The organism is Chitinimonas sp., assembly GCF_036568685.1.
In the GTDB taxonomy this organism is placed as follows: Bacteria; Pseudomonadota; Gammaproteobacteria; order Burkholderiales; family Chitinimonadaceae; genus Chitinimonas.
Map to the genome: position 1 here is coordinate 1 of NZ_DATCSC010000154.1, position 55945 is coordinate 55945.

At 64.3% G+C, this 55945-nt stretch carries 55 protein-coding genes, 5 tRNA genes and 1 riboswitch (1 of these 61 cut by a window edge); of the genes, 37 read left to right on the top strand and 23 right to left on the bottom strand.

The features are described 5' to 3' along the window. The 4 genes from VIM95_RS22520 to VIM95_RS22535 all read left to right on the top strand — a co-directional run. A partial coding sequence (locus tag VIM95_RS22520; RefSeq protein ID WP_331990249.1) for a dienelactone hydrolase family protein occupies nt 1-483 on the top strand: 483 nt, incomplete at its 5' end. 69 nt (nt 484-552) lie between these two features. Continuing rightward, entirely contained in the window at nt 553-1836 is a 1284-nt protein-coding gene (locus VIM95_RS22525) for a DUF1615 domain-containing protein (protein ID WP_331990251.1), read from the top strand. A gap of 193 nt (nt 1837-2029) precedes the next feature. Further along, nucleotides 2030-2584 (top strand): glycine zipper 2TM domain-containing protein, encoded by a 555-nt coding sequence (locus tag VIM95_RS22530; RefSeq protein WP_331990253.1) that lies wholly within the window; start codon nt 2030-2032, stop codon nt 2582-2584. 284 nt (nt 2585-2868) lie between these two features. Continuing rightward, complete coding sequence (locus VIM95_RS22535; RefSeq protein WP_331990255.1) at nt 2869-3453, top strand: hypothetical protein; 585 nt, start codon at nt 2869-2871, stop codon at nt 3451-3453. A gap of 6 nt (nt 3454-3459) precedes the next feature. Here the strand turns inward: VIM95_RS22535 and VIM95_RS22540 are convergent, their stop codons facing one another. The 4 genes from VIM95_RS22540 to VIM95_RS22555 are packed head-to-tail and all read right to left on the bottom strand — an operon-like array spanning nt 3460 to nt 7199. Then, the gene (locus VIM95_RS22540) at nt 3460-4404 is read right to left on the bottom strand and encodes a glyoxylate/hydroxypyruvate reductase A (protein ID WP_331990257.1); all 945 of its coding nucleotides are present in this window, start codon (nt 4402-4404) and stop codon (nt 3460-3462) included. A gap of 43 nt (nt 4405-4447) precedes the next feature. Further along, complete coding sequence (locus VIM95_RS22545; protein WP_331990259.1) at nt 4448-5590, bottom strand: PrpF domain-containing protein; 1143 nt, start codon at nt 5588-5590, stop codon at nt 4448-4450. A gap of 1 nt (nt 5591) precedes the next feature. Next, a complete protein-coding gene (locus tag VIM95_RS22550) occupies nt 5592-5939 on the bottom strand; it encodes a phage holin family protein (RefSeq protein ID WP_331990261.1) in 348 nt (115 codons plus the stop codon). Nucleotides 5940-5966: 27 nt separating this feature from the next. Then, on the bottom strand, nt 5967-7199 hold the full coding sequence (locus tag VIM95_RS22555; protein ID WP_331990263.1) for a multifunctional CCA addition/repair protein: 1233 nt from the start codon (nt 7197-7199) through the stop codon (nt 5967-5969). A 113-nt stretch (nt 7200-7312) separates the two neighbouring features. Here VIM95_RS22555 and cysK point away from each other — a divergent pair, with 113 nt between their 5' ends. Beyond that, nucleotides 7313-8242 carry a cysteine synthase A gene (cysK, locus tag VIM95_RS22560; protein ID WP_331990265.1) on the top strand — a complete coding sequence of 310 codons (930 nt, stop codon included), beginning with the start codon at nt 7313-7315 and terminating at the stop codon, nt 8240-8242. Here the strand turns inward: cysK and VIM95_RS22565 are convergent. Together VIM95_RS22565 and VIM95_RS22570 are read right to left on the bottom strand one after the other, a co-directional pair. Continuing rightward, on the bottom strand, nt 8239-9636 hold the full coding sequence (locus VIM95_RS22565) for an MATE family efflux transporter (RefSeq protein WP_331990267.1): 1398 nt from the start codon (nt 9634-9636) through the stop codon (nt 8239-8241). The genes cysK and VIM95_RS22565 overlap by 4 nt on opposite strands. Before the next feature lie 98 nt (nt 9637-9734). Next, nucleotides 9735-10073, bottom strand: coding sequence for a hypothetical protein (locus VIM95_RS22570; protein ID WP_331990269.1), 339 nt, complete (start codon nt 10071-10073; stop codon nt 9735-9737). A 193-nt stretch (nt 10074-10266) separates the two neighbouring features. Continuing rightward, nucleotides 10267-10345, bottom strand: a riboswitch (SAM riboswitch). Between the two features lie 326 nt (nt 10346-10671). Between VIM95_RS22570 and VIM95_RS22575 the strand changes: the two genes are divergently transcribed. The 4 genes from VIM95_RS22575 (at nt 10672) to VIM95_RS22590 (ending at nt 14153) form a co-directional block, all read left to right on the top strand. Then, nucleotides 10672-11208: an iron transporter gene (locus tag VIM95_RS22575; RefSeq protein WP_331990271.1), complete on the top strand. Its 537-nt coding sequence runs from the start codon at nt 10672-10674 to the stop codon at nt 11206-11208. A gap of 294 nt (nt 11209-11502) precedes the next feature. Beyond that, complete coding sequence (locus VIM95_RS22580) at nt 11503-11829, top strand: cupredoxin domain-containing protein (protein WP_331990273.1); 327 nt, start codon at nt 11503-11505, stop codon at nt 11827-11829. 24 nt (nt 11830-11853) lie between these two features. Further along, nucleotides 11854-12693: an FTR1 family iron permease gene (locus VIM95_RS22585; RefSeq protein ID WP_331990275.1), complete on the top strand. Its 840-nt coding sequence runs from the start codon at nt 11854-11856 to the stop codon at nt 12691-12693. Nucleotides 12694-12752: 59 nt separating this feature from the next. Continuing rightward, a complete protein-coding gene (locus VIM95_RS22590; RefSeq protein ID WP_331990277.1) occupies nt 12753-14153 on the top strand; it encodes a 4Fe-4S binding protein in 1401 nt (466 codons plus the stop codon). A 6-nt stretch (nt 14154-14159) separates the two neighbouring features. Here the strand turns inward: VIM95_RS22590 and VIM95_RS22595 are convergent, their stop codons facing one another. Next, nucleotides 14160-14912, bottom strand: coding sequence for an AraC family transcriptional regulator (locus VIM95_RS22595; RefSeq protein ID WP_331990279.1), 753 nt, complete (start codon nt 14910-14912; stop codon nt 14160-14162). 138 nt (nt 14913-15050) lie between these two features. Between VIM95_RS22595 and VIM95_RS22600 the strand changes: the two genes are divergently transcribed. The 7 genes from VIM95_RS22600 (at nt 15051) to VIM95_RS22630 (ending at nt 22344) form a co-directional block, all read left to right on the top strand. Continuing rightward, entirely contained in the window at nt 15051-15995 is a 945-nt protein-coding gene (locus VIM95_RS22600) for a 4-hydroxyproline epimerase (RefSeq protein WP_331990281.1), read from the top strand. Nucleotides 15996-16000: 5 nt separating this feature from the next. After that, nucleotides 16001-17149, top strand: a complete 1149-nt coding sequence (locus tag VIM95_RS22605) for an FAD-dependent oxidoreductase (protein WP_331990283.1) — start codon at nt 16001-16003, stop codon at nt 17147-17149. After that, nucleotides 17146-17379: a (2Fe-2S)-binding protein gene (locus VIM95_RS22610; RefSeq protein ID WP_331990285.1), complete on the top strand. Its 234-nt coding sequence runs from the start codon at nt 17146-17148 to the stop codon at nt 17377-17379. Before VIM95_RS22605 ends, VIM95_RS22610 begins: the two co-directional genes overlap by 4 nt. After that, on the top strand, nt 17369-18655 hold the full coding sequence (locus VIM95_RS22615) for an FAD/NAD(P)-binding oxidoreductase (RefSeq protein WP_331990287.1): 1287 nt from the start codon (nt 17369-17371) through the stop codon (nt 18653-18655). Before VIM95_RS22610 ends, VIM95_RS22615 begins: the two co-directional genes overlap by 11 nt. Further along, nucleotides 18652-19545, top strand: coding sequence for a dihydrodipicolinate synthase family protein (locus VIM95_RS22620; RefSeq protein WP_331990289.1), 894 nt, complete (start codon nt 18652-18654; stop codon nt 19543-19545). Before VIM95_RS22615 ends, VIM95_RS22620 begins: the two co-directional genes overlap by 4 nt. Continuing rightward, nucleotides 19542-21125, top strand: a complete 1584-nt coding sequence (locus VIM95_RS22625) for an aldehyde dehydrogenase (NADP(+)) (RefSeq protein WP_331990291.1) — start codon at nt 19542-19544, stop codon at nt 21123-21125. Before VIM95_RS22620 ends, VIM95_RS22625 begins: the two co-directional genes overlap by 4 nt. A gap of 76 nt (nt 21126-21201) precedes the next feature. Then, nucleotides 21202-22344 (top strand): branched-chain amino acid ABC transporter substrate-binding protein, encoded by a 1143-nt coding sequence (locus tag VIM95_RS22630; protein ID WP_331990293.1) that lies wholly within the window; start codon nt 21202-21204, stop codon nt 22342-22344. Nucleotides 22345-22368: 24 nt separating this feature from the next. Here the strand turns inward: VIM95_RS22630 and dtd are convergent, their stop codons facing one another. From dtd to VIM95_RS22645, 3 genes are all read right to left on the bottom strand, one after another. Continuing rightward, nucleotides 22369-22821 carry a D-aminoacyl-tRNA deacylase gene (gene dtd / locus VIM95_RS22635; RefSeq protein ID WP_331990295.1) on the bottom strand — a complete coding sequence of 151 codons (453 nt, stop codon included), beginning with the start codon at nt 22819-22821 and terminating at the stop codon, nt 22369-22371. A gap of 220 nt (nt 22822-23041) precedes the next feature. Next, the gene (locus VIM95_RS22640; RefSeq protein WP_331990297.1) at nt 23042-23401 is read right to left on the bottom strand and encodes a hypothetical protein; all 360 of its coding nucleotides are present in this window, start codon (nt 23399-23401) and stop codon (nt 23042-23044) included. Nucleotides 23402-23569: 168 nt separating this feature from the next. Beyond that, nucleotides 23570-24970, bottom strand: a complete 1401-nt coding sequence (locus VIM95_RS22645; protein ID WP_331990299.1) for an L-serine ammonia-lyase — start codon at nt 24968-24970, stop codon at nt 23570-23572. A gap of 189 nt (nt 24971-25159) precedes the next feature. Here VIM95_RS22645 and VIM95_RS22650 point away from each other — a divergent pair, with 189 nt between their 5' ends. Next, nucleotides 25160-26173 carry a VirK/YbjX family protein gene (locus VIM95_RS22650; protein WP_331990301.1) on the top strand — a complete coding sequence of 338 codons (1014 nt, stop codon included), beginning with the start codon at nt 25160-25162 and terminating at the stop codon, nt 26171-26173. Here the strand turns inward: VIM95_RS22650 and VIM95_RS22655 are convergent. Then, complete coding sequence (locus tag VIM95_RS22655; RefSeq protein ID WP_331990303.1) at nt 26104-26874, bottom strand: class I SAM-dependent methyltransferase; 771 nt, start codon at nt 26872-26874, stop codon at nt 26104-26106. The genes VIM95_RS22650 and VIM95_RS22655 overlap by 70 nt on opposite strands. A gap of 100 nt (nt 26875-26974) precedes the next feature. Between VIM95_RS22655 and VIM95_RS22660 the strand changes: the two genes are divergently transcribed. Next, nucleotides 26975-29335, top strand: coding sequence for a DNA internalization-related competence protein ComEC/Rec2 (locus VIM95_RS22660; protein WP_331990305.1), 2361 nt, complete (start codon nt 26975-26977; stop codon nt 29333-29335). 9 nt (nt 29336-29344) lie between these two features. Here VIM95_RS22660 and VIM95_RS22665 read toward each other — a convergent pair whose 3' ends face one another. The 3 genes from VIM95_RS22665 to VIM95_RS22675 all read right to left on the bottom strand — a co-directional run bounded on the left by VIM95_RS22665 (nt 29345) and on the right by VIM95_RS22675 (nt 33054). Further along, nucleotides 29345-30112 (bottom strand): AraC family transcriptional regulator, encoded by a 768-nt coding sequence (locus VIM95_RS22665; protein WP_331990307.1) that lies wholly within the window; start codon nt 30110-30112, stop codon nt 29345-29347. Between the two features lie 186 nt (nt 30113-30298). Then, nucleotides 30299-32530 carry a M9 family metallopeptidase gene (locus VIM95_RS22670; RefSeq protein ID WP_331990309.1) on the bottom strand — a complete coding sequence of 744 codons (2232 nt, stop codon included), beginning with the start codon at nt 32528-32530 and terminating at the stop codon, nt 30299-30301. Between the two features lie 236 nt (nt 32531-32766). Beyond that, nucleotides 32767-33054 carry a helix-turn-helix transcriptional regulator gene (locus VIM95_RS22675; protein ID WP_331990311.1) on the bottom strand — a complete coding sequence of 96 codons (288 nt, stop codon included), beginning with the start codon at nt 33052-33054 and terminating at the stop codon, nt 32767-32769. A gap of 195 nt (nt 33055-33249) precedes the next feature. Between VIM95_RS22675 and VIM95_RS22680 the strand changes: the two genes are divergently transcribed. From VIM95_RS22680 to VIM95_RS22720, 9 genes are all read left to right on the top strand, one after another. Beyond that, on the top strand, nt 33250-33522 hold the full coding sequence (locus VIM95_RS22680; RefSeq protein WP_331990313.1) for a hypothetical protein: 273 nt from the start codon (nt 33250-33252) through the stop codon (nt 33520-33522). A 231-nt stretch (nt 33523-33753) separates the two neighbouring features. Beyond that, nucleotides 33754-33818: transfer RNA gene (locus VIM95_RS22685), tRNA-OTHER, on the top strand. A 186-nt stretch (nt 33819-34004) separates the two neighbouring features. Beyond that, nucleotides 34005-34080 (top strand) — tRNA-Phe (locus VIM95_RS22690). A 63-nt stretch (nt 34081-34143) separates the two neighbouring features. Further along, nucleotides 34144-34215: transfer RNA gene (locus VIM95_RS22695), tRNA-His, on the top strand. Between the two features lie 44 nt (nt 34216-34259). Next, entirely contained in the window at nt 34260-34460 is a 201-nt protein-coding gene (locus tag VIM95_RS22700; protein ID WP_331990315.1) for a hypothetical protein, read from the top strand. Between the two features lie 55 nt (nt 34461-34515). After that, nucleotides 34516-34592, top strand: a tRNA-Gln gene (locus tag VIM95_RS22705). 424 nt (nt 34593-35016) lie between these two features. Then, nucleotides 35017-35091, top strand: a tRNA-Cys gene (locus VIM95_RS22710). 104 nt (nt 35092-35195) lie between these two features. Next, a complete protein-coding gene (locus VIM95_RS22715) occupies nt 35196-35771 on the top strand; it encodes an HNH endonuclease (RefSeq protein WP_331990317.1) in 576 nt (191 codons plus the stop codon). 90 nt (nt 35772-35861) lie between these two features. Further along, nucleotides 35862-36029, top strand: coding sequence for a hypothetical protein (locus VIM95_RS22720; RefSeq protein ID WP_331990319.1), 168 nt, complete (start codon nt 35862-35864; stop codon nt 36027-36029). Here VIM95_RS22720 and VIM95_RS22725 read toward each other — a convergent pair. The 4 genes from VIM95_RS22725 to VIM95_RS22740 form a co-directional block, all read right to left on the bottom strand. Continuing rightward, nucleotides 36026-36967: a response regulator gene (locus VIM95_RS22725; protein ID WP_331990321.1), complete on the bottom strand. Its 942-nt coding sequence runs from the start codon at nt 36965-36967 to the stop codon at nt 36026-36028. The two genes, VIM95_RS22720 and VIM95_RS22725, sit on opposite strands and share 4 nt — an antisense overlap. Before the next feature lie 288 nt (nt 36968-37255). Continuing rightward, a complete protein-coding gene (locus VIM95_RS22730; protein WP_331990323.1) occupies nt 37256-40501 on the bottom strand; it encodes a PAS domain S-box protein in 3246 nt (1081 codons plus the stop codon). Nucleotides 40502-40522: 21 nt separating this feature from the next. Further along, the gene (locus VIM95_RS22735) at nt 40523-41293 is read right to left on the bottom strand and encodes a ParA family protein (RefSeq protein ID WP_331990325.1); all 771 of its coding nucleotides are present in this window, start codon (nt 41291-41293) and stop codon (nt 40523-40525) included. A gap of 130 nt (nt 41294-41423) precedes the next feature. Next, nucleotides 41424-42977, bottom strand: a complete 1554-nt coding sequence (locus tag VIM95_RS22740; RefSeq protein ID WP_331990327.1) for a hypothetical protein — start codon at nt 42975-42977, stop codon at nt 41424-41426. Nucleotides 42978-43177: 200 nt separating this feature from the next. Here VIM95_RS22740 and htpG point away from each other — a divergent pair, with 200 nt between their 5' ends. Together htpG and VIM95_RS22750 are read left to right on the top strand one after the other, a co-directional pair. Then, nucleotides 43178-45067: a molecular chaperone HtpG gene (gene htpG, locus VIM95_RS22745; RefSeq protein ID WP_331990329.1), complete on the top strand. Its 1890-nt coding sequence runs from the start codon at nt 43178-43180 to the stop codon at nt 45065-45067. Between the two features lie 202 nt (nt 45068-45269). Beyond that, nucleotides 45270-45950, top strand: coding sequence for a hypothetical protein (locus VIM95_RS22750; protein ID WP_331990331.1), 681 nt, complete (start codon nt 45270-45272; stop codon nt 45948-45950). A gap of 80 nt (nt 45951-46030) precedes the next feature. On the opposite strand, the gene VIM95_RS22755 is transcribed toward VIM95_RS22750, so the two are convergent. Next, a complete protein-coding gene (locus VIM95_RS22755; RefSeq protein ID WP_331990333.1) occupies nt 46031-47044 on the bottom strand; it encodes an NAD(P)-dependent alcohol dehydrogenase in 1014 nt (337 codons plus the stop codon). Nucleotides 47045-47141: 97 nt separating this feature from the next. On the opposite strand from VIM95_RS22755, the gene VIM95_RS22760 reads away from it, so the two are divergent. The 6 genes from VIM95_RS22760 (at nt 47142) to VIM95_RS22785 (ending at nt 52129) form a co-directional block, all read left to right on the top strand. After that, nucleotides 47142-48062, top strand: a complete 921-nt coding sequence (locus VIM95_RS22760) for a LysR family transcriptional regulator (protein WP_331990335.1) — start codon at nt 47142-47144, stop codon at nt 48060-48062. Between the two features lie 54 nt (nt 48063-48116). Then, entirely contained in the window at nt 48117-48878 is a 762-nt protein-coding gene (locus tag VIM95_RS22765) for a hypothetical protein (RefSeq protein ID WP_331990337.1), read from the top strand. A 92-nt stretch (nt 48879-48970) separates the two neighbouring features. Further along, the gene (locus VIM95_RS22770; protein WP_331990339.1) at nt 48971-49777 is read left to right on the top strand and encodes a UDP-2,3-diacylglucosamine diphosphatase; all 807 of its coding nucleotides are present in this window, start codon (nt 48971-48973) and stop codon (nt 49775-49777) included. 416 nt (nt 49778-50193) lie between these two features. Then, nucleotides 50194-50445 (top strand): hypothetical protein, encoded by a 252-nt coding sequence (locus tag VIM95_RS22775; RefSeq protein ID WP_331990341.1) that lies wholly within the window; start codon nt 50194-50196, stop codon nt 50443-50445. A 26-nt stretch (nt 50446-50471) separates the two neighbouring features. Beyond that, nucleotides 50472-51359 carry a DUF692 domain-containing protein gene (locus VIM95_RS22780; protein WP_331990343.1) on the top strand — a complete coding sequence of 296 codons (888 nt, stop codon included), beginning with the start codon at nt 50472-50474 and terminating at the stop codon, nt 51357-51359. Then, on the top strand, nt 51356-52129 hold the full coding sequence (locus tag VIM95_RS22785) for a DNA-binding domain-containing protein (protein WP_331990345.1): 774 nt from the start codon (nt 51356-51358) through the stop codon (nt 52127-52129). Before VIM95_RS22780 ends, VIM95_RS22785 begins: the two co-directional genes overlap by 4 nt. 378 nt (nt 52130-52507) lie before the next feature. Here VIM95_RS22785 and VIM95_RS22790 read toward each other — a convergent pair whose 3' ends face one another. Further along, nucleotides 52508-52942, bottom strand: a complete 435-nt coding sequence (locus tag VIM95_RS22790; protein ID WP_331990347.1) for a DUF3617 domain-containing protein — start codon at nt 52940-52942, stop codon at nt 52508-52510. A gap of 112 nt (nt 52943-53054) precedes the next feature. Between VIM95_RS22790 and VIM95_RS22795 the strand changes: the two genes are divergently transcribed. Then, a complete protein-coding gene (locus VIM95_RS22795) occupies nt 53055-53834 on the top strand; it encodes a M90 family metallopeptidase (RefSeq protein ID WP_331990349.1) in 780 nt (259 codons plus the stop codon). Between the two features lie 178 nt (nt 53835-54012). Here VIM95_RS22795 and VIM95_RS22800 read toward each other — a convergent pair whose 3' ends face one another. Genes VIM95_RS22800 through VIM95_RS22810 form a run of 3 tightly spaced genes read right to left on the bottom strand, consistent with a single transcriptional unit; the run spans nt 54013 to nt 55517 of the window. Further along, the gene (locus tag VIM95_RS22800) at nt 54013-54501 is read right to left on the bottom strand and encodes an acyl-CoA thioesterase (protein ID WP_331990351.1); all 489 of its coding nucleotides are present in this window, start codon (nt 54499-54501) and stop codon (nt 54013-54015) included. 24 nt (nt 54502-54525) lie between these two features. Further along, nucleotides 54526-55155 carry a hypothetical protein gene (locus VIM95_RS22805; RefSeq protein ID WP_331990353.1) on the bottom strand — a complete coding sequence of 210 codons (630 nt, stop codon included), beginning with the start codon at nt 55153-55155 and terminating at the stop codon, nt 54526-54528. Continuing rightward, nucleotides 55152-55517, bottom strand: coding sequence for a response regulator (locus VIM95_RS22810; protein WP_331990355.1), 366 nt, complete (start codon nt 55515-55517; stop codon nt 55152-55154). Before VIM95_RS22810 ends, VIM95_RS22805 begins: the two co-directional genes overlap by 4 nt. Before the next feature lie 156 nt (nt 55518-55673). On the opposite strand from VIM95_RS22810, the gene VIM95_RS22815 reads away from it, so the two are divergent. Continuing rightward, nucleotides 55674-55945 carry the 5' portion of a transporter substrate-binding domain-containing protein gene (locus VIM95_RS22815; RefSeq protein WP_331990357.1) on the top strand. The gene runs 520 nt beyond the window's last position, so only the first 272 of its 792 coding nucleotides appear in the window; it begins with the start codon at nt 55674-55676; its stop codon lies off the right edge, out of view.

A 55945-nucleotide genomic window follows, 5' to 3' on the forward strand; every position in this document is an offset into this window, starting at 1 on the left:
GCCCGCCGCTGGCTCGATCAGCAAGCCGACGCGCAGCCCGGCCAGGTCGCCCTGCTGGGATGGTCCAACGGTGGTTCGACAGTGTTGCGCACCATGGCCAAAAGTGCCGCCAGCGGACGCTTTCGCGCCGCCGTCGCTTTCTACCCCGGTTGCGAGTCCTCGCTCGGCAGAGTCAAGCAACTGGCCGGCCCGACCCTGATACTCACCGGCGAGGCCGACGACTGGACCGCCATCGCCCCCTGCCGCCAGCTGACGGCCGAGCTCGGACCAGAATACCTGCAGCTGCAAGCCTACCCGGACACCTATCACGACTTCGACAATCCGGCCCTGCTGCATGCCCGGCATCGTGCCGACGTACCCAACGGCATCCACCCCGGCGCGGGCGTCACCATCGCGCCCAACCCGGCCGCTGCCGCCGACGCCTGGCAACGGGCGGCTGACTGGCTCAAGACCGGCTTCGCCCGGCCGGCTGAGGCGCGCTGATCAATCGCGGCTCGGCAGCAAACGGTGGGCAGGCTACTATCCGCCACCTGACCTATCTGCCCAGCCACCGTGTCCGTACGCCTGCTCCCCGCCCTGCTCAGTTTCAGCCTGCTTGCCGCCTGCACCAGCCCGGCCGAACCCCTGCCCGTGCCACAAGAAGAGCCGGTCCCGCCTCCCGCGCAAACGGTACCCCCGCCGGGCATCGAACCCGTGATCTTGCCGCCGGACCTTACCCCCAGCGATATGGGCAAGCCGGTCCCGCCTATCTTGCCGCCGGTCACAGAGCCCCCCAGGCCGGCTCAGCCCGTCCAGCCGGCCTGGAGCGACCCGGTGCAGGGCAAGGCCCTGCTGGGGCGGCTGCTACCCAGCAAGATCCCTGACCGCACCGGCTGGCAGGAGGACATATTCAATGCCTTCCGTGCACTCAAGATTCCCTACAACGCTGAGTACTTCTGCGCCGCCAATGCAGTGATCGAGCAGGAATCGACCTGGCAGGCCGACCCGGTGGTGCCGGGTCTGGGCAAGATGGTCTGGGGCCAGGTGGAACAGAAGGCGCACGCCAAGGGTGTGCCGCTGGCCCTGGTGCGTGCGGCACTGCAGGTGCACTCGCGCGACGGCCGCAGCTATGCAGCCCGGATTGACGCCTTGCGCACCGAGACCGAGATGAACGCGCTGTTCGAGGAGCTGCTGGCCGAGGCCGGCAGGCTGGGCCTGCCGGTCAAGATGCAGAACCCCATCCGCACTGGCGGCCCCATGCAGGTCAGCGTCGAGTTCGCGGACGCCCACGTCAAATCCTGGCCCTATCCCTACCCGGTCAAGGACAGCATCCGCCACGAGGTCTTCAGCCGTAAGGGCGGTGTCTACTTCGGCATCGCCATCTTGCTGCACTACCGGGCCCCCTACAGCGACATGCTGTACCGCTTTGCCGACTACAACGCCGGCCGCTATGCCAGCCGCAATGCCGCCTTTCAGGCCGCCCTGGTACGGCTGGACAAGCAGAAGATGGCGCTTGATGGCGACCTGCTGCGCTACGACAACGGCCGTCCTGCGGCCAGCGCCAGCAGCACCCAGGCGGCGCTCTACCGGCAAGCCGGCAAGCTCAAGCTCAGCCAGGCCGAGATCAACCGCGACCTGGCGCTGGAAAAGCTCGGTGGTTTCGACCAGACCCCGCTTTACCAGCGCCTGTTCCAACTGGCCGACACAAACGCCGGCAAGCCCCTGCCACGGGCAGTGCTGCCGCAGATCCGCCTCAGCAGCCCCAAGATCACCCGCAAGCTGACCACCGAGTGGTTTGCCCGCCGGGTGGATGGCCGCTACCAGACCTGTTTGGCCCGTGCCGGCGAAGCGAAATAAGCAGTGAACAAGCACAAATTCAGACTGGCGGTCTATGAGTAAGTTTTACAAGTATTTGTTTTTATTTGATTTTATTGAAAATCAAATAATCCATATGTCATAATCGATTCAGCTTCCATTCAGTCGTTCGCTCCCATCATGGCGCCATTGATGCAACGAAGCGGCCCCAGCCGCTCAGGTAAAGGAGTCTGCGATGAACAAGTCCATGCTGATTGGTATCGCCATCGGTGGCGCCAGCGCCCTGTCGCTGGGCGCGGTGGCCAGCTACCAGGCCTTCAAGGGGCCGGAATACGCCGAGGTGCTGCACGTGGCCGCGGTACACGAAAAGGTCAAGACGCCGGAAGAGGTCTGCAAGCAGGTGCAGGTCAGCCACAAGGCCCCGGTCAAGGATGAAAACCGCATTGCCGGCACCGTGATCGGTGGCGTGCTGGGCGGCGTGCTCGGCCATCAGGTTGGCGGCGGCACCGGTAAAAAGGTCGCCACCGTGGCCGGCGCAGCCGGCGGCGCCTACGCAGGCAACCAGATCCAGAAGGGCATGCAGGACCGGGATACGACCACCACGTCTGAGGAGCGCTGCAAGACCGTGACCAAGGTGCACGATGAAGTAGTGGGCTACGACGTGCGTTACCGCCTGGACGGCAAGGAAGACACCGTACGCATGGCCCAACCGCCTGCAGACAACCGCATCCCGGTGGAGCACGGCAAGCTGGTGCTGAACGACAGCCCCGCTCCTGCCAAGCAACCCTAAATACTCCCTGCAACTCCCTTGGGCGCCTGACAAGGCGCCCTTTTTTATTCATCTCGCGCCTGACAAGGCGTTTTTTTATTTATCTGGCGCCCGACAAGCCGCGATTTTTATTTGATCCGGCGCCTGATTGGGCGCCTTTTTCCATGCAGGCGACGCCTGACTGGATGCCCTTCCAGGCACATCACGCTGCCTGCCACGCCGCGCCGCGCTTTGAGCTGGCGCGGCTTTGCGCTAAAACAGGGGCTATACCCATCAAGCACAGAAAGCGCACGCCCATGCCACGCATGAATAAACGTCAGTTTCTTGCCAGCGCCGGCCTTGGCCTGGCCAGCCTGCCCTCCCTCGCCACCCCCGCCGCGGGCAGCGACAAAGCCGGCCCGGCGCTACTGACGCTGACCGGTGCCATCGGCAAGCACAACCGCGGGGCCTTCGACCCGGACTTCGACCAGATGCTGGGCAAGCACAAGGCCAGCTTCGACAAGGCCTATACCTTTGACTTTGCCGCCCTCACCAGGCTGCCGGCCGTCACCATCAAGCCCACGCTGGAATACGACGGCAAGGTCCACACTCTGCGCGGCCCGCTGCTGCAGGACGTGCTGGCCGCTGCCGGCGTAAGCGGTGACAACTACCGGCTCCTGATCCAAGCCATCGATGGCTACGCGGTGATGGTGCCGATCAGCGACATCCGCAAATACCGCTTTATCATTGCCACCCACCGCGACGGTCAGGCACTGCCGGTAGGCGGGCTGGGACCGCTCTGGGCGGTCTACGATGCCGACCGCTACCCGGACATCGCCAGCAAGCCGATCAAGGACCGCTTCGCCTTGTGCCCATGGGGCGTCTATCACGTGGCCGTGCAGCCTACCTAAGCCGGCTCAATACGCCCGTTCACGCCGCACCAGGCCCGCCACCGCCTCTCCTTTGCGCAGCGCCCGCAACTTGTCGGCGATCTGGGCGACCGAGGGTTCCGGCAGGGTCTTGGCAGCGACGTGGGGCGTAAGCAAGATCTTGGGGTGGCGCCAGAAGGGGTGCTCGGGGCTGGGTGGCTCCTCGGCCAGCACATCGAGCTGCGCGCCACGCAAGTGGCCGCTATCGAGCAGGGCCAGCAAGGCGGCCTCGTCCAGCTGCTCGCCACGACCGGCGTTGATCACGGCGGCACCCGATGGCAAGCAGCCCAGCCGCTCGGCATTCAGCAAACCGTGCGTCTCAGGCGTATTGGGCAGCAGATTCACCAGTATGTCCGTCTCGGCCAGCAGGCCATCCAGCGCCGCCCAGCCATGCACGCAGCGCACGCCGGCCCGCTCGCGCGCTTGCCGGCTCCACCCGCTGACAGGGTAGCCCAGCCCGGCCAGCGCTCCGGCTACGGCGCCACCCATCTCGCCCATGCCCAACACACTTACCCTAAGCTCCCCTGCGAGCCGGCCAGGCAACGGCTGCCAATGGCCGGCGGCCTGGTGCGCGGCATAGTGGTCGAGGTCGCGCTGGTAACGCAGCACCCCGGCCAGCACATATTCCATCATCTGCTGCGCCATGCCGGCGTCGGTCAACCGCACCAGCGCCACCTCGGGCGCCAGGTCCGTCCGGTGCAGAAAACGGTCCACCCCGGCCCCCAATGCAAATACCGCTTCCAGCGCCGTAAAGCGGGCAAACAGCCCGGTCGGCGGGTGCCAAGCCGCCAAATAGCGCACCTCGGCAGCCTCGGCATCACTCAATTCGGTACAGATACGGTATTCCGGCAGCGCAGCCTCGAACAGCGACAGCCACAGCTCGGCGTTACGGGGGGTGGAAAGGAAGAAAACAGGGCGGGTATCGATAGACATGACAACAGCTTTAGAAAACAGGAGGTGGGCGTGACAGTACGACTTAGTCGGCCAAGGGTACCCAGACTTCACCGCGCATCAGTACCCGGGCACTGCGCGTCAGGCGTGAGGCTACCACCCGGCCGTTCTCCAGCACGGTCTCGATCTCGTTGATGCCGCTAGGGTGGCCAAAGCACAGCGGACGCGCCGCCAAGGGACCACCCAGCAAATCTGCCACCAGGGTGCCAGGCAAGGCCGCGGCGGCGGCCAGCGCGATGGTGCCGGTACCGGTAAAGCCATGGTGCAGCTTGCCCATGGAGACGATGCGCGCCAGCAGATCCATACGCTCTGCCGGCACTGAGCTGCCATCAGCCGCCACATAGTCCATCGGCGGGGCGATCCAGCATAGCTTGGGGTTGCTAGGGCGCTCACGGGTCGCTTGTTGCGCGCTGGTCGCCAGGCCCATGCGTACCGCTGCCTGGGCACGTACCGCTTCGATGCGCGCCAGCACGGCCGCCTCGCCGTTGAAGTCCAAGGGCATCTCGCAGCCATCAAGGCCCAGCGCCGTCGCCGGTAAAATCACCAAGGGGTTGCCGGCATCGATCAAGGTCACCGGCAGCTCGCCCACACCGGGCACCGCCAGTATTTCCTGCGGCAGGCTGGTCGGGAACAAGGCCCCGGAGGCACCACCGGCCGGGTCGAGAAAATCGAGCGCGACAGCCGCACCGGCAAAAGCCACACCATCCATGCGGAACGCCCCCTCCTGGTCCGGTAGGCCGTCACGCATGGGCACCCGTGCCACGATCAGCTTGCCGGTATTGGCCTGCCAGATGCGTACTGTCGCCACACCATCGCGCGGCGCCGGACACAGTCCCTCCAGCAGGGCAAAGGGGCCGACCGCGGCCGAGAGATTGCCGCAATTGCCCGACCAATCTATGCGGCCATCGGCGATGCCCACATGGCCGAAAAGATAGTCCACATCACAACCCGGCCGGCTGGAGGACGATACCAGCACCACCTTGCTGGTTGAGGAAATACCAGTACCCAGACCATCGATCTGCCGCTCGTAGGGGTCGGGGCTACCTATCAGCCGGCTCAGCAGCCGGTCGCGCAGGGCGGGGTCGGCCGGCAGAACATCGGCGCGGATGAACACCCCCTTGGAAGTACCGCCACGCAACAGCGTGGCGGGGAGCCGGTAGAGGCCCATCTCAATCCTCGCCGCCAAGCAAGATGCTGGTGGCGAGCCAGGAGATCACGCTATAGATCAGCGCTGCCAGAATGGCGGTACCGATGCCCGGCACGCTGAAGCCCTTGACCACTTCGGCCACCAGCCAGAAGCAGATGCCGTTGATGACAAAGGTGAAGAGACCCAGGGTCAGGATATTGACCGGCAGGGTCAGGAGCAGCAGCACCGGTCGCAACAGCACGTTCACCAGGCCCAATACCAGCGCGATCACCAGGGCGTTGGTAAAGCTGGCAACATGGACCGAGGGCATCAGATGGGTCAGCAGCAGCAGGCTGACGGCGTTGATCAACCAGACGGCTAAGAGGCGCATGACGTTCCTTGTAGGGTTAGGCGGGTTTCAAGCAGATTGCGGAAAATAGCGTGACTTGTCGACGGCAGCGATCGCCTCGACGCGCGCCTGCAGCACCACCTCGGCGATACGGCTCTTGTCCTCCAGCCGGGCGGCAATCGCACCGGCGTCCACCGCCCGGGCCGCATCGCGGCAGGCCAGCAGATAGTCGATCGAAGGGTAGGCCTTGCCCTCAAAGCCCAGCCTGCCACGCGCGTCGGCCAGGCAGGCGTTCAGCAGCAAGGCAAAGCGGTCCGGCTTGCGCAGCGCGTCGCAGCGGCCCAAGAGTTCCATCACGGTACCCGGCCGCAATTCGCTCGCACGGTGTACCAACAAATGTTCCCGGCAGGCCAGCACAGCCAGCTCGCGGCAGTCGTTCGGCGCCTTGACCCGTTCGGCCAGCGCCGTCACCAGCGGCACACCGCCCTGCTCATGGCCGATATGGCGCGGCCAGTCCGCTTCAGGCGTCAGGCCCTTGCCCAGGTCGTGGCAGAGCGCGGCAAAGCGCACCTCCAGTGGCCAACCCTGGGACGCGGCGTAGTCCAGCACCCGCATCACGTGGTCGCCGGTATCGATCTCCGGGTGGTGCTGAGCCGGTTGCGGCACGCCCCATAGCGCATCCAGCTCCGGCATCAGCCGGGCCAGCGCGCCGCACTCCCGCAGCACCAGAAACATGCGCGAAGGCTGCGCCTCCATCAGCCCCTTGGCCAGCTCCGCCCACACCCGCTCGGCCACCAAGTGGTCCACCTCACCGAGCGTCACCATTTCGCGGCACAGCGCCATGGTCTCGGTGGCGACCGCAAAGCCAAAACGGGCGGCAAAACGCGCCAACCTGAGGATGCGCACCGGGTCCTCGACAAAGGCCGGCCCCACATGGCGCAGCAGCCGGCGTGCCAGATCGCCCTGGCCGTCGTAGGGGTCGATCAGCTCGCCCTCTTCATCTTCCGCAATGGCGTTGATAGTCAGATCACGGCGCGCCAGATCGTCCTCCAGCGTCACATCCGGTGCCGCGTAGACGGTAAAGCCCTTGTAGCCACGGCCAGACTTGCGCTCAGTACGTGCCAGTGCGTATTCCTCCTGCGTCTCGGGGTGCAGAAAGACCGGAAAATCCTTGCCCACCGGCCGGTAGCCCTGCTCCAGCATCTTCTCCGGGGTTGCCCCCACCACCACGTGGTCGCGGTCCTTGACCGGCAGGCCCAGCAACTGGTCGCGCACCGCGCCGCCTACGATATAGCTCTTCATTCCTGATTCCATGCGCTTGTTAGCTGTCTTGCGCCACATTGTAGCGCCGCTGCCGGCGCAGCCCGCGCCGCGAACGCCTAGAATGGCGGACTGATAACGAACGGAGGCCCGCGATGCGTATCGCCCACGACATCACCGAACTGATAGGCAACACCCCCTTGGTGCAGCTCAACCGCGTTACCGAGGGCCTCTCCGCCCGCGTGGTAGCCAAGCTGGAGTTCTTCAACCCCTCGCATAGCGTCAAGGACCGTATCGCAGTCAGCATGATCAACACAGCCGAGGCCGAGGGCAAGCTGCGGCCGGGCAGCACCGTGGTCGAGCCCACCAGTGGCAACACGGGTATCGGTCTGGCCATGGTGTGCGCCGCGCGCGGTTACCGCTGCGTGCTGACCATGCCCGAGACCATGTCCAAGGAGCGCCGTGCGCTCCTGCGTGGCTATGGTGCCGAGCTGGTACTCACCCCCGGCCCGGACGGCATGGGTGGCGCGATTGCCAAAGCGCGCGAGCTGGCAGAGCGCGAGGGCTGGTTCATGCCGCAGCAGTTCGAGAATCCGGCCAACCCCAAGATCCACCGCGAGACCACCGCGCTGGAGATCTGGAACGATACCGACGGCGAAGTGGATATGCTGATCGCCGGCGTGGGTACCGGCGGCACCATCACCGGCGTCAGCGAGGTGATCAAGGCCCGCAAGCCCGGCTTCAAGTCCATCGCGGTCGAGCCGGATGCCAGCCCGGTGCTCAGCGGTGGCGCCAAAGGCCCCCACCCCATCCAGGGCATCGGTGCAGGCTTTGTGCCCGAGGTGCTCAACACCAGCCTGTACGACGAGGTGGTAAGGGTCCGCAGTGAAGACGCCTTCGCCACCGCCCGCCGCATGGCCACCGAAGAGGGCCTGCTGGTCGGCATCAGCTCCGGCGCCGCCGTCTGGGCCGCGCTGGAGGTCGCCAAGCGGCCGGAGAACGCCGGCAAGCTGATCGTGGTGATCATCCCTTCGTTTGGCGAGCGCTACCTGTCGACCGCTCTATTCCAGGGTCTGGTGGATTAAGCCGGCACTGCGGCGGCCAGGCGCCGCCGCGACAGGTGATCGAGGTACCAGGTCAGGCCGGCGGCGGCGATGGTGAGCCCCACCACCAGCGCCAGCCAGAAGCCGGCCGCCGCCATGGGCTCGGCGGGTCGCCACGGCAGCCAGCTGGGTGCCAGGCCCAGCGCGCAACCGAGCGGCAGACAGAAGCCCCAGAAGGCGGTCATATGGATGACCATGGGCGGGCGGGTGACCTTGTAGCCGCGGATGGCGCAACTGGTCGAGACCTGGGTGGCGTCCGACAGTTGGAATACCGCGGCATAGACCAAGAGGTGCGCCGCCAGCGCAGCCACCATGGCATCACTGGTATAGGCCGCCGCGATCTGGTGGTTGAATAGCGCGATAAAGCTGGCCGACAGGATAGCGAAGGCAAACGACAGCCCCACCCCGACCCAAGCCCGAAAGCGCGCCGCAGCCGGGTCGCCCTCGCCCAGCGCGTGGCCGATTCGGGTGATCAGTGCAACGCCCAGACTCAGCGGCACCATAAAGACCAGCGAGGAGAAATTGAGTGCTATCTGGTGCGCCGCCACCTGCTCGGCGCCAAACTCGGCCACCAAGAGTGCAATCAGGCCAAAGGCGCTGGATTCGGCAAAATAGGTCACCCCGATAGGCAGGCCGATCTTCAGGAGCTTGCTGATCTCGGCCCAATGCGGCGGCTCGAAATGGCCCAGCGGCCAGGTCTGGCGGTAGGCCGGCGCGCGGTGCATCCACCACAGGAGCACCCCGAGGTTGAACCAGACGCAGGCCAGCGTCGCCACCGCGCAGCCCAGGCCACCCAGCCTGGGCAGGCCGAAGTGGCCGTAGATCAGCAGCCAGTTAAGCACCACATTGAGCAGCAAGGCCGCCAGCGCGATCACCATCATGGGCTTGGTCTGATTGAGGCTGGCGCTATAGCCGTACAGCACCCGGTAGCAGGCAAAGGCCGGCAGGGCGAAGCTGATCACGTGCAAAAAGCGCTTGGCCATGATGCGTATGCCCGGCTCCAGCGTCATGCCGTCGAACACCAGGGTGGCGGCATTGGCGATCACAAAGGCCACCAGGCCCACACCCAGCGCCTTCCACAGCGCCTGCCGCACCAGGTGCGGGATCTGCTCGTACTCCTCCGCCCCCACATGGTGGGCCACCATGGGGTTGACCGACATCATCACCCCCATCAGGGTTACGACGATGATGGACCACACCGACGCCCCCAGCGAGACGGCCGCCAGGTCGGCCGCGCTGGCATGCCCCGCCATGGCCACGTCGGCCACGGCCATGCCCACGGTAGCGAGCTGGCCCACCAGCATGGGCCAGGCAAGCTGCCACAGTGCAGCGGCTTCGGTACGGACGGCGGGGGTATTGATCAGGCGTAGCGGCATGGCAGACAGACATATCAGGCGGGCGAACCCGGCCGGCCATTCTAGCCTTTGCCGCCGCCCACATGCCGCTGCCTATGCCGATATATCTTTGTCTATCCCTACGCCGGGTAGTGCGCGCGGCCGGCTATGCCAGCCTCGACCGCCAGCTCATCCCCAAAGCGCTCGGCCAGACTCAGCGTCTCGTTGAGGCTCAAGCCCAGTACCAGGAGGCCACCATCGGCCAGCTTTTCCACCCGGGCATCCAGGTAGAGCGCCACTTCGCGCAGCCGCTGCAAGGCCGCCTGGCGACCAGGGCGGGCGGCAAAGCGGGCCCAGTTGCGGCCGGCATGCTGACGAGCCAGCGCCAAAGGCGCACGCGTTGCGACCGCAGGTGTGCTTTCGGCCTGGTTGCTGCTGTTGTCAAAGCTGGGCAGGGGGGTATCGAGATAGTCAAACATGGGCTTCTCCCAAAGAGGTTGGCGACAGCGAAGCCCATGCGGGCGGCGCTTTAGCGGTTCTGGGTTCGGCGTTTCCACGCCACGCGCCCCGCAAGTTGTCGATTAAATCGGCGCGTTGAAACTGTCTGGATAGAACGAGCAAAACAAAAACCCGCTGCCTGTTTGGCTAGCGGGTTTGCATGGTGACCAAATCTTGCCGGACCACCCCACGCTTTAGCCAGATTTATAAAGCGCCTGCAAGCTGATCGGGTCAAATCGGCGCTGTGGATGGAATGTATTACGTCGCCCCGGCTCACGTCAAGCCTCGCCACTCGGCAACATTACCATTGAGAATAATTCTTCTTAAGATTTTTTTAAGCAAGCTTGGGCAGGATCGCTGCAACCTCGCTCCAGGCTGGCCTCAAAGCATGTCGGCACCTTGACTTTGTTACCGTTAGACACACAAAGCCTTGCGCCGGATCAAGCTGCCAGGGTCGTCTTGAAGGAACGAGGCTGGTACAATCCGGATCTTAGTTGATAACGATTATCAGTATATTTCCTGCCATCGCCGCAACGTTGCCCTCTTGGCAGCGTTGCCCACCCTAGCCTTGGAGCCCACATGCGTCGCCTTGCCCGTCCCCTGCTGATCGCCAGCCTGATCGCCCCCCTGTATGCCGCCGCCGCCGAAGTGCCACTGGGCAAGCCCGTGATCGCGGGCGGCATGGAGATCGGCGCGGTCTACCTGCAGCCGGTCAAGATGGAACCCGCCGGCATGATGCTGGACATCAACAAGTCCGACATCCACCTCGAAGCCGACATCCACGCCGTCAAGAACAACCCCACCGGCTTTGCCGAAGGCGACTGGATGCCCTACCTGGTTGTGAAGTACGAACTGGAAAAGGTCGGTGGTACCAAGCAGTCGGGCGACCTGATGCCCATGGTGGCCAGCGATGGTCCGCACTATGGCGACAACGTCAAGCTGCAAGGCGCCGGCAAGTACAAGCTCAAGCTCACCATCCTGCCGCCGACCTCCAACGAGCATGCCCACTTCGGCCGCCACGTGGACAAGGAAACCGGCGTTGGCCCTTGGTTCAAACCCATTGAGACCAACTACGAGTTCACCTACGCCGGTACGGGCAAGAAGGGCGGGTACTGATTGAAGTCGCTCTGCGGGATGAGCGTGCTATAGCTTGATATCCGCGCCCGGCAATCCCCGCAAGGGAGGAGGCCGAAGTAGTAAGCCACCTGAAGGTGGCAACGACTTCGCTCAGCCGGGCGTTAACCGGAATCCGGTTAACAAGCGCGCTTTAGCTTTTATCGCATCCATCCCCCCGCCCCTGCCGCCGCAGGGAAGCCTCGCTGGCGCTCGTCGGTTATCCGAACAAGCGCTGCGAGACCACCGAGAAATCTACCGTCCGCCAGGAGACGTCCTGAAGGATAGGAGAACCGGATGTACGCACGTTTTATGTTGGTCGCTTTTGCGGCAGGCAGTCTGTTCGCCAGTGCGGCGGACGAAGTCACCCTGCAGTTGGTTGCCAAGGACGGCAAGTTCACGCCGACCACATTGACCGCGCCCGCCGGCAAACTGATCCGTATCGAGATCACCAATGCCGGCAATACGCCGATCGAGTTCGAGAGCAATTCGCTGCGCAAGGAAAAGGTCCTGGCACCTGGCGCCAAGTCGGTGGTGGTGATCCGTTCGCCCTCGGCCGGCACCTACGATTTCTACGACGACTACCACCAGGCCACCGGCCGTGGCGTGCTGATCGTCAAGTAACACCAGCCCACGAGGAAACACATCATGATGGGTGAAGTCCTGTTCATCGTCTGGCGCGAAAGCGTCGAAGCGTTGTTGATTGTCGGCATCCTTTACGCTTGGCTGCGCAACCATCCCGAGGCCGCTGCCGGCAAGCGCTACCTGTGGGGTGGCGTCGGGGTCGGCGTGCTGGCGGCCTGTGGCCTGGGCGGCGCCATTCTTGGCTTTGCCGAGTTCTTCGAAGGTGAGCAGCAGGACTACTTCCAGCTGGGCATGATGTCCATCGCCGCGGCGCTGATCGTGCAGATGGTGTTCTGGATGCGTAAGCACGGCCGTACCCTCAAGCGCGACCTGGAAAGCGGCATGGCCGACAACGCCCGCGCCGCCAACTGGTGGGGCATGCTGGCCCTGGTGGCACTCGCCATCGCCCGTGAAGGTAGCGAGACGGTGATCTTCCTGTGGGGCCTGGGCTCGGCCCAACAAGGGGCGCAGATCCTGCCCTTTGCGCTCTCCGCCCTCGTTGGTTTTGTCCTCGCCTTGGGCACCTTCTGGTTGCTCCAGCTTGGCGGCAAGCTCTTCTCCTGGCGCGCCTTCTTCCGCTTCTCCGAACTGATGCTGCTGCTCCTGGCCGGTGCCCTGCTGGTAGGCAGCGTGGAGCGCATGATTTCCTTCGGCTGGTTGCCGCCCTTGGTCGACCCGGTCTGGAACAGCAGCTGGCTGCTGGATGACGGTGGTCCTGTCGGCGGTCTGATTGCCGCGCTTACGGGTTACCGCGCCCGCCCGGCGCTGACCATGGTGCTGGCGCTGGCCAGCTACTGGGTCGTGGTGCAGTGGACGCTCAACCGTCTGCAGCAGCGCGCCATGGGCAAACCCGTCACCGCCTGACCGTATCATCCGGGCGCACTTTAGGTGCGCCCGTCACCGTTTTACCGCTAGCCAACGCCATGCACAGTTCCACTATCCAATTCCACCCTCGTCGCCCGCGCAGCCGCCTTGCGCCGCTGGGCGAGCTGTTGCGCCGCCATCGTCGTATGGTGCTGGGCCTGCAGTGGGTGGTGGTGCTGGTGTATGCCTTCCTGCTGATCGCGCCGGTGTTCCAGCCGCTACCGGACGAGACCGCCCACGTCTGGAACAACCTGACCGTGCTGGCCCAGTTCGCCTTCTGGGGCCTGTGGTGGCCCTTTGTGCTGGTCAGCATGGTAGCCATGGGCCGGGTCTGGTGCGGCGTACTCTGTCCCGAAGGAGCGCTGACCGAGTTTGCCAGCCGCTGGTCGCTCAACCGTCCCATCCCGCGCTGGCTGCGCTGGGGTGGTTGGCCCTTCGTGGCCTTTGCCCTGACCACCATCTATGGCCAGTTGGTCAGCGTCTACCAATACCCACTGGCCGTGCTGCTGGTGCTGGGCGGTTCCACCGTCGGTGCCGTGGTGATCGGCCTGCTCTACACCCGCGAGAAACGCGTCTGGTGCCGCTATATGTGCCCGGTCAACGGCGTGTTCGGCCTCTTGGCCAAGCTTGCCCCCATGCACTACAAAGCCGACGAAGCTGCCTGGCACGACAGCATGGGCCATGGCCGGGTTGCCGCCGTCAACTGCGCTCCGCTACTGCCGCTGCGCAGCCTTGATAGCGCCAGCGACTGCCATAGCTGCGGCCGCTGCAGCGGCCATCGCGGTGCCATTCAACTGGAAGGCCGCGCGCCCAATGCCGAGATCGTCGAGCGTGGCGCCCGCGATGGCAGCAACTGGCAGAGCGCGCTCTTGATCTTCGGCATGATAGGCCTCGCCATGGGGGCGTTCGAGTGGTCGGCCAGCCCCTGGCTGATCGCCGTCAAACAGACCATCGCCGAGTGGCTGGTCAACCGCGATATCTACTGGCCGCTGGCCACCAACGCGCCCTGGTTCATCCTGACCCACTATCCGGACAACAACGACGTGTTCAGTTGGCTGGATGGCGCCTTGCTGCTGGGCTATATGCTGGGCAGCATGCTCCTGGTCGGTGGCGTGCTGGCGAGCTTCGTGGCGCTGGCCGCTGCGGCGCTGCGGGCCGGTCGGCGTGGTTTCAACCACCTGGCACTGGCGTTGGTCCCGCTGGCCGGCGGTGGCGTCTTCCTGGGCCTCTCCGCCACCACGGTCACCCTGCTCAAGGGCGAGGGCGTGCCGCTGTATTGGGTCTCGCCCACCCGCGCCGTGCTGCTCAGCGCCGTCACACTCTGGTCGCTGCAGCTGGCCTGGCGCATCACTGCCCAATACGCCACCACCCTGCCCCGCCGCAGCCTCGCCTGGCTGCTATTCGCTGCCGGCTGCCTGCTGGTGGACGGTGGCTGGGCGCTGTGGTTCTGGATCTGGTAGCCAGCCTCAGACCCGGCGTACCCACTGCCGGTAGTCACGCGGCGTCATGCCGGTCAGCTGTCTGAACTGCTTCGAGAGCGCGCTCTGGTCGCAATAGCCGCAGCTCAGCGCAATCTCCGAGATCGGCGCCTCACTCTCGGCCAGCGCCAGCGTGGCGGCATCAATACGTGTCTTGGTCAGGAACTGGCCCACGCTGAGCTGAAAGATCTTCTTCATGCGCCGTTCGAACTGCGCTGGCGAAACCCCCGCCAACTCGGCCAGCCACTCCACCCGCAATGGCTCGGCATAGCGTGCCAGCATGACATCCACCGCCTCCGCCATGCGTGCATCCACAATGCCGGCACGGCTGGGCTCCAGCAGGTCGCGTGACAGGCAGGCAAGCCCGATCACCTGTCCTTTTGCATCCAGCAAAGGCGTCTTGTTGCTCAGGCACCAACCGGGTTGCCGGTCGTTGAACAGGGTCAGGTCCAGGTTATCGAGTACCGGGTGCCCGGTGCGAAACAGCAGCTCATCCTGCTCGGCATAACGGTCGGCCATATGCGGCGGCCACAGCTCATGCGCGGTCCGCCCAATGGCCTCGCGCTTGTGCGCCAGACCACAGCGCTCGGCCCCGGCTTCGCTCATGCAGATATAGCGGCCCTGCCTGTCCTTCACCGTGAACACCATGTCCGGCATGTGATCGAACAGCGTTTCCAGCAGCAGCGGCTGCGCCAGTCTGGCGATAAAGTCTTCGCGCCAGGCCTTCAGCGTCACATCCATCTCGTCCTTCCCCTGTTTTGCCCAAATCGGCCACTTTCATGCGCGGATCGCACAAGAACGCCCCGACCGCAAAAACTAGCATGACGGGATTCCTGAGTGGGCCGCAAGCCCGCCTCTACTGCCACGCCGAGGATGTCCATGCACCGTATCCAGATCATCGACTCGCATACCGGTGGCGAGCCCACCCGGCTTGTCACCGCCGGCGGCCCGCAACTGGGTCATGGCCCGCTGGCGGAGCGGCGTTCACGCTTCGAGGCCGAGTTCGACCACTTCCGTTCCGCCATCGCCAATGAGCCCCGCGGCAGCGACACCATGGTCGGCGCACTGTTGTGCGAACCGCATAGCCCAGGCTGTGCCGCCGGGGTGATCTTCTTCAACAATGTCGGCACCCTGGGCATGTGCGGCCACGGCACCATCGGCCTCATGGTCACCCTGGCGCATATGGGTCGCATCGGTCTCGGTAGCCATCGCATAGACACCCCTGTCGGTGTCATCGAAGCGACACTGGAAGGCCCCAACCGCGTGAGCCTGCGCAATGTGCCCAGCTACCGGCTGGCCGCCCGGGTAGCCGTCGAGGTGGCAGGTTATGGGCGCATGCACGGCGACATCGCCTGGGGAGGCAACTGGTTCTTCCTGGTCAACGACCATGGCCAGCGCGTCGCTGCGGACCATATTCCGGCGCTGACCGAATGCAGCCGCCGCATACGCGAAGCACTGGCAGCACAGGGCATCACCGGTGCAGACGGTGCAGAGATCGACCATATCGAGCTGTTTGGTCCCAGCGATATGGCCGATTCGCGCAGCTTCGTGCTCTGCCCGGGCCTCGCCTACGACCGGTCACCCTGCGGCACCGGCACCAGCGCCAAGCTGGCCTGCCTTGCCGCCGATGGCAAGCTTGCCGCCGGCCAGATCTGGCGGCAGGAGAGCGTGATCGGCAGCGTGTTCGAAGCCTCCTTCGACGAAATGGGTGGGCAGTTGCGGCCCCACATTACCGGCAGTGCCTACATCACCGCCGAAGCCACCCTGCTGCTGGACCCGAACGACGCCCTGGTGTGGGGCATACGGCTGGGTCAGGTGGCATGAGGCAGGTGTCCTACGACCTCATCGTGATCGGCGCCGGCATCATAGGTAGCGCGGTAGCCGAAAGCTGCGCCCGGCGCGGCCTGCACGTACTGGTCCTGGAAGCTGGCATACCGGCCGCCGGCACCACGGCAGCAGGCATGGGCCACCTCGTGGTACTGGACGACAATCCGGCCGAACTCGCGCTCAGCCAGGATGGCCTGCGGCGCTGGCAAGCCCGCAGCGTCGAACTGCCCAGCCATGCCGAGTATCGGGCTTGCGGCACGCTCTGGCTCGCCAGCGACACCGCCGAAATGGACGAAGCGGAACGCAAGCGCGCGCTCTATCAGCAATACGGCCTCCAGAGCCAGCTGCTCACCGGCTCCGTATTGCGCCAACTGGAGCCCAACCTATCCCCCCACCTGGCCGGCGCCCTGCAGGTCCCGGGAGACGCCGTGCTCTACCCACCTGTCGCCAGCGCATGGTTGCTGGCCCAGGCCTGCCACCTGGGCGCGGAACTCCGGCGGCACAGCCCGGTGCAGGCCCTGCTGCCTCAAGGGGTGCAACTGCGGGATGGCAGCGAGCTTTCGGCCGGCCAGGTCGTCATTGCTGCCGGCAACGCCTCCGCCACCCTGCTGCCCGGCTTGCCTCTCAAGCCCCGCAAGGGCCAGTTGCTGATCACCGACCGCTATCCCGGCATGGTCCGGCACCAGTTGGTGGAGCTGGGCTATATCCGCTCGGCCCACGGCGGCGAAGCAGACTCGGTGGCCTGCAATATCCAGCCACGCGCCACCGGCCAGTTGCTGATCGGCTCCTCGCGCCAGTACCACGACGCCGATCCCGCCATCAGTTGGCCCTTGCTGCAGACCATGCTGACCCGTGCCTGCGACTACCTGCCTGGCCTCGCCACGCTGCAGGCCTTGCGCAGCTGGGCCGGCTTTCGACCGGCAACGCCCGACAAACTGCCCCTGCTTGGCCCGGTACCCGGGCAGACCGGCTGCTGGCTGGCCACCGGCCATGAAGGGCTCGGCATTACCACCGCGCTCGCCAGTGCCGAGCTGCTGGCGCAGATGCTGACCAACGAACCGACCACCCTGGACCCGCGTCCCTATGACCCCGCCCGTTTTGGTAGCTGGCAAACCCCGCCGCAAGCGGTGGCGATGGAGCTGACAACATGAAGGTCAACATCCTGGTGAATGGCGTCGTACTGAGCGTTGCAAGCGGCACCACCCTCGCCAGCGCTCTAGGGGCCTGCGCAGTCCGCCATTCCGTTCAGGGTCAGTCTCGCGCCCCCTACTGCGGTATGGGCGTCTGCTTCGAATGCCGGGTGACCATCGATGGCCGGCCGTACCAGCGCGCCTGTCAGGTACTGGTTCACGACGGCATGGAGGTCCGCCATGAAGGCTGAGTACTGTGCAGACGTGGTCGTCATCGGCGCGGGGCCGGCCGGCATGGCCGCAGCCATCGCCGCCGACGGACAGGGTGCCGACGTACTGCTGATCGACGACAACCCCGCTCCGGGCGGGCAGATCTGGCGCGGTGGACCGGACAAGGCCCCCCTCGCCGCCCAGCCCCGGTTTACCGCCTTGCAACAAAGCCAGGTGTGGCGCTGGCACGGCGTGCGCGTGGTGGCAGCGCCCGTGCCCGGCAAATTGCTGCTGGATGACGGCGCTGAGGGTCGCGTGCTGCGCTACGGCAAGCTGATCATCGCAAGCGGCGCAAGAGAGCGCCTGCTGCCCTTCCCCGGCTGGACCTTGCCCGGTGTCTGCGGTGCGGGCGGTCTGCAAGCCATGGTCAAGCAGGGCTTGCAAGTCGAGCGGCAGCGGGTGGTGCTGGCCGGCAGCGGGCCACTCCTGCTGGCCAGCGCGCAAACCCTGCGCAAGGCCGGAGCCAAGGTACTGCTGATAGCCGAACAAGCCCGGCTTGCCCAACTGGCCCACTTTGCCTGGGGCCTGCGCCGCTACCCCGCCCGGCTGCAACAGGCTGCCGGCTTGTTCCATGCCTTGCGGGGCGTTCCCTACCGCAGCAACAGTCATGTACTCGCCGCGCAAGGGCAGCAACGCCTGGAGTCTGTCCGAGTCCGACAAGGTGAGCGTGTCATCGAGCTGCCCTGCGATTGGCTGGGCGTGGGCTACGGGCTCGTGCCCAATACCGAGCTGGCTGCCGCACTGGGTTGCCAGTTGCAGCAGGGCGCCGTCATGGTAGACGCCATGCAGCAAACCTCCGTACCGGGCGTCTACGCCGCCGGAGAAGTCACCGGCATAGGTGGCGTGGACAAGGCCTGGCTGGAAGGCAGGTTGGCAGGGCTCGCCGCCTGCGGCGCCGAGCTGGCAGCCCAGGCCATGCTGCCTGAGCGGCAGCAGGCCCTGCGTTTCAGCCAACTGCTGGCACAGCACTTTGCCTTGCAGGCCGCCATTACCGAACTGCCACGGCACGACACCCTGGTCTGCCGCTGCGAAGACGTCTTACATGGGCGTTTGCAGGCTTACGACAACTGGCGCGAAGCCAAGCTGCAAACCCGCTGCGGCATGGGCGCCTGCCAGGGGCGCATCTGCGGCACCGCCTGCCAGGTGCTGTACGGCTGGCAGGCCGAGCCGCCACGACCACCGCTGCAACCCACCCCCATCCGTCATTTGCTGCACCCGGATATCTCCCCCAACCTGACTGAGGCCTCCCAGCCATGACCGTGAATTTCCAGGGCGTCATGCCCGCCATCACCACGCCCTTTCATGCCGACCTGAGCATCGATCACGACAACGTCACCCGCACCGTGCAATGGCTGGTAGCAGCCGGCTGTAGCGGCATCGTGCCTTGCGGCTCCCTCGGCGAAGGCGCAACACTGAGCTTTGACGAGAAGGTTGCCTTGATCGAGACCTGCGCGCGTGCCGTGGACGTGCCTGTCATTCCCGGCATCGCGGCGCTCTCCACCGCCGAGGCGGTACGTCTTGCCAAGGCCGCACAGGCCGCCGGCGCCCGTGGCCTGATGGTATTGCCACCCTATGTGTACTCGACCGACTGGCGCGAGATGAAAGCCCACCTGGCAGCGGTGATTACCGCGACCGGACTGCCCTGCATCATCTACAACAACCCGGTTGCCTACCGGACCGACTTCAGCCCGGAACAGATACTCGAACTCGCCAACGAATTCGAGAACGTCAAGGCGGTAAAGGAATCTTCGACCGATGTGCGGCGCGTCACCGCCATCAAGGCGCTGGCGGGTGATCGCCTCAAGCTGGGCGTCGGAGTGGATGATGCCCTGCTGGAGGGCGTTGCCGCCGGTGCCGAATTCTGGATCGCCGGTCTCGTCGATGCGCTGCCAGAGGAATCGGTCCGCCTGTTCGAGCTGGCACGCGCCGGCAGGCATGAGGAAGCAGCCCGACTCTATGCTTGGTTCCTTCCCCTGCTACGGCTCGATACCGTTCCCAAGTTCGTGCAACTGATCAAGCTGGTGCAGGAAAAACGCGGCATCTGCCATCGCCGGGTGCGCCCTCCTCGCCTGGTTCTGGAAGGTGCCGAACTGGCCGCCGCCGACGCGCTGATCGAGCACGCGCTCGCCACCCGGCCCGCACTATGAACGGCCCCCTGCTGCAAGGTCTGTCGCTGCTCGGCAGCCAGTTCGGAGAGCCAGGCGTCCACACCTTCCAGGGGCGCAATCCGGCCACCGGCGAGGCGTTGTCGCCCCGTTTCCACCGGGCACAGCCCGAGGAGCTCACCCAAGCCGTGGCACTGGCCCAGCAAGCGGCACCCCGCTATGCCGCGCTGGGTGGCGCACTGCACGGTGCGTTCCTGCGCGGCATCGCCGAGCGGCTGGAGGGTCTGGCCGATGCGCTGGCCAGCCTGACACCACAGGAAACCGGCCTTCCCGAAGCGCGCATCCGCGGCGAACTCAGCCGCACTACCGGGCAGTTGCGCCTGTTTGCCAGCCTGGCGGAGGAAGGCAGCTGGGTGGATGCCCGGCTCGACAGCGCCGACCCTGCCCGGCAGCCGCAGGCCAGGCCGGCACTGCGCTCCATGCTGCAAGCACTGGGGCCGGTCGCTGTGTTTGGCGCCAGCAATTTTCCCCTCGCCTTCTCGGTGGCTGGTGGCGACACCGCCTCGGCCCTCGCAGCGGGTTGCCCGGTGGTGGTGAAGGCCCATCCCGCACACCCGGGTACCAGCGAACTGGTCGGCCGCGCCATCATAGAAGCGGCGCGGGCGCTGGACCTACCGGAAGGCGTTTTTTCCCTGCTGTTTGATGACGGTATCGGTATCGGTCAGGCCCTGGTACGCCATCCCGACATCAAGGCGGTCGGCTTTACCGGTTCCCTGCGCGCAGGTCGGGCGCTGATGGACATCGCCGCCGCCCGCCCCTGCCCTATACCCGTCTACGCCGAAATGGGCAGCGTGAATCCCCTGGTCATCCTGCCGCATGCCTTGGCCCGCCATGCCGAAGCTATCGCCGATGGTCTCGCCGCCTCGGTGACCCTGGGTGTTGGCCAGTTCTGTACCTGCCCCGGCCTTGTCCTGGCGCTGGAAGGCGAAGGCTACCAACGCCTGCGTGAGCGGCTGGTCAGCAAATTGGCGCTGGTCGGCACCGCCCCCATGCTGACCGCGGGCATGGCCGCGGCCTATCAGGATGGCGTGGCCTCCAGGTCCCAGCAGCCAGGCGTCAGTCAGTTGCTCGGCACCAGCGCCGCGCCCGGCCATGCTGGTCCGGCCTTGCTGGAGGTGAAGGCTGGCAGTCTGCTGGCCGAGCCCGCACTGGCGCACGAGCTATTTGGTCCGACCTGCCTGCTGGTGGCCTGCCAGAACAAGGACGAGCTGTTGACCGTCCTGGCGCAACTCGAAGGCCAGCTGACCATCACCCTGCATGCAGAAGCTGGAGAACTGACCGGCTGGACCGGCCTGCCGGCCCTGCTCGCCAGCAAGGCCGGCCGCCTGTTGTTCGGTGGCTTCCCCACCGGCGTAGAGGTCGGTCACGCCATGGTGCACGGTGGCCCCTACCCGGCAGCGGCAGACAGCCGCAGCACCTCGGTCGGCGCCGCCGCCATGCTGCGCTTCGCCCGCCCCGTCTGTTACCAGAACTGGCCGGAAAACCTGCTCCCACCAGCACTACAGGCAGCCAACCCGCTGGGTTTGTGGCGGCAAGTGAACGGTCAACGCGGCAAGCATTGAAAACCATCGCGTCGCGCTCCGGCGCGGCAAATACTGTCGGCAGCATCTTGTCCTACCCAACCACTGAGAGGAACACATGCCACACCGCTCCCCACCCCCTATCGCCTTTTTCATTGCCAGCGGCCTCCTGGCCCTGGGCGCCCAGGCGGCTGACCCGCAGGTCGTGAAACTCGGCTTCGCAGCACCGCTGACCGGGCCGCAGGCGCACTACGGTGCCGATATGAAGGCCGGCATCGTGCTGGCACTGGAGGACATCAACAAGCAGGCGCCGGTCATAGGCGGCAAACCGGTGAAATTCGAGCTGCTGGCCGAAGATGACCAGGCCGACCCCAAGACGGCCACCGGTGTGGCGCAACGTTTTGTCGACGCCAAGGTCAGCGGCATCATCGGCCACTTCAACTCTGGCACCTCCATCCCCGCCTCCAAGATCTACGCCGATGCCGGCATCCCGCAGATTGCCATGGCCACCGCGCCGGCCTACACGGCACAAGGCTTCAAGACCACCTTCCGGGCCATGACCAGCGACACGCAGCAGGGCAGCGTGATGGGTGGCTTTGTGGTGAAGAAGCTGGGGCTCAAGAATGTTGCCATCATCGATGACCGTACCGCCTATGGCCAGGGGCTGGCAGACCAGTTCGAAAAGGCCGCCAAGGCCGCCGGCGGCGTGATCGTGAGCCGTGAATACACCACGGACAAGGCTACCGATTTCTCCAGCATCCTGACCAGCATCAAGGCCAAGCAACCGGGTGCCATCTTCTATGGCGGTGCCGACAGTCAGTCTGCCCCACTGACGGTGCAGATGCGTCGCCTGGGCATCAAGGCACAGCTGATATCGGGCGAGATGACCCGCACCGACAACTTTCTGCAGCTCACCGGGGAATCGGGTAACGGCGTGATCGCCTCGCTCGCCGGACTGCCGGCCGACAAGGCGCCAGGCAGCGCGGCGCTGATCGCCCGTGCCAAGGCACGCTTTGGCTCGGCCGACTTCTACGCACCTTATTCCTACGACGCGACCATGGTCATGGTCAATGCCATGAAGGCCGCCAATTCGACTGAACCGGCACGTTATCTGCCCTTCCTGGCCAAGACCCAGTACGCAGGCATCAGCTCACCCAAGATCGCCTACGACGCCCAGGGCGACCTGCGCTACGGCGATATCACGGTATACAAGGCAGACAAGGGCAAGTGGACCGTGTTGGAAACCGTCAGCGGGAATTGATCGGCGTGGCAGGTGGTGGTCTGGCTATTCCGGCGACTTGGAATCCAGCCAGATCGTCACCGGCCCGTCATTGACGAGGCTGACCTGCATGTCCGCACCAAACACACCCGTCGGTACCGGCTTGGCGATCTCCTGACTCATCGCCGCCACAAAGCGCTCGAACAGCGGCTGGGACACCGTCCCAGGCGCCGCCCGGCTCCAGGAGGGCCGGTTGCCTTTCTTGACGCTGCCAAAGAGGGTGAACTGGCTGACCGCCAGCACCTCCCCGCCCACCTCCAGCACCGAGCGGTTCATCACGCCGGCTTCGTCGCCGAACACCCGGAGGCGGCTGATTTTCTGTACCAGCCAGGCAATGTCGGCCTCGCCATCTTCGGCCTCGGCCCCCACCAGCAGCAAAAGACCTGGTCCGATGCGGCCCACGCAACGGCCTTCGACCGCCACGCTGGCCTCACTCACTCTCTGCAGCAATACGCGCAATTCAAGCTTCCTATTCAGCCCCAAACACCCACCGACGAGCGTCAGCGAGGCTGCCAGAATTCTTGGCGCGCTAGCGCCTGGAACCTGTGCCTGCAGAGCTCGGGGGCCGCGGGGACTCGGGTTGTATCAATTAGCCCGGCTTCGTTTCAGGTATCCACGACAGGGAAACGCCCGGCTAAGCCGGGCGGTGCACTAGCCTTCTGGTCCAGCCACTTCCGATTTACAACTCCACCGGACGCAGGTCGTTAAGGCGCAGACCGCCCTTGACCACCCGGTACAGCGTCCAGATCCAAACGCCCAGCCACAGCAGGAAGGCCAGCGGGATGCCGATAATGGTCAGGCACAAAGCGCCACCCGCCACCACGCCCAGCACCGACCACCAGAAGGTGGCGATCAGGTAGCTGTAGTGCGACTCCAGCCAGGTGCCACGCGCATCGTCGCGCTTGATATGGGCGATGATCACACCGACAAGGCCGGTCGGCAGGGCGGTGAACAGTGACACGCCGATCAGCACATAAGACAGCATGGCGGCGTTCTTGAGCGATTGTTCGGCTTCTTCTGCCAGCAGCACTTCAGACATGTTCGTTCCTCCTTGGTTGATGACTGCATTGTGCTGCAGCCCCTCCCCTTGCGCGGCCACCATGCGATGCACGACGGTTCGCTGCGACAATCCGCAGCCAGCGGCGATAGACCGCGCCGACTGCGCACGTTTGCGGGTCAGCGAGCCATCACCTGGTGCCAGCCACGCTCAACATTCGACGATGTTGACGGGGACTTCCACCACGTTGATCGCAAGGCCGCCGCGAGCGGTTTCCTTGTACTTGGCATGCATGTCACGGCCGGTGTCGCGCATGGTCTTGATCACCCGGTCCAGCGAGACAAAGTGGGTACCGTCACCACGTAGCGCCATGCGTGCAGCGTTGATCGCCTTGATCGAGGCCATGGCATTGCGCTCGATACAGGGCACCTGCACCAGGCCGCCAACCGGGTCGCAGGTCAGCCCCAGATTATGTTCCATACCGATCTCGGCGGCATTCTCCACCTGGCCCGGCGTACCACCCAGTACCTCGGCCAGCGCGCCGGCCGCCATGGAGCATGCCGAGCCGACTTCGCCCTGGCAGCCCACCTCGGCACCGGAAATGGAGGCATTGGTCTTGAACAGGATGCCGATGGCGCCTGCGGTAAGCAGGAAACGGACGATGCCATCCTCGTTCGCGCCCGGCACAAAGTTGACGTAATAGTGCAGCACCGCCGGGATGATGCCGGCCGCACCATTGGTTGGCGCCGTCACCACGCGGCCACCACCGGCGTTCTCTTCATTCACCGCCAGGGCGTACAGGTTGACCCAGTCCAGCACGGTCAGCGGGTCACGCAGCGCCGCCTCCGGCTTGCCGGCCAACTGCCGATACAGATCGTGGGCGCGGCGCTTGACCTTCATGCCACCCGGCAGAATGCCCTCGGTGCGGCAGCCGCGCTCGACGCAGGCCTTCATCACCTGCCAGATCTCCAGCAGCTTGGTACGCACCTCTGCCTCGCTGCGCCAGGCCAGCTCGTTTTCCAGCATCAGCTGGCTGATGGACTTGTTATGTCGCTGTGCCAGCGCCAACAGTTCGGCGCCGGTACTGAAGGGATGGGTCAGCACCTCGGCAGTTGGTGGCGTAAAGCCCCCCTCCACCGCATGCTCGTCAACCACGAACCCCCCACCCACTGAGTAGTATGCGCGCTTGGAGAGCTCCACGCCGGCCGCATCAAAGGCCGCGAAGATCATGCCGTTAGGGTGGTAGGGCAAGGTCTTGCGCTTGTGCAGGATCAGGTGCTCGGGCTCGTCAAAGGCGATCTCGTGGCTGCCCAAGAGCCGTATGCGGCGCTGCTCGCGTACCGCAGCCAACATGGCCGGCACCGCATCGGTATCGACCAGTTGCGGCTCTTCACCCAGGAGGCCCAGCAGCACCGCCTTGTCGGTGCCGTGGCCCTTGCCAGTGGCACCGAGCGAACCGTACATCTCCGAACGCACGCTGGCCACCCGCCCCAGGAGGCCATCCCGCTCCAGGCGCTGCACAAATTGCCGCGCCGCCCGCATGGGGCCGACCGTGTGCGAACTGGAAGGACCAATACCGATCTTGAACAGATCAAAAACACTGATTGCCATGCTGTCTCTCTCCGTCTGCCACGGGTAGTGGCGACGTTGTTATACCCGTCCCGACGGGTGGCCGGGGCGCGGTCTGGTACAAAAAGCGAGTCACTGAAACAAACTTATTTACAACTTTTTACACTTTAAGCTCATCTTAAGCTGCTTCTCGCTATCATCCGCCGGTCTCATCATTCGGCTCGTTCCATCATGTTGCTGTTCCGTTCCGCCCTGCTATTAGCCAAGCGTGACAAGCTTTTTGGCGGAAAGGACGCCTGGAAGTACCTGCTCCGCGGCCTCGCTACCTACCCCTGGTCGCGGCGCTGGGTAAATTATCTATATCAGCACGAACAGTGTTTACAGCTGTTACAACTGCAACCAAGGTTGCTATTCAAGCTGCAGCGCCCCTACCTGCGCAAGCAGGTCTGCATGAATCGCAAGCTGGACTGGCTGCGCGCCCACTACGGCTGGATGCTCGCCAACTGGCCCTGGGCTTTCGTACAGCGGCTCTACCAGCAGCGGCAGGCCGAGCTGGCTGTGCTGACCGGCGACAGCGGCGAGCATTATCGGCTGTTGCTGCAGCCAACAGAGCGCTGCGACAAGGAAGGTGACCTGCTCCTGCTGCTGGAGCACCGCGAGCAGCCACTGGCCTTCCTATCCTTCACCATCCACCGCGAGGGCGAGGGCTGGGTTGCCAACGTCGGCTGCCTGCAAGGCCCCTGCCCTAGCCTGGGTCGCGAAGCAGTCAAGGCCGCCACCCAGGACCTGCACGGCTTGCGCCCCAAGCAGGCGGTACTGACCGCACTTTGCGCGCTGACCACGGGCTACGGTATCGACCAGATCCACGCCGTCAGCAACGCCGGTCATATCTATCAGGCCAAAACGCGCCGCAGCAAGCGCATCTCGGCCGACTACGACAGCTTCTGGGCCGAGATGGGTGGCGTGCTGCAAGGTGAGAGCTTCCACCTGCCGCCCACCCTGCCGCGCAAATTGGTGGCCGACATCCCTTCCCGCAAGCGCGCCCAATACCGCCGCCGGCACGAAGTCGAAGACCGCATGATCGCCGCGCTGCGGGAGAACCTGCCGGGCTGCCAACCGGCCGGCGTGTTCCGCCACCAGGCGGCCGAGGCCAGCGAGCCCGCTCTGCAGACCATTCAACTGCCAGTGCCGCCCGTCACTGCGCCGGCAGCCGGGCTGGTCAGCCCCGAGCTGGCCGCGATATAACAGTCAAAGCGCACACTATCCCCTTCCAAGCTGTAGGCCGGCTTAAAGCCGGCCAATAGCGGCGCGTGCCGCGGTCGTTTGACCACCACCCGGCTGCTGGCCAGCGCCAGCGCTGGCGCCAGCAACGCATCGGCATCCTCGTCCGGCCCCACCACCTGCTGGAAGGCTTGCATCTCCTTCTTGGACAAGGCCGACTTGGTGCGCGTTTCAGGAAACATCGGGTCCAGATAGATCACCTCCGGTCGAGGCCCGTTCCAGCCTTGCATGGCAGCAACGGCGGGGCCGTGATGCAAACGCATACGCGCAGCGATCTCCGCCACCTCGGTTCCCTGCCGCGCCCGCGCCAGCCCATCCTCCAGCAATGCCGCAGCGACCGGCGAGCGCTCCAGCATATCGACCTCACAACCCAGGCTGGCCAACACAAAGGCGTCGCGCCCCAGGCCCGCCGTCGCATCCAGCACCCGCGGGGTCGCGCCGCCCTTCAGTCCGCAGGCCTTGGCCACGCCCTGGCCACGGCCACCACCATGCTTGCGTCGCCATTCGCTGGCACCACCCACCAGATCCACCCCCACCGGTCCCGGTGCCCCCTTGCCCAGCGTATGCAGCAGCAAGGCCTGGCCATCCAGCACCAGCGCGTGGCCGCTGGCCGGCAGTGCCTCCACGAGCGCAAAGCCGTAACGCGCGGCCAGCTCACGGGCCATTTCAAGACACGCCGCATCGGCGCAGTAAAGGGGGGGCAGCGGATTCACGTTGGGCCAGCTAAAGTAGTCGCAGAAAAAATCGAAGATCAAGGGAGGAACGGTGCGAATTGCGATTATCGCATTCGTCGCTGGCGTCGTCTGGCTGCAGCAGCAGGCAGCCTTGCCGCCGGCCGGTACATATGGCGTGGCCGCGGTATTGCTGGCCTTGGCAGCCTGGGGTGCAGGGCGCGCTTCGGCGGGTGCCCCATCCAGGTTGCTACTGCTGGCTTTGTGCGCCGTGCTGTTCGGTGCCGGCTATGCCGGCCTGCGGGCAGAGCTACGCCTGGCTGACCGGTTGGCGCCGGCACTGGAGCAGCGGCCACTGCAGGTGGTTGGTCACGTCGTCGGTCTGCCGCAGCAATCGGACTACGGTCCTCGCCTGCGCTTTGCGGTGGAGCAGGCACCGGCGGGCGTACCCAGCCTTTTGTTGCTCAGCGACTACAGCAAACCCACCACCGCCTGGGCTACCGGCCAGCGTTGGCAGTTACAGCTGCGACTCAAGCAACCCCATGGCAGCGCCAACCCCGGCGGCGGCGATTACGAAGCCTGGCTGCTGGGTGAGGGCATAGGCGCCACCGGCACCATTGCCAAGCCAGGGCGGCAACGGCTGGCCCGGGACGACTACAGCCCCGGTACCCTGCTGGACCGCGCCCGCGCTGTCCTGGCGCAGCATATCCGCAACCAACTGGCGGGCCAGCCTTATGCCGAGGTGATCGTAGCCCTGGTGGTGGGCGAGCAATCCGGTATCAGCCAAGCCCAATGGCAACTGTTTCGCAATACCGGCATCACCCACCTGGTTTCCATCTCCGGTCTGCATATCACCTTGGTAGCCAGCCTCCTGGCCGGGCTGGGCGGCTGGCTCTGGCGGCGCAGCCCGCGCCTGACGCTACGCCTGCCGGCCCGCCACGCGGCCCTGCTGCTGGGCGTGGCCGCCGCCTTTGGCTACAGCCTGCTGGCGGGTTTCTCGGTGCCGACCCAGCGGACCTGCTTCATGCTTGCGGTCGCAGCCGCCGCCCTGCTCAGCGGCCGGGCCTTGCCGGTCTCGCGCATCTGGCTGTTGGCACTCGGCTTGACCGTACTGCTCGACCCATGGGCGGTACTGGCTGCCGGCTTCTGGCTGTCCTACCTGACCGTGGGAGCCATGCTCTGGGCGCTGGCGGGCCAACGGGGCGAGGTCACCGGTTGGCAGGCCAAACTGCGGCAGTGGGGCGCCGTGCAATGGGCCGCCACACTCGGCTCCCTGCCCTTGCTCCTGATCCTGTTCCAGCAACTGCCATTGAGTTCACCCCTGGCCAACGCCATCGCCATTCCGCTGGTCAGCAGCGTTGCGACCCCGCTGGCACTGCTCGGCATGCTGGACCCGAGCGGCCTGCTGCTACTTTTGGCGCACAAGGTCCTGCAATGCACGCTCTGGCTGCTCACCCCACTGGCGGGCGACAAGCTGCTATGGAGTCAATCGGCACCCGCGGCCTGGGCCTTGCTGCCGGCCGCACTGGCGGTACTGGCCCTGCTGCTGCCAAGAGGCGCACCCGGCAAGTTGGCCGCGACGGTTTTGCTCCTGCCCTTGTTGCTACCCCGTTCCAGCGAACTTGCCGAGGGTGAATACCGCGCCACGGTCTATGACGTTGGGCAGGGATTGGCGGTATTGGTCGAAACGCGCGACCACAGCCTGCTGTTCGATACCGGCCCGCAAGGCGGGGGTGGCCGGCTGCTACCCGGCGCGCTGCGTGCCGCCGGCATACGCAGGCTCGATACCTTGCTGCTGAGCCACGACGACAACGACCATACCGGTGGCGCACCCGCCTTGCTGGCCAGCGTGCCGGTACGGCAAATACTTGGCGTACCGGCACCCGGCGTCCCCATCCCGGCAGCCATGCCTCTCCTACCGCGGCAGCCCTGTCTTAAAGGGCTGCAGTGGCAATGGGAAGGGGTACGCTTCGACATTCTGCACCCAAGCGGCAACGAACCCATGGACAGCGACGACAATGCCCGCAGCTGCGTACTGCGCGTCAGCGCCAGGGGCGGCAGTCTGCTAATCCCCGCCGATATCGGCAAAGCCCAGGAAGCCCAGCTTCTGGCGAGCGGCACGCCGCTAAGGACTGACATTCTGCTGTTGCCCCACCATGGCTCGGGTGGTTCGTCCTCGACGGCCTTTGTCGACGCCGTCTCGCCGCAGCTGGCCATAGCCAGTGCGGGCTACCTCAACCGCCACCACCACCCGCAAGCCGCCGTGGTGGACCGTTACCTTGCAGCAGGCAGCACGGTCTGGCGTAGCGACCGCGACGGCGCCATCCTGATCACGGTCAAGCAATCGGGCTGGCAGGCGCAGCGCTGGCGTGCATTACGCGCCCGCTACTGGTCCGGCACGCCTGCCGCTGCGATGCCCGGCATGACGAGTGCCAACCTGGCTCCCGTGCGCTGAATCCGGCCGCTACGCGCTGTTTGCCAGGGCGTAGGCCCGTCGTACCTGCCGCGGGCTCAAGCCGGTTGCAGACCGGCATTGCCGGTGCAAGGCGCTCTGGTCAAAAAAGCCCGCCTCCTGGGCAATGTCGGCAATGGGCCTGTCACTGGCGCAAAGGGCGTGCAGCGCATTTTCCAGGCGCGTACGGCGGACGAACTCACCGGTACTGGCCTGGAATACCCGCTTCATGCGCCGATCAAGCTGGGCGGCCGACAGGCCCGACACCTCGGTCAGCTCCTGCACGCAGATCTGGCGCTGGCAGTGTGCCTGCACATAGTCCACGGCGCGGGCAAAGCCCTCGTCGATCAAGCCTTCGCGGCTGGCCTCAGTCAGGTCCTTGGAGATGCAGACCAGGCCCAATACCTCCCCCTCCCGGTTGCACACCGGCTGCTTGTTGGAGAGGCACCAGCCAGTCTGGCCGTCGCTGTAGAGTGTCAGATCCAGGCTATCGACGATGGGCCGGCCGGCGCCGAACACCAGTTCATCCTGGCGCCGATAACGCTCGGCCATATGGTGCGGGAACAGATCATGCGCGGTCCGGCCCAGTGCCTCGCGCTGGTGGCGCAGGCGGCAACGCGGTACGCAGGCGCTACTCATGGCCAGGTAGCGACCCTGTCGATCTTTGACTGAAAACACCACGTCCGGCATGCGCTCGAACAGCGCCTCGGCGGACAGCACATCGCGCAAATCGCCGACCACATAGGGTCGGTAGTGGTTCAGGGCATGGGCCGCATGCATCGGTAGTCCTCCGGTGCACCTTTACCGGTGCACCCCAGTTTTTCTGTTCGGTGATAACTCGCTTTATAAAATATGACAAATGCATTAATCATTCAATGCGGATAAAACCGGGTGCCACGCTACATCCATAGCAAAAAGCCATCGGGCTTACCCGACGGCTTTGCGTGATACGGTGCGTATACCGCGTCAGTCGTAGCTGGCGTTGATGGTCACGCCGCTGAACGGTTGCTTGGCTTGCATCACCAGGTAGAGCCACTTGCCACTGGTCGGGCTGGCAATCTCGATGCGTTCGTCGTTGCCGGCGCGGGTCGATGCAGCATCGTAGCTGCTGGTCGTGGGGTAGCGATCCACGCCCAGGTAGAGGTCCACATCCCCACTACCGCCGGTGGTCCAGACCTTGAGGTTGCGCGCGCCGGCCGGCAGCATCAAATAGGCGTAGCTGCTGCCATTGCTGGCAAAGCCGCCGATCGAGCAACCCTTGCCCAGGTAGTAGGGGTGGTTGCAGGAAGGCAGGATGCCACCGCCTGGCATGGGCGGCTCGCCCGTGGTGCCGGCGGTCTGCGCCCAGCTCACAAACTCGCTGTCGTAACGGCTGCCGATCTGGGTCATGTAACGCTGGTAGGCCTCGTAATCACCCTTGCGGAACTGCGTCAGGATGGCGTCCACGTCGGCACGATGGCGTTCCATCATGAAACGGGTAGCCATATAGCCCCAGCGGTAGGCACGGTTGGTGTAGTCCGCCATGCTGTAGTTGTTGCCGAAGATCTGGCTCAGGCGGTAGGTGTTGCTGCGCGCAGCATCAATACCCGCCTGGTTGTTGTTCTTCAGCGAGAGATACTCGGCAATTCCCTCTATCCACCAGACGGTGGGCTTGGCCGTGGCGGCAGCAAAGTCGCCGTACATATCGAAGCGGCCGTCGAGGTAGTGCACGTACTCGTGCTCAAGGTTCCAGATCTTGAAGGTCGGGCGCAGCCAGGATGCCTCATGGGCCACGAAGCGCGCCTGGTTACCGGCTTGGGCCGGGTTGCCTTCCAGGTACATGCCGCCATTGTTGGTGTCGATGTCGTAGATCACCGAGGCGTACTTGCTGTAGTTGGTGTAATCATCGAACACCACCACCTCGAGCGCGGTGTTGCTGTCGTTGGCCACCGGCTTGCGCTGGGTCTGCAGCATGTCATGGACGTAGCCCTCCTCCTTCTGCAAGGCCGCGCAGCTATCTTGCAGCTGCTGCTGGGTCATGTCCTGGGCACGGATACGCAAGGTGCTGCTGCAGGTGTAGTTCACGGGCAGTACCCGCTCGGCCAGCTTCTGCTCGAAGTTGCAGGTGCCGTACTGGCTGCAGTTGGCGTTGTCGTAGTACTTCACCGCCTGCGCAGCAGCCAGCCAGAGTTCGCTGTCGTTGCCGGTCATGCTGGTGGTGGCAAGCAGGTTCTGGATCATGGGCTTCACCGTGGGCTTGAGCGCCGGGAAGGTAAAGAAGCGGAAAGCCTCGCGCGCCGCGTCGGTCAACTGGTAGCCGGCGGTGCCGCCCAACAGCGCGGTCTTGTTGCTGGTAACGAAATTGTTGAGCGCGGTGGCGTAGGAGGCATCGTTCTGCAGCAAGGCCTGGGCGTCGGGCCGGCCGTTGGCGTAGAAGAACACCGTCAGCACGCCGGTAAAACCATCGCTGGCCGAGCGCTCCAGCAGCGCCTGGGCGGCGGCCGGGTTGGCCGTGCTGTTGGTGTAGCGTTGCACCAAGCTGCGCATGCTGCCGAGGTGGTAGGCCTCATCATGCTGGTTGGTGATCAGCTTGAGTGTTTCGCTGGCGGTACTGGGCGCCACGGGATTGCTGCGGAACAGCTGTTGTCCGTCCACCAGTTGGCGGATCGCCGGGCGCAGGGTGTTACGTACGGTATCGCCCGGTGCGGCGGTCGTGCCGCCATCGGCCAGATAGTAGCCAGCACGCAGATAGATCAACAGGTTCACCAGGTTGCGGTTGTCGGCCCGGTAGCCTGCCGCCTCCTGCACAAAGCGGTTTGCTACCGCCGTCCAGTTGGCCGGGTTGTATATCTTCGTCGCCAGGGTCGCATCGAGCGAGAAGAGACCGTAGTGGCACTCGTAGTCCGGCAGGCTCACGAGGTAGTTGGCCAGCGCGTTACCGCTATAGCTGGCGAGCTTGTTCATGTCCTGGCAGTCGGCCGTGGTCAGTGCCGCCATGCGTGGCCGCTTGGCCTGATCGGTCAAAAGGTCGTAGCGAGGCTTGCGGCTGACAGCCAGGTTGTAAAGGCTTTGCTCGGCGCTGGGTGGCAAGCTCTGCCGCACCGAAGGCATGGGTAGTTGCGGCTTGGCGGGCTGTGCATCGGCCTGGACCGGTACCAGCGCGGTCGCACTGAGCAACAGCAGGGCATTCAGCCAGGGTTGGATCGTGGAGGATTTCATCTCTATTCCCTTGTCGTGTCGGTCATCGCCTGGGCACCTGCTTTGCAGCCCGGGCTTATCCCGACCACGCTGCGCAGATTGCCCGGCCTGTGGGGGCATTGCGGTGCCGACTATGCACTTGGGAAGACAGAGGATTCTTGTGCGCAGACTGCGCGGTAACGACAGAATTTGCCAAATCAGTGTTGGCTGATATCCGCTACCGATAACTGCCTTGGAAAGCAAAACCTTGCAGCAGCTCAGCCCTGCCGCGTTTCGATGATCAGCTCCATGACCGAGCAGTCAAAGAGATTTAGCAAGGCATTCACCACCGCCAGGTTGAGCTTCTCGGACTGGTTGTCCACGATACGGGCGAACTGCGAATAGGAGATATCGGCGCCACTCTTGAGTACGTCCAGATAGAGCGAACGCACGTTGCGGTAACCGCGCTGCGCCATCAGCACGCGTACGTTCAAGGCGAGATGGCGCTTGCCCAGGGCAAGGCCGACACCGCTTGCTGCGGCGCCGGGTATGACAGTTTCAGACATGGGTCGTCCCTCACTACGACAACCATCATTGTACTGCAGCCCGGCAAATGACGCGAAAAGTCGCGCTAATAGAAAAATATTCGCATCTGATGCAATTTTTTTGCATTGTGGGCTTGCACTTCGTAAAAACGTCGTGCAATACTGCATCCCATCGAGACCCCACCGTGGGTCACCAACACAGCTGGAGCCGTAACCGTGAATACCACCCTGATCAACCGCTTTGCCGCAGCACGACGCACCGCGTCGAACGCTGTTGCCACGTCCGGCCTTCGTGCCGCACGTGTCGGGTTGGTCTCGGCCCACGGTTCGGACCAGCAGGCCGCCCTGTTTAGCGCCGCCTCGTGTGCCGGTCTGGCCCAGAGCCAGATTGCACCACAGGCCTACCAGGACCATGCCTATCTGGTCGAGCAACACAGTTTGTACAAGCATCCGGGGGTAACCCCACAGGTCGCAGGAGGTTACCTCTAGCGACAGATCGATAAAGTTCGATCGGCCTAAAGCCCGGATGCTCCCAAAAGGACTCCGGGCTTTTTTGTTTTTCTGCCGCGGAGTCAGCAGTAGAGCCCTCGCAAGAGGCCAGCCCCCGGTTCCGACCGGGCCAGGGCTGCAACGATCTTTAAGAAAAAGAAGAGGTTTCGATTTGTATGGCCGGGCCGGTGCTGCACCTCACTGCAGCGGCAGCCCGGTAATACAGATTGGGTGGATGTCGCTCAGTGGCAGAGCAGGCCGTAAGGCCGACGCCGGTTCGATTCCGGCCATCCGCCCATTTCCAACAGCCCCTTGGCGACAGGGTGCTGCTGGAAGTGCGTCAATGCACCCATCGTTCAGGGAAGCTCTGCACAAAGTCAGAAGGCTTTTGTTAGCGGCGCCAGGGCCGGATGGCCCGGTAGCTGACTGCAATCAGCCCGCTCAGCGCATGTTGTTCGATTCAACCGCGCCCCACCAGTCATGCAGGGATAGCTCAGTCGGTAGAGCGCCGCGTTGAAGGCGCGGGCGTCGCTGGTTCAAACCCAGCTCCTTGCACCATTCAATATCCGCCAAACCCGCCCACAAAGCGCTTTGTGGGTGGTTTTATCAGTGCGCATCGGGTTGGCTGTAGCTCAATGGTGGAGCCCCGGAATGTGGATCCGGTGGATATCGGTTCGAGTCCGATCAGCCAACCCCATGCGCATTACCCATCGTTCCATCCAGACTAAGGAGGCGTTATGAACACCGCACGCAAGTCACCGCTCAGCCTCGATCGGTTTGAGCCCGTCATGCCACTGGCCAAGGCCAAGGTGAAGGAGTTGCTGGCACGCAATGCGAGACTCGCGAGCGTCTCGCGCGACCAGGTGCAACTGGTGCGCGAAGGACAACTGGCCACCATCGATGTGATGGGCCGTGTTTCCTGGCGCGCCCTGTCCTGAACTCATCCATCCCGCCGGTATCGCCTAGGTCGCGACACCGGCCAAACTCAACCGTTGGGGCGTAGCTCAGTGGGTAGAGCACCGGGTTTTGATCCCGGTGGTCGCAGGTTCGAACCCTGCCGCCCTTGCCCATCTGCACGCTGGCTTATGCCCGTGTGCAAACCGATACCCCGGCAACCCGCTCAAGGGGGCCAGCCCGGCCGGTATCACCATGCACTCGACAAGATAAGCGTCGAGGTCGTCGGTCAGTCTGCCGACGGACAGCCTGCCATGCACCGTGCACGATAGTTACGGGTGGGGCAGACCTGGGCAAGCAGGACTTCGCCCCGGTTCGCCGGGGCACCCTATACCTGGTCTCGCCGCTTGCGGCGCGACCAAGCGCGACCGTGCCCACGTTGCGTGCCATGGCGCCCTGCCATGGCTTCTTCCCGAACAGCATGGCTTGGGCGGCCAGCAAAAGGGCGATCTTACGTGCCCTGTCACCGTAGGTGGCAGGGCTAGACGGGGCAGATCGGCACATCGGCAGGCGGGGGCTGATGGCATTCCCGCGTCGCGACGCGCGATGGCAGAGAGGCAATGCAGCGGTCTGCAAAACCGCCATCCCCTGGTTCGAATCCAGGTCGCGCGTCCATTTCTCCCCCGGCCACCTCAGAGCCTGCTCGAATACCTCTTCCCATCACTCACCATTCATCCATCAAACCAAACAAAGAAAGGCTTAGCAGCTAAGGTGTAGTCATGTCATCCAAACAGGTGCTCACACTGGATATCTCGGGGCGTCCCTACGCATGGCTGGACCCCCATGAAGCCGTTACCCATTACGCCAAGGGCCGCGTGGCCTGGGAGTTGGGTGAGCGGCTCACGACCTTCCACGGTGGGCACAACCATCGCGGCCTGCGTTCGCGGATCGACGTCGCCCCCATCATCGCCATCGCCGGCAGCCATGTGATGGCTTCGCAGGTATGGGCGCCGCTGGCCCTGAGCGACCGTGACAATACCCTGCTGTTCCGACGTGATCGGTCGACCTGCGGCTATTGCGGCCAGCAGTTCCCGCACCGCCTGCTCACCCGCGACCATATCCTGGCACGCAGTCGCGGCGGGCAGGATACCTGGACCAATTGCGTAACGGCCTGCCGTGAGTGCAACCACGCCAAGGGTGCCAAGCTGGTCGAAGACTTCCGGCCGCTGATCTTCGTGCCCTATGTGCCCTGCCGCTATGAGCACTTCCTGCTCAGTGGCAGGAACATCCTGGCCGACCAGCACGACTATCTGGCCGCCAAGCTGCCGCGGCACAGCCGCTCACGCGAGCATTGAGCGCGGGGCGGGCCTACGCGGCCGGTGGTCGCCACATTCGCCTTGTTTTCTCTCCTTGTCGCACCCATCTGCCCGGGCAAGGAGAGAAACATGCGCAAGGCCACCCCCAAGAAGCGTGAACCCCTGGTACGCGACACTCGCGACTATTACGTCACCCAGCCGGTGGAGGACCCACTGGCCAGCCAGAAAGAGAAGCTGCAGCAGGGTTTGACGGTGAACGGCGTACGCTACACGCTGACGCCACTGAAGAAAGACTAGTTCGCCGCGCCGGGGTTGTCGGTCGCCCGGCTGGCCAGCCGTACGGTGGCCACCACCACGTTGCCACTACCCTGGTACTCCAGCGATTCAAAGCTCATGGCCCGGGCCATGGAGATGCCGCGGCCATTGGGGTCATAGGCACGCTCCGGGTCGAAGTCCAGATAGCGGGCCCAGTCAAAGCCTTCGCCTTCGTCACGGATTTCCACCAGCAGCCGGTCACCCTCGCGCCGGGCACCCACATCCACCCGCTTATGCATATGCGGGTCAGTGCGTTGCAGCGCTTCAATCTCCTCGCGCCAGCGGCCGCTCTGCATCATCTGCTTTTTTTCCTCGTAACCCACCCCGAGGTTGCCGTGTTCGATCGCATTGACGATCAGCTCGGTCAGCCCCAGCACCACTTTTTCCGGCGTCGGCGTGAGCTTGCCCAAGAGGGCAGCAACCCGCTGTGCATCATCCAGCGTAGCCAGCTTGAAATGCGCCTCATTGAGCAGTGCCAGGCCTTCCAGCGGTTGCGCCGCAACCGCCTTGACCGAGCGACGGGCGCGATGCTGCGCCACCGCTGCGGCCACGATAGCCAGCAGAATGTCACGTTCGAAGGGCTTGGTGAGGTAGTAGTAGGCGCCCGCTTCCATGCCCTGCCGCACTGCCTCGGGCGAGCCCACGGCCGTCTGCATGATCACCGGCAAGCCAGCCAGCTTGGAGTTGGCCTGCATGCGCTTGAGCACTTCCATGCCATTGAGGCCGGGCATCATGCGATCCAGCAGCACGGCATCGAAACGCTCGTGGGCACGGGTCAGCCAATCCCAGGCCTCCTCGCCATCCTGCGCCAACTCAACGGCATAGCCGGCCTCGGTCAGGTGCTCGGCCAGTATCTCCAGATTGAACGGCTCATCATCGACCAATAACAGGGTGGATTGTGGCTTGACGCTGTTGGACATGCTTCCCTCCTCCGCGCCGGCCGCCATACGGCCAGCTATTTTTACTGTCATTCCGGCCATCATTGTAGGCATATTGTCGCTAGACATACCGCAGCAAACACGCGCTGACCCAGATTTAAACTCGCACCAAGCGTAGCAAGCTTCCCCACCCGGCGAGTGGGCGGAGGGGCAGAGTTCAAACAGGCCGGCACCGCAGCTTCAGACTGCGCAAAGAGCAAGCGGCCGGGCTCCCCGGGGCCTGATTTGAACGCATTCGTCACACTATGCAATGCGCGTCGGAACAGGTGCTTAAGGCTGTACCGTCTCCTGCATCGCCCGCAGGCTGAGCACGAAACGGGCACCGCCTCGAGGCCGGTTCTCGGCACGGATGGCACCATCGTGCGCCTCGACTATCTCGCGCGAGATCGCCAAGCCCAGACCGGTGCCGCCAGCCCCGGTCTTGGTCTTGGAGCTCTGGATAAACTTGTCGAAGATCACCGCCAGCTCCTCGGCCGGAATGCCCACGCCTTCGTCGTCCACCGCCAGCATGACCTGGCCCTCTTCCTGCCACGCCAGGAGCGAGACGGTCCCCCCCGATGGGCTGAACTTGATGCCGTTGGAGAGCAGGTTGCGCAGTACCTGGATCAGCCTGAGCGCGTCGCCACGCACCCGCGGCAGGTCCTCGTCGACCGAGCTGGTCAGCATCACACCCCGCTCACGCGCCAGCGGCAGGAACTCGTCCGCCACCTCGGCGATGATGGGGCGCAGATCCAGCGCCTGCATCTGATAGCTCATCTTGCCGGCTTCGAGCTTGGAGAGGTCGAGCAGGTCGTTGAGGATATGCAAGAGGCGCTGACCACTCTGGCGGATACGGGCAAAGTAGTGCTGCAGTTTCTCGGCTGCGATCTCCTCCGCCCGCCGTTCGCCCAGCTCGGCAAAGCTCAGCACGGCATGCATGGGCGTGCGCAATTCGTGCGACATATTGGCCAGGAATTCCGACTTGGCGCGGTTGCCTGTCTCCGCCAGTTCCTTGGCCTTGAACAGGGCATCCTCGGCCGCACGGCGCTCGCCAATATCCTGGAATACCCAGATCGAGCCACTCAGCGGGTCCGCCGGGTCGATCGCCTTGCCAAAGGCCTCGCACAGCAGCAAGCGGCCATCGCCGGTACGGAAGCGCAACTCCAGGCGTACCACCTGCCCCCCTACCATGACCAGGTAGGCCTCCTGTGGCAGGCGGGCATAGACGGCCGGGTCGGCGAACATGCGCTCGGTGGTCTGACCGATCAGCTCGGCGCGCGGGTACTGGAACAGCACTTCGAAGGCTGCATTGACCTCGACGATCTGCCGGTTGGAAAGAAACAAGGCCGGCAACGGGCTGGCTGCAAACAGGGCCTGCAACTCAGCCGTGCGTTCGCGCACCAATTCGGCCAGGTGGTCGCGGTGACGGATCAGCTCGGCCTCGATCAGCTTGCGAGCGGTGATATCGCGCAGCATGACCAGGCATTCGCCATCACTGGCCGGGGTGATGCGCGCCTCGAACAGATGCTCGCCGTCCGCAAGCGGCAGACTGTACTCAAAGGCGCGCACCCGCGCCGGCCAGCCCTCGGAGAGCGCTGCGTCAAGCTTGAGCCCGAACTCGCCAGGTAGCCGCCTATGGTGGTGGCCCACCACATCGCGGGCCAGGCCGAACTCTGCGGCACCAGCCCTGCCGCGGCAGTCCACCACCGTGCCGCTGGCGTCGAGCTGCAGCATCAGGTCAGGAATGGCCTCAAGTATGGCGACGTTGCGGATTTCCGCCCGCAGCATGGCCTGCTCGGCCGCTTTGCGCTCGCTGATGTCGAGCAGCGAACCGGCCAGGCCTGGCTGATTGTTGAAGAGGATGGGCTTGGCCGTGATCAGGGCATAGAACAGGCCACCGTCAGGCCGCTGCATCAATACCTCGGTCGCCTTGCCGCCAGAACGTTCCGGGTCCAGCGCCACCGCCAGCGCCTCGCGCCAGGAGCTGGCCACCAGCTCATGCAGGCTGCCACGCGCCATCAGCTCGGTCGGCGTACAGCCAAAGTAGTCGGCAAAGGCCGGATTGACGTAACGCAGCTGGTCGCCTTCGAGCACATAGATACCCACGTGCGCTGCATCGAGGATAGCGCGGTGCTTGTATTCGCTTTCGAACAACATGCGCTCGGCCCGCTTGCGGTCGCTGACGTCGCGGATCACGCCCACGAAATAGCGTGTGTCGTCCAAGGTAAAGGGGCTGAGCGAGAGTTCGATCGGGATGGTGGAGCCATCCTTCTTGCTGGCCAACAGCTCGTAGTTGCAGCTGGTCGCGGCCGCCCAGTCCACACGGACGGGCTGGCGGCTGCTATCGAGCTGTGGGATCAACACCTTGACACCCAGGCCGCGGACCTCGTCGGCGCTGTAGGCAAACAGCCGCTCGGCAGCCAGGTTGAAGTGCTCGATCCGTCCCAGACCATCCACCAGGACGATGGCCTCGCTCGTGGTATCCAGGATGGTCTTGAGCCGTGTGCCATCGCGCTGGGCCAGGCTGGCGGCCGCCTGTGCGGCCTCCAGCTCACGTGCGAGGCGTACCTGCTCTTCGGTATTCTCGGGCCGCTTCAGCCAGAACAGGGCATGACCGCGCCAGGACAGCACCGCCAGCAGCAAAGACAAGGTAGCGCCCAGCAACCAGTATTGCAGCCGCCCAGACTCGCCGGCAGCCGCCAGGGCGCGGTCACTCAGCCGAGCCTCCAGCATCCAGTGGCGTCCGCCGATCTGTAGCTCACGTTTGGCCAGTACCGTCAGCGGCAAAGAAGCATTGTCGAGCCCGATAGGGTAGAGCGGCTCGGCGCGGCCCTTGTCGGTCACATCGAACCAGACATCTTCGATCGCCTCGTCGTAGGGCAGGCTGCGGGCCAGACCCTGCGGGCTGATCGCCAGCGCCAGGAGACGCGCCGGGCCGCTCTGCCCGCCCTGCCAGCCCAGGAGCAGCGAGGCGAGTTGGCCATCCTGTTCCCGGTAGGGTGCAGAGAGCCGTAGCGCCTGCGGTCCCAGGTCCTGCAGCAGGGGGCCAACCAGGCTGTCCGCCGCAATATCCAGGCCCACGCTGTAGCGGGCTCGTACCGATTGTGGCCCATAGACCAGTGGCAAATAACGCGGCCGGACCGGTGAGCGGACCAACTGGCCGGTAGCATTGCGAAAACGCAGGCCGAAGTCCGGATAGCGCTGCCGCCATTCGCTCTCGAAGCTCATCCGCTGGGCATCGTCCACCGCCTCGGCCACCAACACGCTGGTTACGCCCGGTTGGCGCTGCAGCGCCTGCAGCAGCTGGCGTATCTCCTGCGGACGAGGCGTCGCCTCGCCACGCAGCACCGTACGGACAAGGTCCAGGTTCAGCGATTGCTGGATCACCGCCACAGCACTCACCAGCCTGTGGCTGGCCTGCCGAGACAGCTGGGCCACCGTCTCCGCCTGCAGCTGACGAGCGCGCCAGGCATCGAGACCGGCGGTCAGCGCAAGACCGGAAAGGAATACGGCGACAGCCGTCAGCCGCCGCTTCATGCCGGCTCGCAATCGGGCTGTCTAGCCAGCCTGCAATTCTTGATAGAGGGCCAGGAATTCCTGGCTGAGTTTGTGGCGCGCATCGAGATGTATCATAGGCAGTCCGCGCTCGTGCGATTCGCGTATCTTCACCGAGCTCGACAACATGCTGTCCAGCACCGGCAATCCCTCCTCCTTGAGCTCGCTCACCATACGCTGTGGCAGGCTGGCCCTGGGTTGGAACTGGTTGACGATAATGCCTTCGATCTCCAGGTTGTCGTTATGGTCGGCCTTGATCTCGGCCACGTTGATCATCAACGTATAGAGTGCCTGCCGCGAGAAGTCATCGCAATCGAAAGGGATCAGACAGCTGTCTGCCGCGATAAGTGCCGACTGGGTGAAGAAGTTGTAAGCCGGTGGCGTGTCGAGAATGATCTCGTCGTAGGCCTTGCTCAGCTCATTGAGCGTGTCGCGCAATTTGTAGATCTTGTGCCTCGCCTCGAGCTTGGACTGCAGCTCGCCGATCTCCGGGTGCGAAGGGATCAGGCTCAGGTTGTCGAAACGGCTGCCGTGTACAAAGGCCTCCGCCGACTTGGAGAAGAGGCTGAAGTTGAGTGCCTGCTCGAAGTACTCGGCCAAAGTGGGTTCGGCCGTCTTGGCGTCCTCGCCCAAGAGGTAGCGGCTGGCGTTGCACTGCGGGTCCATATCGATCAAGAGCGTACGCCGGCCCAGATGGGCCGCGATCGCTGCGAGATTCACCGCGATGGTCGATTTGCCGACCCCGCCCTTCTGATTGAAGATGACCCGCTTCATGCTGCCCCCGCCTCGAAGTGATTGAGTTTGCAGGAATTCTAGATCATGCCGCATTGCAACACAGCTACACCGGCAACCGCTGTCGCAGGGCCGTCTCAGGCTGTGGTTTTTGCACCAGCGGTCCGGTGGTCTACAGCGGAGGCAGCGTCCGGACCACTTCGCAGAAAAAGGCCTTGTCACTGGGCGGCAGCCCCTGCTGCTCGCTGGCTAGCTGGGCGAGCGACTGCCGCGCCAAGGCCGTCTCGCCGGCGTGCAGCGCATACCAGGCGTGCTCCAGATAGAGCCCGCAGCGCTGTAACAGGCTAAAGCGGGCACGCCCCTCGCGTTGCGCCAGGATCAACTCGCCCGCGAGGGCCAACCAGCTCGCTGGCAGCAGGGAACTGCAATCCACACCCCCCCAGCTACCGGCTTGAGCCCGCACTTCGCCCGGCTCCACAGGCTGGTAACGGCGGAAGACAGCCAGGCTGGGCGTCGGGTCGCGCGGACAATCTCCACGGGCAATGCGCATCAGGTAGATGGCATTCCAGGCAGACAAGCCACCGCTGCCGGCACAGCGGCATAGCCACTCGCTGAACAAGAGCCAGCGCAGCGCCTCCGGTCCGGCAGTGCGCCGCTCGCCGGTAAGCCCTTCACCGGCAAACAACCAGATGGCCATGCCGGTGTTGGCTGCCACTTGCTGCGCTGCATCGAAGGAGCCGAATTCAAACGCGGCCTCCAGGGCACGGTGAAAGTGCGCCAGCGCCGCCTCCGCCCATTGTCGGCGCAAAGCCTGGTCCGGCCCATTGCCAGCCAAGGCACGGGCGCGGGCGATCAAGGCCGAGAGGTTGTACCACTCGAAGCGGATGCGCGGATGGTGGCGGACTACCGAGGCGCGTGGCTCGGCGCTACGCATACCGGTCAGGATAGCCTCGGCCTGGCCCGCTTCGCGCTGTCCCCAGGCCACCCAGGCAGACAGGATCTGTTCCATCGCATCCAGATAACCGCTCTCGTCGCTGTCGGCCTCCTTCAAGGCTCGCCTTAGCGCACTCAGGGTCTGGCGGGCCGAACTCAGGTCATCCAGCCGACGCCACACGCTGGCCTCCCCGAGCGCACTCAAAGCCTGCTGCAGGCCATCATTGGCAAGCTCCGACGCCGCCTTGAAACCCGCCAGCGCACCTAGCTGGCTGCTGCCGCCTGCGGTATCGAGCATGGCCAGCAGACGTCCCTGGCGCAGGTCCTGCTGCGCCCCTGCCAGCGCCAGCCAGAAGGCGATACCTTGCCCGCCAGCAGTACGCTTGACCTCGTCGGCCCGGGCCTGGCCCAGAAAGTCCGCCACCTCACCCAATTGCGCCGGCCGCCCCTCCACCAGCAAGGCTATGCGAGCCGCCTCCCCAGCCGGCAACCAGAATGGCCCTTGGCTGCGGCCATCCGGGTTGAGAAAACGCGGGTCGCGCCCCGGATCGTCACCCCAGCCCACCCGTACGCCCCAGCGGGCGAAGTCCTTGTAGGCTCGGCTGATCAACATGCGCAGATTGCGGGTATCGGGGAACTGCTGGCGCAGCTCCGCCAGCCGTACCAACTCCATACCCACTCCTTGCGCCTGGGCTTGTACCAGGCGGACCAGCAGCCACAGCGACTGATAGGCAGCCCGGCAGCCGGCGACGGTCTGGGGGGAGGCAAGTTCGATGGCGAGCGGCTGGGACATGGCTTAGGCATTGGGTTGTAGGCGATCCATTGTGCCGCCTTTCATGGCGCACCCCGGAAAAATGTTACAGACGTTACACCCATGTATCGGGGGCGACCACGCACCGCAAAACCTCAAACAGGCGGACTTGAAACTCGTCCACACGCCCCCATCTGCTGGCTCGACCCCCTAGAAACCCTGCTAGCAACAAGGTGATAGCCATGAGCAAGCAAACCCTCGGCTTCCAGGCCGAGACCAAGCAACTTCTGCAACTGATGATCCACTCCTTGTATTCCAACAAGGAGATCTTTCTGCGCGAACTGGTATCAAACGCCAGCGACGCCTGCGACAAACTCAAGTTCGAAGCGCTCAACAACGACGCGCTGTACGCCGGCGACGGCGAGCTGCATATCGATATCGCCTTCGACCCGACCGCCCGTACCCTGACCCTGCGCGACAACGGCATCGGTATGAGCCGCGATGAGGTGATCGCCAATATCGGCACCATCGCTCGTTCCGGCACCAAGGCCTTCTTCGAGCAACTGAGCGGCGACGCCAAGGCCGATGCCAACCTGATCGGCCAATTCGGTGTGGGCTTCTACTCCGCCTTTATCGTCGCCGACCGTGTCACCCTGACTACCCGCCGTGCCGGCGAAAGCACCGCCACCCGCTGGGAGAGCGAGGGCGCCGGCGAATACACGCTGGAAGACGTGGAGAAGGAAGGCCGCGGCACCGAGATCGTGCTGCACCTCAAGGAAGGCGAGGATGAATTCCTCGACGACTGGCGCCTCAAATCCATCGTCAAGAAGTACTCCGACCACATCACCCTGCCCATCCGCATGAAGAAGGGCAACAGCTACGGCGAAAACGGCGAAGTCATCGTCTCGGACGAGCTGGAGACGGTCAACAAGGCTTCCGCCCTGTGGGCACGCAGCAAGAACGACATCAGCGAAGACGAGTACAAGGCCTTCTACAAGCATGTCTCGCACGACTGGGAAGAGCCGCTGGCCTGGAGCCACGCCCGCGTGGAAGGCCGCCAGGAATACACCGAGCTGCTCTACGTACCCAAGCGTGCGCCCTTCGACCTCTACGAGCGCGAGCGCCGCCACGGGGTGAAGCTGTTCGTGCGCCGCGTCTTTATCCTGGAAGACTCGGAAAAACTGCTGCCGCAATACCTGCGCTTTGTGCGCGGGGTGATCGACAGCAACGACCTGCCGCTCAATGTCTCGCGCGAGATCCTGCAGCACAGCAAGGATATCGAGGCCATCAAGGCCGGCTGCGTCAAGAAGGTGCTGGGCCTGCTCGAAGACATCGCCGCCAACCGCGTCGAGGACTACGCCGGTTTCTGGAAGGAATTCGGCAAGGTGCTCAAGGAAGGCGTGGGAGAGGACCATGCCAACCGCGAACGCATCGCCGGCCTGCTGCGCTTTGCCACCACCGCGACCGACAGCGCCGAGCAGACCGTTTCGCTGCAGGACTACATCGGCCGCATGAAGGAAGGCCAGGACAAGATCTACTACGTCACCGCCGATAGCCATGCCGCCGCCCAGCACAGCCCGCACCTGGAGATCTTCCGCAAGAAGGGTATCGAGGTCTTGCTGCTGTCCGATCGCGTGGATGAATGGTTTGTCTCCTCACTGAACGAGTTCGAAGGCAAGACCCTGGCCTCCGTCGCCAAGGGCGGCCTGGACCTGGGTGCGCTGGAAGACGAGGCCGAGAAACAGCAGCAAGAGAGCAAGGCAGCCGACTTCAAGGATCTGGTCGAGCAGGTGCAGACTGCCCTGGGCGACAAGGTCAAGGAAGTACGCGTCACCCATCGCCTGACCGACAGCCCCGCTTGCCTGGTGGCCGACGAGCACGCCATGAGCGGCAATATGGAGCGGCTCCTGAAGTCGGTGGGCCAGAACATCCAGGGCAGCAAGCCCATCTTGGAGATCAACCCCGACCATATGTTGGTCGGCAAGCTGCGCGCCGAGCTGGGTGGCGAACGCTTCGGCGACTGGTCGCACATCCTGTTCGACCAGGCCCTGCTGGCCGAGGGCGGCCAGCTCGATGACCCGGCCGGCTTCGTACGCCGCCTCAACGGCCTGATGTTGGCGTTGTCGGCCTAAGCCCGACCTGCTTCGCGCCGATAACAAAGCCCGCCCCCACCAGGGTGGGCTTTGTTTTTACGCATCGTCCCGTTATGGCCCCGTGGCAGCAGGCTTTTGCGGGCAGCCTCCGGCATGAGAATATATCGCCACAGACGCTGCGCGCGCCCCCCGCGCCAACAGCGCAAGACAAGATCAACCCACAGGGAACCAGGGAGAAACCGTGTTTCATCGCTCCACCTCCATCCGGGGCTGGCTGGCCGCACTCGGCCTGTCGCTGCTCTGCCTCGGCTGCGGCCATCGCGGCTATGTACCGGCCAAGGAAGTCACCCCCAAATTCGGCAAGCAGGTTGTCGCCGAATTCGAGCTGCCGCAGGCCATGCTTGACCGCTTCAACAATTTCAAGCCGTCTCGCCCAGTACCGGGCGAATCCTTGCTGATCAACAGCCTCATGGCCGATACGCTGGATTGGACCGGCAAACCCGTGGGCGTCACCAGCGGCGAAGGCCCCTACACCCTGGTGATCACGCTGTACGCGACCGCCAAGGGCCCCGGCGACGCCAGCTCGCTGTGGCAGGCCGGTTGGGAATTGGCCAACGAGCAAGGGCACCGCGGGCTGGTACCCGGCCTGTCCCACGCCGATGCCAAGGCAGGCGAAAAGCTCATCATCACCGCCGCAACCTCCCCGCTACGCTTCAAATCCGACCAGATGGCAAGGCCGGTACTGGGCCTCGCCAAGGTACGCAATATGGAGATCAATGCCATCCGCGTCTCCGTCGTTTCCGGGGTGGCGGCCAGTAGCTGGTCCGAATGGTACCGGGTATGGGCCAGCGGTCTGGTCGTCCTGTTCATGTTGGTACTGTGGTGGTTCTGGTTCCGCCCCAAGTCCAGCATCATGGGCTGACGGCCCCGATGCGGGCACACTGGCCATGAAATACGACGCTACGCCTGGCAATACCAGGGCGTAGCGCGCTCAAGCCAGCCTCAGCCCGTGATCAATACCTTGCCAAAGGCATCACCACTGGCAAAGCGCGCAAAAGCGGCGGCATAGTCCGGCAGCGCAAACTCACTGTCGATCACCGGTCGCAGCCCATGCAAGGCAATGGCGCGGTTCATGGCCTCGAAACTCTCACGGTGGCCAACGCTGATGCCCTGCAAGCGGGCACGGCTGGCAACCAGGGCGCGAGTGATGTCCGGTCCCTCGCCGGCACCCGCCACGCCACCCAGAAAGCCGATCACCGCCACGGTGCCGGCAGCCCTCACCGCCTGCATCGACTGCGCCAAGGTGCGCATACCGCCCACTTCAATCACCGCATCCACGCCTCCGGTGCTCAGCTCACGTGCCACTTTCCCCCAGGCAGGCTCAGTCAGGTAGTTGATACCCGTGTCCGCCCCCAGCGCGCGGGCGCGCGCCAGCTTGGCTTCGCTGCTGCTGGTGATGATGACCCGGCAGCCCATCAGCTTGGCGAACTGCAGGGCAAACAGCGACACGCTGCCCGTACCCTGTACCAGCACCGTATCCCCCGCCTGTAGCTGACTCTCCTGCAGGGCATTCCAGGCGGTCAAGGCGGCGATCGGCAGGGTCGCCGCCTCCCCAAGGCTCAAGTGCTCGGGCACCGGCAGCAAGGCTTGTTCCGGCAGCACGGCATATTCCCGCAACATGCCTTGCAGGGGGCCGCCCAGCTTACTCTGCTGGTACTCCGCCCGCATGCGCCCGGCCAACCAGGCGGTGGTGTAATGGGTCAGCACCCGCTCGCCGCCCCCGAACCGGCCCACGCCCGGTCCGACATCCACCACCTCGCCGGTGGCATCCGCCACCGGTACAAAGGGCAGCGCCAGGTTGGGCATATAGCTGCCATCGATCACCACCCGGTCGCGGTAGTTCAACGAGCGGGCACGCAACCGCACCAGCACCTCGCCCGGGCCGGCTACCGGCACCGGCGCATCGGTCGCCACCAAGTGTTCCAGACCAAATTGCTTGAGTTCGATTTGCAACATGCTCGCCTCCTGGGCAGTGCGTCAAAGAGGCCTCAGCTTATTACCGGCACTTAACGCGATAAACTGCCTGAATTGCAATTAACTATCCCATTAAACGATGAAATCTCATGACCGCTATGCCGAGATCCAGGCCTTTGTCAGCATTGCCCGGCTGGCAAGCTTCGGCGCGGCCGCCGCACAGCTGGGGCTCACTAGCTCGGCCACCAGCCGCAAACTGCAGGCACTCGAAGCACGGCTGGGCGTACGGCTGCTACAGCGGACCACCCGCAGGGTGACGTTGACCGAGGCCGGCCAGCAGTATTTGCTGCATTGCGAACGCTGGCTCAGCGATCTGGACGACGCCGACGCCGCCCTGGCCGACCTGCAAGGCCAGGTGCGTGGTCGCCTGCGTGCCAGCGTGCCCAGCAATTTCGGCCGCCTGCATGTGGTGCCGGCACTGCCTGATTTCCTGGCCACCTACCCCGAATTGGACCTGGACCTGGATTTCAACGACCGCTATCTGGACCTGGTCGAGGCCCAGATCGACGTCGCCATCCGCATCGGTCGGCTGGATGACAGCCGGCTGGTGGCCCGCAAGCTGGCCGACAACCGCCGCCTGCTGGCCGCCGCGCCCGACTATCTGGCCCGCCACGGCACACCGCAACATCCCAGCGAACTGGCCCACCACAGCTGTCTGCACTTCTCGCTCTATAGCGAGGGCGAGCTATGGCGTCTGCATCGGGGAGATGAGACGCAGGAGATCCAGGTGCGCGGGCGCATGCGCGCCAACTATGGCGAAGCCCTGGCCGAGGCCGCACTGGCCGGCTACGGCATCTTGCAAAGCGCCAGCTTTATCATCGGCCCGGCCCTGCAGCAGGGTCGCCTGGTCGAGGTCCTGCCGGACTGGCATATCGCCCCCAGCGCCATCTGGGCGGTCTACCCCCATGGCCGCTTCCTGGCCCCCAAGGTACGCGCCTTTATCGATTTCTTCGATCGGCGCTTCAGCGCTGCCAGCTGGCTGCGGCAGGACAAGGTGTAAGCGCAAGCCGACCAGTACGACCAAGCGGGGCCAGCTCTCTCAAACGGACCCGCCATGCACCGCTACTTTCTGCTGCTCTGCCTCTCACTCTCCACCCTGGCTGCCACGCCTGACCCCATGCTCGTGACTCAGGCCGCCAATCAGCGCGTACTGGTGGAACGGCTGGCCCGCAATGCCGCCTGGCGTTGGCTGATGCCCACGCAGGCCGAGGCCGCCGCCTCACGCCAGGCCAGCCAGCAGTTCGAGCACCAGTTGGCCACCTTGAATCAGGCCAGCCGCAACGATGCCGCCCTGGCCGAGAACTACCAGTTGCTCAGCCAGCAATGGCAAGACTTCCAGCCGCTGCTCAAACCCATCACCAAACCGGAACAGGCACGACAGATGCTGGAAGCCTCTGAGGAGATGGCCTGGATCGCGCAGAAGGGCAGCCAGCAGCTGGAAGCGCAATACAGCAAGGCGCAACGCCCGGTCCGCCTCGCCGAGGACATCGCCGCCCTGTCACAGCGGCTGGCCAAGATCTATTTGCTGCGTAGCGCCGGCCTGACGCTGCCTTTCCTGGCCAAGGACTTGGCCAGCGCCCGCAACGAGTTCGACACCGCCATGCGCGAGCTGCACACCCTGCCTAATCAATCCCCGTCGCTACAAGCACAACTGCAACTGGTGAGCACCCAATGGCTGTTCTTCCAGCAGGCCATCGACGAACTGGCGAAGCGCAACACCGACCCGCAGCTGCAGCGCAATGTCTACACCACCAGTGAGCGCATCTATGAGGTTGCCAGCGAGCTGGCCCAGCGCTACCAGCACGCGGGGAACTGAAATAAGGCATGACTGTCGCAGGTGCGCTACATGCGCACCATTGTCATATTGCCGCGCCATGCTCCCGCCCATCTGCATCCGGCGCGACCATCGTGAGCGAAAAAGCCCAGCACCACTACCGCAGCATCTGGATCTCAGACGTCCATCTCGGTACCGCCGGCTGCCAGGCGGACTACCTGCTCGACTTTCTCAAGCACAACGAATCTGACCATCTCTATCTCGTCGGCGACATCATCGACGGCTGGGCGCTCAAACGTTCCTGGTATTGGAACCAGCAACACAACGACGTCATCCAGAAGATCCTGCGCAAGGCCCGCAAAGGCACCAACGTGGTCTACATCGCCGGCAACCACGACGAGGTGGTGCGCCAGTTCATCGGCCTCGCCTTCGGCGGTATCGACATCCAGGACGAGGTGGTCCACACCACCGCCGACGGCCGCCGCTTTTTGATCCTGCACGGCGACCTCTTTGACGGCGTGATCCAGTGCGCCCGCTGGCTCGCCATCGTCGGTGACCATGCCTACACCGTCACCCTCAAGCTCAACCGCTGGTTCAACCATATCCGCGCCAAGTTCGGCCTGGGTTACTGGTCGCTGTCGCAGTTCCTCAAGCACAAGGTCAAAAAGGCCGTGAACTTCGTCAGCCAGTTCGAGGAGGCGGTCGCCAAGGAAGCCAAGGCACGCGGGCTAGACGGCGTGATCTGCGGCCATATCCACAAGGCCGAGATGCGCGAGATCGACGGCATTCTCTATTGCAACGACGGCGACTGGGTGGAGAGCCTGACTGCCCTGGTGGAGACCATGCAGGGCGAACTCAAGATCGTCACCTGGGCGCAGCGCGAACACGCCCCCGCCAAACGCAAGGCTGACCAGCCGACGGCCGGCGAGATTTACTCCTGAGGTTCCGGGCGGCAGGCCATAGTCGCGGCGGCGAGGCTGCCTGAGTTATCGGCGAGCACGCGAGCCTAGAACCTGTGTGTGCAAGGCTCGGGGGTGTGGAATAGATCAGCGCAGATCGGTCGATCTGCCACTTCAGCGGAACGTCCGGCTGAGCGAAGTCGTTGCCACCTTTAGGTGGCTTACTACTTCGGCCTCCTCCTTGCGGGGAATGCCGGGCGATTGGATGACGCGACAAGCTTTCTCTTCACGGCGGGCAGTCCTATAAAAAAATGTCGCGGGTGGCGTAAGAACTCCAAGAGGGCCGCGACGAAGGCTGCAGGTGCCACTCACCATGGATTCAACAGCAAGCCGATACAGGCTGCGGTGGCACCACCATGGAGCCTAGTGCTTCCCCATCCCAGTCAAGGAGTGTTGCCATGAAATTCTCTTCCCTCGCCCTCGCTGCCGCTGCAGCCGCCGCCTTTACCGCCTCGCCCCTGGCTACGGCCGCAACCAGCGGTGGTGATGCCAAGATCAAGTGCGAAGGCATCAACAGCTGCAAGGGCACTTCGGCCTGCAAGACGGCCGAACACGCCTGCAAGGGCCAGAACAGCTGCAAGGGGCACGGCTGGCTGGAAGCCACCGCCAAGGAATGCAAGGCCAAGGGTGGCCATGAACTGAAGGAGTAATCTCCTTCTACCCAGGGCGCTGTGCCATGCACCGCGCCCGTTCCATTTCTTCTTCCCTTGAGCCCACCATGCATGCCAGCCCCAACTCCTTCACGCCCCTGGGCCTGGGGCTACGCCCCGAGCACTACCAGGACCTGCTGGCCCGCCCCGGCTGCGTGGACTGGCTCGAAGCCCTATCCGACAACTACCTGGTGCCGGGCGGCCGCCCACTGCACTTTCTGGATAGACTGCGCGCGGACTACCCCATGGCCCTACACGGCGTAGCCATGTCATTGGGCGGCAGCGACCGGCTGGATCGCCGCTATTTACGCCAGCTGCGCCAGTTGGTGGACAGGGTGCAGCCCATGTGGGTCTCCGACCACCTGTGCTGGACCGGCATAGACGGGACCAACCTGCACGATCTGTTGCCCCTGCCCTATACCGAAGCGGTCATCCAGCACGTGGTCGGGCGCATCCAGCAGGTGCAGGACGCACTGGGCCAGCAGCTGTTGATCGAAAATGTATCGAGCTACCTGAGCTACCAGGTGGATGAAATGGCCGAGTGGGATTTCCTGACCGAGATCGCCCGCCGCGCCGACTGCCTCTTGCTGCTCGACGTCAACAATGTCTACGTCAGCAGCGTGAACCACGGTTTCGATCCCTCGACCTACCTTGCCGCCATTCCACCGGCCAAGGTACGGCAGATGCATCTGGCCGGCCACCGCAACCATGGCCACTACCTGGTCGATACCCATGACGCCCCGGTGGCGGAACCGGTCTGGGCACTCTACGCCGAGGCGGTGCATCGCTTCCCAGGCGTCGCCGCCATGATAGAGCGCGACGACCACATTCCGCCGCTCGATGAACTACTCACCGAATTGGCACATGCCCGCGAGATTGCCAACCAGTCGAGCAAGGTGGAGGTCGCGCTATGAGCGAGCTGCAAACCTGGCAACGCCGCGTCGCCAGCGCCATCCGCTATGGCGATGACGCACTGCCCGACCTCTTGGCCGAGACCGCCAGTTTCCCACGCGTCCAGCGGCTCGGCATCTATGCCGACGCCTACCTCTTGCGTCTGGACGAAGCTTTGCGCAGCAACTACCCCAAGCTCCACCTGCTACTGGGCGATGACGACTTTCTGACGCTGACTCGCCACTATCTCGCGCAATATCCCTCGCAGCGCCCCTCCATCCGCCCCTTCGGCGACCAACTGGCCGGTTTTCTGGCGCAAGCCCCCGGCTACGCGGGCCTGCCCATCCTGGCCGAACTGGCCCGGTTCGAGTGGGCCTTGGGCTGCGCCTTCGATGCCGCCGATGCGCCAACCGCCGGCCTGCCCGAACTCAGCAAGCTGGCCGACGAAGACTGGCCCGACCTGCGCCCCCGTTTCCAACCCAGCCTGCGCTTGCTGACCCTGGAATGGAATACCGTCCCGGTCTGGCAGGCTCTGGATGAAGAGCAAACACCACCGGCCCCGGAGCAAGGCATCAAACAAGGTTGGGCCGTCTGGCGCCAGGACCTGCAACCCCGCTACCGCTCACTCGCCCAAGACGAAGCCATCTTGCTCCTGACCCTGCTGAACGCGCAATCCTTCAGTACCGCCTGTGAGCGCCTGAGCACCTGGCACCCCGCAGACCAAGCCCCAATACGCGCCGCCAGCCTGCTAGGCGCTTGGCTCAACGAGGGCTGGGTTAGCAGTCTCAGCTAAGCAGCTCAGGCACCCACAGCGACCAGATGCCGAGTCAGCAAAATTTCGGGGCAGCTCACAAGCGCCAGCGCGACTTCCGGGGGCTCTGAGATAGGGACAGCATGGCTCCGAATCGAACCAAGGCTATCGAAGCCGCTAACGAGCGTCAGCGAAGCTCCCTCCCTCGCAAGGAGGACGCCGTGGTTGTAAGCCCCTGAAGGGGCAACAACCACGCAGTCGCGGCGGCGAGGCTGCCAGAGTTCTTAGCGCTTTAGCGCCTAGAACCTGTGCGTGCAGAGCTCGGGGGGAGTAGGAAGTGATAAAGACAAAGCGCGCCCCCACCGAGATCAGATGACCACAAACGCCCGGCTCAGCCGGGCGATGAACCAAGGTCTCAGATCACTGGCAATCACCGATACGACGAGCGCTGAACTCACTGGTCATATGCATCTTGCCCTTGGGCCCCGTGGTATCGACCTCGCTCTTACCCTTGTAGCTGTTGGCACCATAAGTCACCGTCCCCTGGATATCGGTCGGATTCTTACCCTCGCAGCGCATATGGAATGAGACGGTATCGCCGCTCACATTCTGGTCCAGCATCTTGCAATCACGATTCGCCGGGCCGTGCTGACCGCCACCCATGGCTTGCCGCTCGATATTCTTGGCGTCCGAGGGCTTCATGCAGAACTTCACCGTCTGGGCCGGCATCTGCATATTCATCCCGGTCATGGTCATCTTGGTGGTGATCTCCCACTGGCCGGGCGTGGCCTGCGGCATCGCCAGCGCCGCGCTGGACATGAGGCAGAACAAGGCAACAGGGACAATTCTCGACATGATGGACTCCTGGGGGGGCGGTAAGCCCAGTGTAGACAGCGTACGCAGCCCCCACTTGAGAATCCCCCAAAGTGGCGTCATCTGCTTTTTGTCGCCCCTACCTGCAGCCAACATGTTCAACTTTCTGCGCGGTAAACCAGCCCCAGATCCTCTGGCCTCACCACTGTGGCCCGACCTCGGCCGCCGCATGCCCCTGCTCTCGGGCCTGGACGACGAGGAATGGGCCCGGCTTGAAGACCGCATGCGCCACTTCCTGCGTACCAAGTCCATCCGTGGTGTACAGGGCATGGAGCTGGGCGAGCGGGAGCTGCTGACCATCGCAGCCCAAGCCTGCCTGCCTATCCTGGCGCTGGGCGACAAAGCCTACGAGGGCTGGAGTGATGTACTGGTCTACCCCACCGCCTTTGTCAGCCGCGACCCATGGCGCGACGAGCAGGGCCTGGTGCATGAGGGCGAGCAGCATATGGCCGGCATGGCGCGCAGCGACGGGCCGGTACTGCTGTCCTGGCCGGACAGCTACCGCGGACCGGCACTGGACGGCAGCAACCTGGTGATCCACGAGTTCGCCCACAAGCTGGACATGCTCAACGGCAATGCTGACGGCTATCCGCCGCTGCATGCCAATATGGTGCAGAAGGACTGGACCCGCGCCTTTACGCGCGGTTACGAAGACCTGTGCCGTCGGCTCAATTGGGGCGAGCACACCCCCATCGACCCCTACGCCGCCACCAATCCGGCCGAGTTCTTCGCCGTGCTCTCAGAGTATTTCTTCGAGCTGCCACACCTCTTGCACACCGAATACCCGGCCATCTACGAGCAGCTACGGCAGTTCTACCGGCAGGACCCCGGCATGCGGCTACCGGTGATCGGCGTGGACGAACAGCTATGGTGAAGGAAGGGTCAAAGAGGGTCCGCGTACCCAGCGGCACTCCTGCGCCAGGCGCAGCCGGGCGTTCAGCGGCAGCAACCACTCAACGCCCGCGGGCTTTGCACGCACAGGTTCCAGGCGCTAAAGCGCCAAGTACTCTGGTAGCCTCGCTGACGCGAGTGGGTCTGAAGTCCTCGGCTGGCTAGACCGCTCGCTTGAGCGATTCACGCTGCTCGGCGTATTCCAGCCGGTGTTGCTTGCGCAGCAAGGCTTCCTTGTAGCGGCGACGGCCTTCGTCAGTATCCGGCTCCAAGGGTGGTACCGGCTGCGACCTACCCTGTTCGTCCACCGCCACCATGGTGAAGAAGCAGCTATTGGTATGGCGTACACTGCCTTGCCGCACATGCTCGGCCACCACCTTGATACCGATCTCCATGGAGCTGCGACCGGTGTAGTTGACGCTGGCCAGAAAGGTCACCAATTCACCCACGTGGATGGGCTGAGCAAAGGTCACCTGATCGACCGACAGCGTCACCACATACGATCCGGCATAGCGGCTGGCACAGGCGTAAGCCACCTGGTCCAGCAACTTGAGGATGGAACCCCCGTGCACATTACCGGAGAAGTTGGCCATGTCCGGGGTCATCAGCACGGTCATGCTCAGTTCGTTCTTGCGCAGCGTATCGGGCATCTGCGGTTCACTCTTGTCTTGTTATCAGGGGCTGATGGCAGCGCCCAGGCGGCCGAGGAAGCGGTCTACCCCCTCGCGCAGGGCCTCCACCGAGGAGACGCCCATCATAAAGGCCAGATAGCCCTCGATACGGCGGGTCTCCAGCAGAAACTGGATATGCAGGAATAATACCTGGCTGTTGCGCTCCGCCCCACGCTGTATCAGCACGTCTTCGCCCTTGCCGCTGCAAAGGCTGGGCAGCGAATAGTCAAATTCCTCGGTCATGATATCGGCCAGCGCCGACAGGCAGGCCATCAGCAACACATTGCCCACCTCGCTCAAGGCGTCGGCTGCCAAGGTGTCGATATCGGTTGGCGTCTTGATGGCGCTCAGCACCAGCCGCACCACCTCCTCGCCGTCATCGTCGGCAAACATCAACAGCGCATCGCCATCGAAGCTGCCGCTGAAGTGCTGTGCTACTGCATCCACATGCCGCCACTGCGCCCAGCCTATGCGATCGTTCAGTTCCTCGAACAGGCAAAAGCGCATTACCGGCACCGACAGGCTGACCTCCTCACCCACCAGCCCGCTCATCGCGGCGGCGGCACGGCCCACGCTGATATTGAATATCTCGCACAGGGCATCTTGCTGCAGCGGGGTCAGCACCGTGCTCATGCGCCCTCCACAAGCTCCAGCAAGTGGGTGATGGTGGTCTCGGTCACCGGCTTTTGCAGAAAGTGCATACCCAAGGCCTCGGCGCGCTGGCGCACGCTGCTCTGTACATTGGCGGTCAGTACCACAATGCAGATGCCAGGCCGCAGTTGCAGGATGCGCTCGCCGGCCGCCAAACCGGACATGCCGGGCATATTCACATCCAGCGTGATCAGTTCGATCGCCTCCTTCTGGGCGATGGCGATCGCTTCCTCACCATTGGCCGCTTCGAAAAACACCCAATCAGGGCGCATCTCCTCCAGATAGGCCCGCGCCAGCATCCGCGACACACGGCTATCGTCCACGATCAGTACTGATTTGCTCATATGGCTGACTATCCTTCTGCACGACGATGTGCATGCTGCGGCGACGGCAGGTATACGCCCCCTTATCGCCCATCATAGTGCATGCACGCGGCACCACAGGCCAAGTACGCCGTAGTTTTCACGGCAGCTCACGGTAAAAGCCGCTAAACCTAAAGCATGCGATGCCGCCCCGCCGCCCTGTGCCTACCGCTCGCCCTATCGCTGCTGGCAGTCCTGCCCTGCCGGGCAGGCGACAAGCTGCGGGTCTGTTACGACGACTGGCCGCCTTACGCCGCCTATACCCCGGCACAGGGCCACCAGGGGCTGACGCTGGCGCTGCTGCGGCAGGTCTTCGGCGAATTGCACATCGAGCTCAGCTTCCAGTCTGCCACCCAGAGCCGCTGCCTCAAGGCCGCCCAGACCGGCCTGGCGGACATGTTGCTGTTCAG

Bases quoted from the DNA above. Each gene is read 5' to 3' on its own strand.
- VIM95_RS22795 (WP_331990349.1), top strand. From the start codon at position 53,055: ATGTTCAACTTTCTGCGCGGTAAACCAGCCCCAGATCCTCTGGCCTCA.
- VIM95_RS22590 (WP_331990277.1), top strand. From the start codon at position 12,753: ATGCACAGTTCCACTATCCAATTCCACCCTCGTCGCCCGCGCAGCCGC.
- VIM95_RS22625 (WP_331990291.1), top strand. From the start codon at position 19,542: ATGAACGGCCCCCTGCTGCAAGGTCTGTCGCTGCTCGGCAGCCAGTTC.
- VIM95_RS22665 (WP_331990307.1), bottom strand. From the start codon at position 30,112: ATGCATGCGGCCCATGCCCTGAACCACTACCGACCCTATGTGGTCGGC.
- VIM95_RS22585 (WP_331990275.1), top strand. From the start codon at position 11,854: ATGATGGGTGAAGTCCTGTTCATCGTCTGGCGCGAAAGCGTCGAAGCG.
- VIM95_RS22595 (WP_331990279.1), bottom strand. From the start codon at position 14,912: ATGGATGTGACGCTGAAGGCCTGGCGCGAAGACTTTATCGCCAGACTG.
- VIM95_RS22715 (WP_331990317.1), top strand. From the start codon at position 35,196: ATGTCATCCAAACAGGTGCTCACACTGGATATCTCGGGGCGTCCCTAC.
- VIM95_RS22610 (WP_331990285.1), top strand. From the start codon at position 17,146: ATGAAGGTCAACATCCTGGTGAATGGCGTCGTACTGAGCGTTGCAAGC.
- VIM95_RS22535 (WP_331990255.1), top strand. From the start codon at position 2,869: ATGAATAAACGTCAGTTTCTTGCCAGCGCCGGCCTTGGCCTGGCCAGC.
- VIM95_RS22780 (WP_331990343.1), top strand. From the start codon at position 50,472: ATGCACCGCGCCCGTTCCATTTCTTCTTCCCTTGAGCCCACCATGCAT.
- VIM95_RS22775 (WP_331990341.1), top strand. From the start codon at position 50,194: ATGAAATTCTCTTCCCTCGCCCTCGCTGCCGCTGCAGCCGCCGCCTTT.
- VIM95_RS22765 (WP_331990337.1), top strand. From the start codon at position 48,117: ATGCACCGCTACTTTCTGCTGCTCTGCCTCTCACTCTCCACCCTGGCT.
- VIM95_RS22800 (WP_331990351.1), bottom strand. From the start codon at position 54,501: ATGCCCGATACGCTGCGCAAGAACGAACTGAGCATGACCGTGCTGATG.
- VIM95_RS22640 (WP_331990297.1), bottom strand. From the start codon at position 23,401: ATGTCTGAAGTGCTGCTGGCAGAAGAAGCCGAACAATCGCTCAAGAAC.
- VIM95_RS22725 (WP_331990321.1), bottom strand. From the start codon at position 36,967: ATGTCCAACAGCGTCAAGCCACAATCCACCCTGTTATTGGTCGATGAT.
- VIM95_RS22790 (WP_331990347.1), bottom strand. From the start codon at position 52,942: ATGTCGAGAATTGTCCCTGTTGCCTTGTTCTGCCTCATGTCCAGCGCG.
- VIM95_RS22630 (WP_331990293.1), top strand. From the start codon at position 21,202: ATGCCACACCGCTCCCCACCCCCTATCGCCTTTTTCATTGCCAGCGGC.
- VIM95_RS22600 (WP_331990281.1), top strand. From the start codon at position 15,051: ATGCACCGTATCCAGATCATCGACTCGCATACCGGTGGCGAGCCCACC.
- VIM95_RS22530 (WP_331990253.1), top strand. From the start codon at position 2,030: ATGAACAAGTCCATGCTGATTGGTATCGCCATCGGTGGCGCCAGCGCC.
- VIM95_RS22615 (WP_331990287.1), top strand. From the start codon at position 17,369: ATGAAGGCTGAGTACTGTGCAGACGTGGTCGTCATCGGCGCGGGGCCG.
- VIM95_RS22760 (WP_331990335.1), top strand. From the start codon at position 47,142: ATGAAATCTCATGACCGCTATGCCGAGATCCAGGCCTTTGTCAGCATT.
- VIM95_RS22540 (WP_331990257.1), bottom strand. From the start codon at position 4,404: ATGTCTATCGATACCCGCCCTGTTTTCTTCCTTTCCACCCCCCGTAAC.
- VIM95_RS22620 (WP_331990289.1), top strand. From the start codon at position 18,652: ATGACCGTGAATTTCCAGGGCGTCATGCCCGCCATCACCACGCCCTTT.
- VIM95_RS22580 (WP_331990273.1), top strand. From the start codon at position 11,503: ATGTACGCACGTTTTATGTTGGTCGCTTTTGCGGCAGGCAGTCTGTTC.
- VIM95_RS22670 (WP_331990309.1), bottom strand. From the start codon at position 32,530: ATGAAATCCTCCACGATCCAACCCTGGCTGAATGCCCTGCTGTTGCTC.
- VIM95_RS22650 (WP_331990301.1), top strand. From the start codon at position 25,160: ATGTTGCTGTTCCGTTCCGCCCTGCTATTAGCCAAGCGTGACAAGCTT.
- VIM95_RS22785 (WP_331990345.1), top strand. From the start codon at position 51,356: ATGAGCGAGCTGCAAACCTGGCAACGCCGCGTCGCCAGCGCCATCCGC.
- cysK (WP_331990265.1), top strand. From the start codon at position 7,313: ATGCGTATCGCCCACGACATCACCGAACTGATAGGCAACACCCCCTTG.
- VIM95_RS22810 (WP_331990355.1), bottom strand. From the start codon at position 55,517: ATGAGCAAATCAGTACTGATCGTGGACGATAGCCGTGTGTCGCGGATG.
- VIM95_RS22575 (WP_331990271.1), top strand. From the start codon at position 10,672: ATGCGTCGCCTTGCCCGTCCCCTGCTGATCGCCAGCCTGATCGCCCCC.
- VIM95_RS22645 (WP_331990299.1), bottom strand. From the start codon at position 24,970: ATGGCAATCAGTGTTTTTGATCTGTTCAAGATCGGTATTGGTCCTTCC.
- VIM95_RS22555 (WP_331990263.1), bottom strand. From the start codon at position 7,199: ATGAAGAGCTATATCGTAGGCGGCGCGGTGCGCGACCAGTTGCTGGGC.
- VIM95_RS22720 (WP_331990319.1), top strand. From the start codon at position 35,862: ATGCGCAAGGCCACCCCCAAGAAGCGTGAACCCCTGGTACGCGACACT.
- VIM95_RS22655 (WP_331990303.1), bottom strand. From the start codon at position 26,874: ATGGCCCGTGAGCTGGCCGCGCGTTACGGCTTTGCGCTCGTGGAGGCA.
- VIM95_RS22675 (WP_331990311.1), bottom strand. From the start codon at position 33,054: ATGTCTGAAACTGTCATACCCGGCGCCGCAGCAAGCGGTGTCGGCCTT.
- VIM95_RS22545 (WP_331990259.1), bottom strand. From the start codon at position 5,590: ATGGGCCTCTACCGGCTCCCCGCCACGCTGTTGCGTGGCGGTACTTCC.
- htpG (WP_331990329.1), top strand. From the start codon at position 43,178: ATGAGCAAGCAAACCCTCGGCTTCCAGGCCGAGACCAAGCAACTTCTG.
- VIM95_RS22570 (WP_331990269.1), bottom strand. From the start codon at position 10,073: ATGTTTGACTATCTCGATACCCCCCTGCCCAGCTTTGACAACAGCAGC.
- VIM95_RS22565 (WP_331990267.1), bottom strand. From the start codon at position 9,636: ATGCCGCTACGCCTGATCAATACCCCCGCCGTCCGTACCGAAGCCGCT.
- VIM95_RS22805 (WP_331990353.1), bottom strand. From the start codon at position 55,155: ATGAGCACGGTGCTGACCCCGCTGCAGCAAGATGCCCTGTGCGAGATA.
- VIM95_RS22550 (WP_331990261.1), bottom strand. From the start codon at position 5,939: ATGCGCCTCTTAGCCGTCTGGTTGATCAACGCCGTCAGCCTGCTGCTG.
- VIM95_RS22730 (WP_331990323.1), bottom strand. From the start codon at position 40,501: ATGAAGCGGCGGCTGACGGCTGTCGCCGTATTCCTTTCCGGTCTTGCG.
- VIM95_RS22755 (WP_331990333.1), bottom strand. From the start codon at position 47,044: ATGTTGCAAATCGAACTCAAGCAATTTGGTCTGGAACACTTGGTGGCG.
- VIM95_RS22700 (WP_331990315.1), top strand. From the start codon at position 34,260: ATGAACACCGCACGCAAGTCACCGCTCAGCCTCGATCGGTTTGAGCCC.
- VIM95_RS22740 (WP_331990327.1), bottom strand. From the start codon at position 42,977: ATGTCCCAGCCGCTCGCCATCGAACTTGCCTCCCCCCAGACCGTCGCC.
- VIM95_RS22735 (WP_331990325.1), bottom strand. From the start codon at position 41,293: ATGAAGCGGGTCATCTTCAATCAGAAGGGCGGGGTCGGCAAATCGACC.